52 protein-coding genes (1 of these 52 cut by a window edge) are annotated in these 57,671 nt (G+C 72.2%); 27 read left to right on the forward strand and 25 right to left on the reverse strand.

The window, feature by feature from the left end:
• Nucleotides 1–125: 125 nt before the first annotated feature.
• The 3 genes from AB0B98_RS14350 to AB0B98_RS14360 form a co-directional block, all read right to left on the reverse strand.
• Nucleotides 126–1,154: a 6-phosphofructokinase gene (locus tag AB0B98_RS14350; protein WP_091408060.1), complete on the reverse strand. Its 1,029-nt coding sequence runs from the start codon at nt 1,152–1,154 to the stop codon at nt 126–128.
• Nucleotides 1,155–1,316: 162 nt separating this feature from the next.
• Complete coding sequence (locus tag AB0B98_RS14355) at nt 1,317–1,820, reverse strand: pyridoxamine 5'-phosphate oxidase family protein (RefSeq protein WP_238667416.1); 504 nt, start codon at nt 1,818–1,820, stop codon at nt 1,317–1,319.
• Nucleotides 1,821–1,898: 78 nt separating this feature from the next.
• Entirely contained in the window at nt 1,899–2,396 is a 498-nt protein-coding gene (locus tag AB0B98_RS14360; RefSeq protein ID WP_357363024.1) for a polyadenylate-specific 3'-exoribonuclease AS, read from the reverse strand.
• Nucleotides 2,397–2,666: 270 nt separating this feature from the next.
• On the opposite strand from AB0B98_RS14360, the gene AB0B98_RS14365 reads away from it, so the two are divergent.
• Entirely contained in the window at nt 2,667–3,359 is a 693-nt protein-coding gene (locus tag AB0B98_RS14365) for a Crp/Fnr family transcriptional regulator (RefSeq protein ID WP_091407574.1), read from the forward strand.
• A gap of 186 nt (nt 3,360–3,545) precedes the next feature.
• Here AB0B98_RS14365 and AB0B98_RS14370 read toward each other — a convergent pair whose 3' ends face one another.
• Nucleotides 3,546–3,803, reverse strand: a complete 258-nt coding sequence (locus tag AB0B98_RS14370; protein ID WP_084597913.1) for a hypothetical protein — start codon at nt 3,801–3,803, stop codon at nt 3,546–3,548.
• A gap of 137 nt (nt 3,804–3,940) precedes the next feature.
• Here AB0B98_RS14370 and AB0B98_RS14375 point away from each other — a divergent pair, with 137 nt between their 5' ends.
• Nucleotides 3,941–7,432 carry an adenylate/guanylate cyclase domain-containing protein gene (locus AB0B98_RS14375; RefSeq protein WP_357363026.1) on the forward strand — a complete coding sequence of 1,164 codons (3,492 nt, stop codon included), beginning with the start codon at nt 3,941–3,943 and terminating at the stop codon, nt 7,430–7,432.
• Nucleotides 7,433–7,460: 28 nt separating this feature from the next.
• On the opposite strand, the gene AB0B98_RS14380 is transcribed toward AB0B98_RS14375, so the two are convergent.
• Nucleotides 7,461–8,153 (reverse strand): lysophospholipid acyltransferase family protein, encoded by a 693-nt coding sequence (locus AB0B98_RS14380; protein ID WP_238667417.1) that lies wholly within the window; start codon nt 8,151–8,153, stop codon nt 7,461–7,463.
• Between the two features lie 326 nt (nt 8,154–8,479).
• Between AB0B98_RS14380 and AB0B98_RS14385 the strand changes: the two genes are divergently transcribed.
• Entirely contained in the window at nt 8,480–9,331 is an 852-nt protein-coding gene (locus AB0B98_RS14385) for a DUF308 domain-containing protein (RefSeq protein ID WP_238667418.1), read from the forward strand.
• A gap of 159 nt (nt 9,332–9,490) precedes the next feature.
• The gene (locus tag AB0B98_RS14390; protein WP_357363028.1) at nt 9,491–10,987 is read left to right on the forward strand and encodes a trehalose-6-phosphate synthase; all 1,497 of its coding nucleotides are present in this window, start codon (nt 9,491–9,493) and stop codon (nt 10,985–10,987) included.
• Between the two features lie 19 nt (nt 10,988–11,006).
• Here the strand turns inward: AB0B98_RS14390 and AB0B98_RS14395 are convergent, their stop codons facing one another.
• From AB0B98_RS14395 to AB0B98_RS14420, 6 genes are all read right to left on the reverse strand, one after another.
• The gene (locus AB0B98_RS14395; RefSeq protein ID WP_357363030.1) at nt 11,007–11,801 is read right to left on the reverse strand and encodes an alpha/beta fold hydrolase; all 795 of its coding nucleotides are present in this window, start codon (nt 11,799–11,801) and stop codon (nt 11,007–11,009) included.
• Nucleotides 11,802–11,877: 76 nt separating this feature from the next.
• Nucleotides 11,878–13,284 carry an NAD(P)-binding domain-containing protein gene (locus AB0B98_RS14400; protein WP_357362935.1) on the reverse strand — a complete coding sequence of 469 codons (1,407 nt, stop codon included), beginning with the start codon at nt 13,282–13,284 and terminating at the stop codon, nt 11,878–11,880.
• A gap of 117 nt (nt 13,285–13,401) precedes the next feature.
• Nucleotides 13,402–14,109, reverse strand: coding sequence for an endonuclease/exonuclease/phosphatase family protein (locus AB0B98_RS14405; protein ID WP_357363032.1), 708 nt, complete (start codon nt 14,107–14,109; stop codon nt 13,402–13,404).
• Complete coding sequence (locus AB0B98_RS14410) at nt 14,106–15,053, reverse strand: ROK family glucokinase (protein ID WP_091407561.1); 948 nt, start codon at nt 15,051–15,053, stop codon at nt 14,106–14,108. The genes AB0B98_RS14405 and AB0B98_RS14410 overlap by 4 nt, the downstream gene beginning before the upstream one ends.
• 76 nt (nt 15,054–15,129) lie before the next feature.
• Complete coding sequence (locus tag AB0B98_RS14415; RefSeq protein WP_357362937.1) at nt 15,130–15,834, reverse strand: hypothetical protein; 705 nt, start codon at nt 15,832–15,834, stop codon at nt 15,130–15,132.
• 31 nt (nt 15,835–15,865) lie between these two features.
• Nucleotides 15,866–16,321: an SRPBCC family protein gene (locus AB0B98_RS14420; protein WP_357362939.1), complete on the reverse strand. Its 456-nt coding sequence runs from the start codon at nt 16,319–16,321 to the stop codon at nt 15,866–15,868.
• A 119-nt stretch (nt 16,322–16,440) separates the two neighbouring features.
• On the opposite strand from AB0B98_RS14420, the gene AB0B98_RS14425 reads away from it, so the two are divergent.
• The 7 genes from AB0B98_RS14425 (at nt 16,441) to AB0B98_RS14455 (ending at nt 24,827) form a co-directional block, all read left to right on the forward strand.
• Nucleotides 16,441–18,255: a long-chain fatty acid--CoA ligase gene (locus AB0B98_RS14425; RefSeq protein ID WP_357362940.1), complete on the forward strand. Its 1,815-nt coding sequence runs from the start codon at nt 16,441–16,443 to the stop codon at nt 18,253–18,255.
• Nucleotides 18,256–18,269: 14 nt separating this feature from the next.
• A complete protein-coding gene (locus AB0B98_RS14430; protein ID WP_357362941.1) occupies nt 18,270–19,961 on the forward strand; it encodes a GAF domain-containing sensor histidine kinase in 1,692 nt (563 codons plus the stop codon).
• A 7-nt stretch (nt 19,962–19,968) separates the two neighbouring features.
• Complete coding sequence (locus AB0B98_RS14435; RefSeq protein WP_030337723.1) at nt 19,969–20,637, forward strand: response regulator transcription factor; 669 nt, start codon at nt 19,969–19,971, stop codon at nt 20,635–20,637.
• A 190-nt stretch (nt 20,638–20,827) separates the two neighbouring features.
• Nucleotides 20,828–21,637 carry an SAM-dependent methyltransferase gene (locus AB0B98_RS14440; RefSeq protein WP_238667425.1) on the forward strand — a complete coding sequence of 270 codons (810 nt, stop codon included), beginning with the start codon at nt 20,828–20,830 and terminating at the stop codon, nt 21,635–21,637.
• A 79-nt stretch (nt 21,638–21,716) separates the two neighbouring features.
• The gene (locus tag AB0B98_RS14445; protein ID WP_238667489.1) at nt 21,717–23,375 is read left to right on the forward strand and encodes a bifunctional diguanylate cyclase/phosphodiesterase; all 1,659 of its coding nucleotides are present in this window, start codon (nt 21,717–21,719) and stop codon (nt 23,373–23,375) included.
• A gap of 185 nt (nt 23,376–23,560) precedes the next feature.
• Entirely contained in the window at nt 23,561–24,145 is a 585-nt protein-coding gene (locus AB0B98_RS14450; protein WP_357362943.1) for a TetR/AcrR family transcriptional regulator, read from the forward strand.
• 19 nt (nt 24,146–24,164) lie between these two features.
• Nucleotides 24,165–24,827 carry a lysophospholipid acyltransferase family protein gene (locus AB0B98_RS14455; protein ID WP_357362945.1) on the forward strand — a complete coding sequence of 221 codons (663 nt, stop codon included), beginning with the start codon at nt 24,165–24,167 and terminating at the stop codon, nt 24,825–24,827.
• 13 nt (nt 24,828–24,840) lie between these two features.
• Here AB0B98_RS14455 and AB0B98_RS14460 read toward each other — a convergent pair whose 3' ends face one another.
• The 4 genes from AB0B98_RS14460 to AB0B98_RS14475 form a co-directional block, all read right to left on the reverse strand.
• Nucleotides 24,841–25,965 (reverse strand): glycosyltransferase family 4 protein, encoded by a 1,125-nt coding sequence (locus tag AB0B98_RS14460; protein WP_357362947.1) that lies wholly within the window; start codon nt 25,963–25,965, stop codon nt 24,841–24,843.
• Nucleotides 25,962–27,221: a M48 family metallopeptidase gene (locus AB0B98_RS14465; protein WP_357362949.1), complete on the reverse strand. Its 1,260-nt coding sequence runs from the start codon at nt 27,219–27,221 to the stop codon at nt 25,962–25,964. Before AB0B98_RS14465 ends, AB0B98_RS14460 begins: the two co-directional genes overlap by 4 nt.
• Nucleotides 27,222–27,323: 102 nt before the next feature.
• Nucleotides 27,324–27,542, reverse strand: coding sequence for a hypothetical protein (locus tag AB0B98_RS14470; protein WP_357362951.1), 219 nt, complete (start codon nt 27,540–27,542; stop codon nt 27,324–27,326).
• A gap of 355 nt (nt 27,543–27,897) precedes the next feature.
• Nucleotides 27,898–29,349 (reverse strand): NYN domain-containing protein, encoded by a 1,452-nt coding sequence (locus AB0B98_RS14475; protein ID WP_357362953.1) that lies wholly within the window; start codon nt 29,347–29,349, stop codon nt 27,898–27,900.
• 127 nt (nt 29,350–29,476) lie between these two features.
• Between AB0B98_RS14475 and AB0B98_RS14480 the strand changes: the two genes are divergently transcribed.
• The 5 genes from AB0B98_RS14480 (at nt 29,477) to AB0B98_RS14500 (ending at nt 34,980) form a co-directional block, all read left to right on the forward strand.
• A complete protein-coding gene (locus AB0B98_RS14480; RefSeq protein ID WP_357362955.1) occupies nt 29,477–31,231 on the forward strand; it encodes a DEDD exonuclease domain-containing protein in 1,755 nt (584 codons plus the stop codon).
• A gap of 126 nt (nt 31,232–31,357) precedes the next feature.
• A complete protein-coding gene (locus tag AB0B98_RS14485) occupies nt 31,358–33,151 on the forward strand; it encodes an HD domain-containing protein (protein ID WP_357363035.1) in 1,794 nt (597 codons plus the stop codon).
• A 53-nt stretch (nt 33,152–33,204) separates the two neighbouring features.
• The gene (locus tag AB0B98_RS14490) at nt 33,205–33,747 is read left to right on the forward strand and encodes an NUDIX domain-containing protein (protein WP_357362957.1); all 543 of its coding nucleotides are present in this window, start codon (nt 33,205–33,207) and stop codon (nt 33,745–33,747) included.
• On the forward strand, nt 33,744–34,613 hold the full coding sequence (locus tag AB0B98_RS14495; RefSeq protein ID WP_357362959.1) for a sugar phosphate nucleotidyltransferase: 870 nt from the start codon (nt 33,744–33,746) through the stop codon (nt 34,611–34,613). Before AB0B98_RS14490 ends, AB0B98_RS14495 begins: the two co-directional genes overlap by 4 nt.
• Before the next feature lie 79 nt (nt 34,614–34,692).
• Nucleotides 34,693–34,980 carry an Lrp/AsnC ligand binding domain-containing protein gene (locus tag AB0B98_RS14500; RefSeq protein ID WP_238667436.1) on the forward strand — a complete coding sequence of 96 codons (288 nt, stop codon included), beginning with the start codon at nt 34,693–34,695 and terminating at the stop codon, nt 34,978–34,980.
• A 103-nt stretch (nt 34,981–35,083) separates the two neighbouring features.
• Here the strand turns inward: AB0B98_RS14500 and AB0B98_RS14505 are convergent, their stop codons facing one another.
• The 5 genes from AB0B98_RS14505 to AB0B98_RS14525 form a co-directional block, all read right to left on the reverse strand.
• On the reverse strand, nt 35,084–35,776 hold the full coding sequence (locus AB0B98_RS14505) for a DUF4142 domain-containing protein (protein ID WP_238680080.1): 693 nt from the start codon (nt 35,774–35,776) through the stop codon (nt 35,084–35,086).
• Nucleotides 35,777–35,968: 192 nt separating this feature from the next.
• Nucleotides 35,969–37,600, reverse strand: a complete 1,632-nt coding sequence (locus AB0B98_RS14510) for a cytochrome b N-terminal domain-containing protein (RefSeq protein ID WP_357362961.1) — start codon at nt 37,598–37,600, stop codon at nt 35,969–35,971.
• Nucleotides 37,597–38,685, reverse strand: coding sequence for a Rieske 2Fe-2S domain-containing protein (locus tag AB0B98_RS14515; RefSeq protein ID WP_357362963.1), 1,089 nt, complete (start codon nt 38,683–38,685; stop codon nt 37,597–37,599). Before AB0B98_RS14515 ends, AB0B98_RS14510 begins: the two co-directional genes overlap by 4 nt.
• A 64-nt stretch (nt 38,686–38,749) precedes the next feature.
• Complete coding sequence (locus AB0B98_RS14520; RefSeq protein ID WP_357362965.1) at nt 38,750–39,586, reverse strand: cytochrome c; 837 nt, start codon at nt 39,584–39,586, stop codon at nt 38,750–38,752.
• Between the two features lie 70 nt (nt 39,587–39,656).
• Nucleotides 39,657–40,256, reverse strand: a complete 600-nt coding sequence (locus tag AB0B98_RS14525) for a heme-copper oxidase subunit III (RefSeq protein WP_091408043.1) — start codon at nt 40,254–40,256, stop codon at nt 39,657–39,659.
• A gap of 99 nt (nt 40,257–40,355) precedes the next feature.
• Here AB0B98_RS14525 and AB0B98_RS14530 point away from each other — a divergent pair, with 99 nt between their 5' ends.
• From AB0B98_RS14530 to AB0B98_RS14545, 4 genes are all read left to right on the forward strand, one after another.
• Entirely contained in the window at nt 40,356–41,285 is a 930-nt protein-coding gene (locus AB0B98_RS14530) for a cytochrome c oxidase assembly protein (protein WP_357363036.1), read from the forward strand.
• 103 nt (nt 41,286–41,388) lie between these two features.
• Nucleotides 41,389–41,784, forward strand: coding sequence for a hypothetical protein (locus AB0B98_RS14535; protein WP_091407513.1), 396 nt, complete (start codon nt 41,389–41,391; stop codon nt 41,782–41,784).
• A 91-nt stretch (nt 41,785–41,875) separates the two neighbouring features.
• Nucleotides 41,876–42,919 carry an anthranilate phosphoribosyltransferase gene (gene trpD, locus AB0B98_RS14540; RefSeq protein WP_091407511.1) on the forward strand — a complete coding sequence of 348 codons (1,044 nt, stop codon included), beginning with the start codon at nt 41,876–41,878 and terminating at the stop codon, nt 42,917–42,919.
• A gap of 284 nt (nt 42,920–43,203) precedes the next feature.
• Nucleotides 43,204–43,404, forward strand: coding sequence for a hypothetical protein (locus AB0B98_RS14545; protein WP_357362967.1), 201 nt, complete (start codon nt 43,204–43,206; stop codon nt 43,402–43,404).
• A 138-nt stretch (nt 43,405–43,542) separates the two neighbouring features.
• Here AB0B98_RS14545 and AB0B98_RS14550 read toward each other — a convergent pair whose 3' ends face one another.
• Together AB0B98_RS14550 and coxB are read right to left on the reverse strand one after the other, a co-directional pair.
• Nucleotides 43,543–43,968 carry a cytochrome c oxidase subunit 4 gene (locus AB0B98_RS14550; RefSeq protein ID WP_238667443.1) on the reverse strand — a complete coding sequence of 142 codons (426 nt, stop codon included), beginning with the start codon at nt 43,966–43,968 and terminating at the stop codon, nt 43,543–43,545.
• A gap of 9 nt (nt 43,969–43,977) precedes the next feature.
• A complete protein-coding gene (coxB, locus tag AB0B98_RS14555; protein ID WP_357278352.1) occupies nt 43,978–44,949 on the reverse strand; it encodes a cytochrome c oxidase subunit II in 972 nt (323 codons plus the stop codon).
• Nucleotides 44,950–45,120: 171 nt separating this feature from the next.
• Here coxB and AB0B98_RS14560 point away from each other — a divergent pair, with 171 nt between their 5' ends.
• Entirely contained in the window at nt 45,121–46,272 is a 1,152-nt protein-coding gene (locus tag AB0B98_RS14560; RefSeq protein ID WP_357362969.1) for an aminotransferase class V-fold PLP-dependent enzyme, read from the forward strand.
• Entirely contained in the window at nt 46,269–46,502 is a 234-nt protein-coding gene (locus tag AB0B98_RS14565; protein ID WP_357362971.1) for a sulfurtransferase TusA family protein, read from the forward strand. Before AB0B98_RS14560 ends, AB0B98_RS14565 begins: the two co-directional genes overlap by 4 nt.
• 112 nt (nt 46,503–46,614) lie before the next feature.
• Here AB0B98_RS14565 and AB0B98_RS14570 read toward each other — a convergent pair whose 3' ends face one another.
• The 3 genes from AB0B98_RS14570 to AB0B98_RS14580 all read right to left on the reverse strand — a co-directional run bounded on the left by AB0B98_RS14570 (nt 46,615) and on the right by AB0B98_RS14580 (nt 49,471).
• On the reverse strand, nt 46,615–47,595 hold the full coding sequence (locus AB0B98_RS14570; protein WP_238667447.1) for a carbohydrate kinase family protein: 981 nt from the start codon (nt 47,593–47,595) through the stop codon (nt 46,615–46,617).
• 186 nt (nt 47,596–47,781) lie between these two features.
• A complete protein-coding gene (gene erpA, locus AB0B98_RS14575) occupies nt 47,782–48,150 on the reverse strand; it encodes an iron-sulfur cluster insertion protein ErpA (RefSeq protein ID WP_030337969.1) in 369 nt (122 codons plus the stop codon).
• A 181-nt stretch (nt 48,151–48,331) separates the two neighbouring features.
• Nucleotides 48,332–49,471 (reverse strand): glycerate kinase, encoded by a 1,140-nt coding sequence (locus AB0B98_RS14580; protein WP_357363038.1) that lies wholly within the window; start codon nt 49,469–49,471, stop codon nt 48,332–48,334.
• A gap of 68 nt (nt 49,472–49,539) precedes the next feature.
• Here AB0B98_RS14580 and nadA point away from each other — a divergent pair, with 68 nt between their 5' ends.
• The 5 genes from nadA to AB0B98_RS14605 form a co-directional block, all read left to right on the forward strand.
• Nucleotides 49,540–50,739, forward strand: a complete 1,200-nt coding sequence (gene nadA, locus AB0B98_RS14585; protein ID WP_357362973.1) for a quinolinate synthase NadA — start codon at nt 49,540–49,542, stop codon at nt 50,737–50,739.
• 213 nt (nt 50,740–50,952) lie between these two features.
• Nucleotides 50,953–52,308, forward strand: coding sequence for a UDP-N-acetylglucosamine 1-carboxyvinyltransferase (gene murA, locus AB0B98_RS14590; RefSeq protein WP_110564159.1), 1,356 nt, complete (start codon nt 50,953–50,955; stop codon nt 52,306–52,308).
• A 113-nt stretch (nt 52,309–52,421) separates the two neighbouring features.
• Nucleotides 52,422–53,015, forward strand: coding sequence for a DUF3043 domain-containing protein (locus tag AB0B98_RS14595; RefSeq protein WP_091407492.1), 594 nt, complete (start codon nt 52,422–52,424; stop codon nt 53,013–53,015).
• 168 nt (nt 53,016–53,183) lie between these two features.
• Nucleotides 53,184–53,744, forward strand: coding sequence for an XRE family transcriptional regulator (locus tag AB0B98_RS14600; RefSeq protein WP_238667450.1), 561 nt, complete (start codon nt 53,184–53,186; stop codon nt 53,742–53,744).
• 383 nt (nt 53,745–54,127) lie between these two features.
• On the forward strand, nt 54,128–57,671 hold the 5' portion of the coding sequence (locus tag AB0B98_RS14605) for a WG repeat-containing protein (RefSeq protein WP_357362975.1). 1,499 nt of this gene lie beyond the right edge of the window; the window shows 3,544 of its 5,043 coding nt (coding positions 1–3,544); the start codon lies at nt 54,128–54,130; the stop codon falls past the right edge of the window.

A 57,671-nucleotide genomic window follows, 5' to 3' on the forward strand; every position in this document is an offset into this window, starting at 1 on the left:
CCCGTCTTCGGCCCGCGGCCCCCCCCCGCGCCGGGGCCCCCGCGGGCTCACTGGCCGGCCGCCCCCCCCGGGCTGGGGGGGGCGGCGGGGGGCCCCCGCAGGCCCGCCGCGCCGCCGACGATCGATCAGCTGCCGAAGAAGACCTCGGCCTCGGCGTACCGCTCCAGCGGCACGGTCTTCAGCTCGCGGGTGGCCTCGGCGAGGGGCACCCGGACGATGTCGGTGCTCTGCATCGCGACCATCTTGCCCCAGTCGCCGTCGTTGACAGCGTCGATGGCCTGCAGGCCCAGGCGGGTGGCGAGCACCCGGTCGAAGGCGGTCGGGGTGCCACCGCGCTGGATGTGGCCCAGCACCACGGTGCGGGCCTCCTTGCCGGTCTTGGCCTCCAGCTGCTCGGCGAGCCACTGGCCGATGCCGCCGAGGCGGACGTGGCCGAACGAGTCGAGCTCCTGGTTGGCGAGCACCATCTGGCCGTCGAGCGGCTGGGCGCCCTCGGCGACCACGACGATCGGGGCGTACTGGTGCTGGAAGCGCTTCTCGACGTAGCCGGCCACCTGGTCGACGTCGAACTGACGCTCGGGCAGCAGGATCACGTTCGCGCCGCCGGCCAGACCGGCGTGCAGGGCGATCCAGCCGGCGTGCCGGCCCATCACCTCGACGACCAGGGTGCGGTGGTGGCTCTCCGCGGTGGTGTGCAGGCGGTCGATGGCCTCCATCGCGATGTTGACAGCGGTGTCGAAGCCGAAGGTGTAGTCGGTGGCACCGAGGTCGTTGTCGATCGTCTTCGGCACGCCGACGACGTGCACGCCCAGCTCGTAGAGCTTGGTGGCCACGCCGAGGGTGTCCTCGCCGCCGATCGCGATCAGCGCGTCCACGCCCTGGGCGGCGAGGTTGTCCTTGATCCGCTCGACGCCGTTCTCGATCTTGAACGGGTTGGTCCGGGACGAGCCGAGGATGGTGCCGCCGCGGGGCAGGATGCCGCGAACGTCGGCGATGTCCAGCGGGCGGGACAGACCCTCGAGCGGGCCCTTCCAGCCGTCCCGGAAGCCCACGAACTCGTGACCGTAAGTGGCGACGCCCTTGCGGACCACCGCCCGGATGACCGCGTTGAGACCGGGGCAGTCGCCGCCGCCGGTGAGCACGCCGATACGCATGATCCGCTCATCCTCCTGGAGCATCAGGTAAAGCCCGATATGCCCCAGGGTATGTGTCAGGTCAGACCATCGGCGCCGTTGCCGGCCCGGGGCGGGCCGTCACTGCGAACTGTAGTCGGCCCGCCAGTACGACGACAGCGCGCCCCGGGCACCCACCCCCGGTCAGTAGGTCACCTCGTGGTTCTCGCCGGCCTTCGGTGGCCGGCCGGTGACCGCGGCCCTCGCGTAGTCGAGCAGGTTCACCACAGTGCTGTTCGGCGAGTCCCAGTACTCGGCGGAGCTGGCGTGCACCTTGATCAGCGTGAGACCGGAGGTGTCCAGCCCGTCGGGGAACCACGCCTTGAGCAGTGGGTTCCACAGCCGCTCGGCCCGGGCCCGGTCGAACCCCTCGGTGGCGGTGCCGGAGATCGACACCCAGGCGTTGTGCCTCTGGTCGGAGAAGGCGACGTTGACCTCCGGGTTCACCCGGATCTGGCGGACCTTGGCCGAGTCGGCGTAGGCGAAGAACCACAGCTCGCCGTCGAACTCGGCCTCCTGGAGCCCCATCGGTCGACTCACCTGCCGCCCGTCCAGGGCGGTGGTGGTGAGCATGCAGATCCGCGCGGCCCGGGCCAGGCCGGTGACCCGGGCGCGTGCCTCCGCAGCACTGCTCGGCTGGTCGCTCATGGCAATCTCCCTCGGCTCGGCTGGTCGAACCGTTGCCCGGGACAGAACCGGTCAAACCTACGGCGGCGCGGCCACCACTCAACGGGCTGTCATCGCCCGCCAGCGGGCCAGATTGTGCCGGGCGTCGACCAGAGCGTCGTGCCGGGCGGCGTCCGCGTCCGGCAGGGGCGGCCGACCCCGGTCGTCCCAGAGCTGCCGCAGTTCCTTGGTGTAGCGGGGAATCTCCCGGGGCAGCGCCGGCATCGCGCCCCAGAGCTGGGCGAGCACCACGTGGTCGTACGCGGCGAACCACGCCCACAGCTCCAACTGCTCCCCCGGCCGGTCCCGGATCGGCTCCATCAGGAAGTCGTACAGGTCGTCGCGGATGCGCTCACGCGAGCGCCAGGCCCGGTCCGCCGGGGAGGGCAGCTTGTCCAGCACGTTGCGTCGAACCCAGGGCACGGCACGGGAGTGGTCGAACTCGGTGGAGACCGCGTAGAACTCGCGGCCGTACTCGTCGACGACACCGATCGAGACGAGGTCGACTGTCGTGCCGTCCTCGATGAACTCGCAGTCGTAGAAGTAGCGGTAGACCATTCCGGGCATCCTCGCCCACCGCCGGGCAGCCGCGTCCGGCGGGGCCCGCCCGGAGGCCGACCGGGTCACGGCGACACCTCGTGAACGGCGCGTCGCAGCTCGTGACGGTCACGGAAGTGCTTCGAGGGGTGTACAGCAAGCGACCGGACCGTCATGATCTGATGTGTACCGCTACCGGACGCCGAATCGGTGTCAGTTCACCTTGTCGGGGCCCATCAGGTTCGCCCGGTGAGCGAGTTTGTGGTCCATGACCGGGGGAGGGGTTGGGCCGTGGAGGTTCGCCTGCCGGAGCCGGGTGACGCGCTCACGGGTGTCGAGATGTTCGCCGGGCTGGAGCCCGAGGTGCGGCAGCGCGTCATCGCTGCCGCCGTTCCGCGCACCTACCGCAAGGGCCAACTGCTCTTCGTGGAGAACGACCCCGGCGAGTCCCTGATCGTGCTGCGCCGCGGCGCGGTGGCGGTCTTCCGCACCGCACCCACCGGCGAGCGGGCAGTGCTGTCGGTTATCCGTCCACCGGACGTGCTCGGTGAGGTCTCCCTGCTCGACGCGTCCACCCGGTCCGCCTCGGCGGAGGCCATCGAGGACTGCGCGGCGCTCGCGCTGTCGCGGGGCGCGTTCATGGAGCTGGTGCACTCCAACCCCCGCATCCTGGACGCGGTGATGCGCTCACTGGGCGGGCTGATCCGCCGGCTCACCGAGCAGAACGCCGACCACGTCTTCCTCGACCTGCCTGGTCGGGTGGCGAAGACGCTGGTGCGGCTGGCCGGCGAGAGCCAGGCACCGATGATCACGATCGAGCTCAACCAGAGCCAACTGGCCGAGATGGCCGGTGGTTCCCGACAGAGCGTCAACCAGGCGATCGGCTCGTTCGCCAGCCGTGGCTGGCTGCGTACCGAGGGCCGCCGGATCGTGGTGACCGACGTGGCAGCGCTGCGCCGCCGCGCCGGCATGGCCGACCGCTGACCGACCGGCCCGCGCCGGCCGTCCCGACGACCCGGTCTCCGGTGTGGACGCCCGTCATCCGTTGCCGGCCAGCCCACCCGCGCGCACTGTTGATGCCGGCCGCCGCTGGCAACCGGCATCAACGAACGGGCTGGACAGACAGGTGCGGCCGGTGGACCGATGGCCCGCCGACCGCACCCGGGAAAATCAGTTCTCCGTGCTGTCGGCCGGCGGCGCACCCGGCCCCGGCCCGATCTTCTTCGGATCGGTCGGCTTACCGGCCGTGGACGTGCTCGACGAGGTGGTCGTGGTCTCCCCCGACCCGCCCGACTGACCCTCAGGCTCTTCCACCATGCCCTGCTCCTCCAGTTCGGCGAGAGTGACCGCATCGACGTCGATCGTGTCCCCCGGCGCCCACAGCGTGCCACCCGGATCGGTCCACGAGGCGGACAGTCGTACCTGCACGGCACTCTCCCTGACATGAAACTTCCTGGTACGGAACACTAACCCCGACCGATCGATGCCGTTGCCCGTCCGCACGTCGGGTACCCGACTGGGCCGATCGGCCGTGATACTGACCTCTTTCGCCCACGGAGCTGAACATCGACCTCAAGTGTGGACACTGCGCACGCGCGGCCGGGCCGGACGACCGCTTCTGCGGCGGGTGTGGCCAGCCGCTCGGGGTCAACTGTGCGCACTGCGGGCATGCCAACAGCACCGAGGTCAATTTCTGCACCAGCTGCGGTCAACCGCTGCGGGACCACGCCGTCGCGGTGCAGGAGGACCGGCGTCAGGTCAGCGTGCTCTTCGTCGACATAGTGGACTTCACCAGCTACGCGGAGCGGGCCGACCCGGAGCAGGCCCGCGGTCTGCAACAGACCTACTTCGCCACCGTCCGCCGGATCGTGCACCAGTACGGCGGGGTGGTCGAGAAGTACATCGGCGACGCGGCGATGGCGCTGTTCGGCGCGCCGGTGGCCACCGACAACGACGCTCTGCGGTGCGTCCGCGCCGGCCTGGAGCTGCAACGGAGCCTGGCCCGCCAGCCCGCCGGTCCGCAGCCGCCGCTGAGCTTCCGGGTCGGCATCGCGACCGGCGAGGCCCTGGTCGACCTCTCCGCCACCCGCGACGGTGGGCAGGCCTTCGTGACCGGAGACGTCGTCAACACCGCTTCCCGCCTACAGGGGTTCGCCCCGCCGGGCGGTGTCGTCGTCGACGAGAGCACCTGGTCGGCAACCCGACACGAGATGGAGTACGCCGACCAACCACCGGTCACCCTGCGGGGCCGGTCCGCGGTGAGCCGGATCTGGCTGGCCGTCCAGGTGCGACCGCACCGGGACCCGCGCGGCGCCGAACTGACCCCGATGGTGGACCGGGAGCACGAGCGCGGCCTGCTGGTCAACGCGCTGCACCGGATGGTGACCGAGCGGACCTCCCAGTTGGTGACGGTGTTCGGCCCGGCCGGTGTGGGCAAGAGCCGGCTGTTGCGCGAACTGGCCCGGCACGCCGGCAGCCTGCCCGGCCCTCCGATCACCTGGCTCGTCGGGCAGTGCCCGCCGTTCGGCGAGAACGTCACCTGGGCCGCCCTGTCCGACATCGTGAAGACCTGGGTGGGCGTGCCGGAGGTCGACGACCCGGTTGCGCTGCGCGAGCGGCTGCGGTCCCGGCTGGGGCAGCTCGCCGACCCGCACGCGACCCGGCTGGCCGAGGCGCTCGGACCGCTGATCGGCGTACCCGGTGAACGGCTCACCCCCGGCGAGACCGAGGCCTCCTGGCGGCGGTTCCTGCTCGCCCTGGCGACCACCGGCCCGACCGTGCTGGTCTTCGAGGACATGCACTGGGCCGACCAGGCGATGCTCGCCTTCGTCGAGCAGTTGGGCGCGTCGGCGCGCGGCGTACCGCTGCTGGTCGTCGCCACCGCCCGGCCGGAGCTGCGGGAACGACACCCGGCCTGGACCGGCACGATCAGTGGCGCGATGTCCATCTCGGTGCCGCCGATGCACGACACCGACATCGACACGCTCTACTCGCTGCTCCTCGGGCAGGCGACGCTGCCCTCCACCTCGCGTACCCCGTTGATCGAGTTCGCCGACGGCAACCCGCTCTACGCTCAGGAGTACGCCCGGATGCTGCTGGACGGCGGCCTGCTCGACGCTGTCGGTTCGGCCACCCGACCCGACCTCGACGGTGGCGCGGAGATGCCCCGCACCGTGCAGGCGGTCATCGCCAACCGGCTCGACCTGCTGGACCCGGCCGACCGGGCGGTGCTCCAGGCCGCCGCCGTGGTCGGCGTGGTGTTCTGGGCCGCGCCGGTGGCGATGGCGTTGGGACGGCCGGTGGAGTGGGTGGAGCGTGCGCTGGACCGCCTGCAACGTCGCGACCTGGTGTACGAGCAGAGCACGTCGACGATGCCCGGCCAGCCCGAGTACCGGTTCCGGCACATCCTGGTGCGTGACGTCTGCTACCAGCGGCTGCCCAGGGCCGAACGGGTGCTGCGCCACCAACGCACCGCCGACTGGATGGCACAGCTCACCGACGGCCGGCAGTACGACCTGGCCGAGGTGCTGGCCAACCATCGTTGGGCGGCACACGAGATCGCCCGGACCGTCGGGTTGGACACCGCCCCCTACGCCCCGTCGGCGCGGGCCGCGTTGCACCGGGCGGCCCGCCGCGCGTACGAGCTGCACGCGCTGGACACCGCCGCCGCGCTGGTGGGCCGGGCGCTGGCCCTGGACGTCGGGCCGGACCCGGCGCTGGAGCTGTTCGACGCCGAGCTGGCGTTCTACCGGGACGGGGACGCCTTCCTGGTGGCGGGGGGCACCGACACCCTGACCCGGCTGGCCGGGCGGCTCACCACGAGCGGCGACCGGACGGGGGCGGCGCGTGCCTGGACGCTGCTCGCCACCGCCGCCTGGAGTCGGGCCGACCGCTCGACGACGCTGCACTGCCTGGACCAGGCGATCGGCATCTACGGCGACCTACCGGACAGTCAGGAGAAGGCGGGCGCCCTGCTGGAGCTGGCCCGGGTGCACATGCTCAACGCGGAGACCGAGCCGGCGTGCACCGCGGCGCGGGCGGCGGCGTCCCTGGCCGAGCGGCTCCAGCTGCGCGAGGTCCAGGCCAACGCGCGGATCACCCTGGCCGTGGCGCGCTACCTGGCCGGCTCCGCCGAGGCGTTCCCGGAGCTGGCGGAGGTGACCGAGCACTGCCGGGTGGAGCGGCTGACCAGTCGACGCCGGGCGGTGCAGAACCTGGCCTGGGCGTTGCAGGAGGAGGGTGACCTGGCCGGCTCGGCCCGGTTGGTCGACGAGCAGCTCACCCTCGACCTGGGCGGTGAGCACAGCCTCGCCACCAGCTTCGCCGACCAGTGGGCGCGGTCGTACTACGCGGGTGACTGGACAGCGGCGCTGGCGATGGCGGCGGAGTCGACCCGACGGCCGACCGCGGAGTGGGATCTGCACATCGTGGCGGTCTCGGGTTGGATGCGCGGGCTGGCCGGAGCCGAGCTGGTCGGCCCCGACGGGCCCGACGAAACTGCGGGGTCGGACGCAACGGGTGGGGATCTGGTCGAGCAGGCGCTGGTCGCGGCTCGGCGCACCGGATTCCACCGGGTGCTGCGCTCCACCCTGGCGCACGCCGCCCTCTGTCGGGCGGTGCAGGGCCGCCGCGCCGAGGCGATGGCGTTGCTCACCGAGTTGGACGAGGACTGGCAACGGACCCGGATGATTCCGTTCGCGGAGTGGGTGCCGGCCGTCGGGCACGTCGCCGGGGTGCTCGGCGCGGACGCGGCCCGGCTGGTCCGGAAGCTGCTCGACCGGGCGCCCCGGATGACCCCGTGGGCTCACGCGGCCGGTCAGGTCGCCGACGCCACGTTGGCCCGGCAGGCCGGGGACGCCTCGACAGCGGCGAACCTGTTGCGTTCGGCGGCGGCGAGCTACGCCCTGATGACCGACGTGACCGACGAGGTCATCACGCTGGCGCTGGCCGTCGGCCCGCTGGCCGAGACCGACCCACAGGCCGCCGCGGCGACCCGCGCCCGCCTGCACGACTTCGCCACCCACCACCACGCCCCCGCGCTGCTCCACCTGCCCTGAGCGCCGAGCGGGCCGGCACGGCGACGACTCAGGCGGCCAGCGGCGTCGGGACGGGCTGCTTGAGCTTCTGGGCGTAGACGTCGACGTACTCCCGACCGGAGAGCTCCATCAACTCGTACATGATCTCGTCGGTGACAGCGCGCTCGACGAACCGGTCGCCGGCCAGCCCGGCGTAACGGGAGAAGTCCAGCGGCGCCCCGAAGCGGATCCTCACCCGGTCGATCCTGGGGATGAGCTTGCCCGGCGGCTGGATCTCGTCGGCGTTGAGCATCGCCACCGGCACCACCACCGCGCCGCTCTCCAGGGCGAGCCGGGCCACCCCGGTCTTGCCCCGGTAGAGCCGCCCGTCCGGGGAGCGGGTGCCCTCGGGGTAGATGCCGGCCACTCCCCCGGCCCGCAGCACCTGCAACTGGGTGTCCAGGGCGGCGCGGGCGGCCCGACCACCGGAGCGGTCCACCGGAATCGTGCCGGTGCCGACGAAGAACATCCTGGTCAGCCAGCCCTTGATTCCCTTGCCGGTGAAGTACTCGGCCTTGGCGACGAAGGTGACCTTCCGGGCGGTGATCAACGGCGTGAAGATCGAGTCGGAGAAGGAGAGGTGGTTGCTCGCGAGGATCACCGGCCCGGTCGCCGGCACGTTGCGCAGGCCCTCCACCTGCGGGCGGAAGATCAGCTTGAGCAGCGGACCGAGGATGACGTACTTCAGCAGCCAGTAGAGCACCGGCGTCCTTTCCCGTGGTGTGCCCGCGACAGCGCCAGCCGTCGTCGCCGCCGAGCCTACGAAGCGAGCGCTCTCACCACAACGGACGACGTCCGGAGGGCTGAGGCATCGACCCTTCCCGCGATCACCGAGATCGCACTTGTCGCGCAAGAACGGACAAAGGAGCCCCGCCGCGACCTGCGGGAGCAGCCGTGACTTTGGAAGACGCGACACAACGCACTCCCGGAACCATGCCCTGACGTGTCACGATTCAGAGCACGGCGTGCGGACTGGCGCCGAAGGGCAGCGGTGGCCGCGCCGGAAGGCGCGTTAAGGGGGATGTCCGGGTGTCAGCGGGTGGGGCCCGCCGGGGACGGCGGGACAACGGGCTCGACGCGAACGAGTACGCCGTCGTCGGCGATGTCGATCCGCGCGTCGGTGAGCACCTGCTCGACGTGCTGGCCGCCGGTGGGATCGCCGCCTACCTCCAGCCCTCCGCCGACCTCAACCCGGTCACCCGCACCACCACGGTGCCGGCCCGGCCGGTCGACAGGCTCTACGTCGACCGCTCGCACCTGACCACCGCACGGGACTACCTCACCCAGCTCGCCGACGAGACCGCTCCGGAGCAGCCACCGGCTCGCGACGAACCGGACATCGACGCCGAGTGGGCGCGGATCGTGGCGGGTTTCCACACCACCTCCACGCCCGGTGACCACCCGTGGCCGGCCTCGGAGGACGTGGACGAACGGGACAGCCGGGACGAGCCGACCTCCGGGCCGCTGGCCCGCTCCGGCACCGACGAACCCGGTCCGACCGCCACCGACGTTCGCCGGCTGCCGTCCGCGACGGACATCTCCGGGATTTCCGTTGGGCGCGGCACCCGACCGGACGAGCCGTCGCTGCTGGACGGGCTGGACACCTTCGGCGCCGACCTGCCCGACGACGAGGACGACGAGGGCTACCACCCGCCGCCACCGCCGCCGCTGCCGCGGGTCAGCAAGTACGCGGTGATCGGCGTGCTCGGGGTGGTCGTCGGGTTCGTGCTGTTCCTCTTCCCGTGGCTGCTCCCGATCGACCGCTCTGCGGTCACGCTGTTCGGCTTCACCGGCATCCTGGCCGGTTTCGTCACGCTGATCTGGCGGCTGCGTCCCGGCGACGAGGAAGACGACGACCCGGACAACGGCGCCGTCGTCTGACGGTCGGCCCGCATCCCGGGACAGCAGCGCCCCGCCGGGTGCGTAACAGTGGTGTAACTTACTGTCAGTAGGAATACCGCTGTACGTCACTTCCCCCGCTGACTGACCGGTTTTTCCTTGCTCGCGGCGGTCAGTCCTCTGCTGATCGGAATGCCCGAGATGCGACAGAGTTCTCTCGTGGTGGTGGCCAACCGCCTCCCCATCGACGACAACCAGGCCCCGGACGGGGCCTGCGAGTGGCGGCGCAGCCCGGGCGGGTTGGTCAGCGCGCTGCACCCGCTCCTGCGGCACACCCCGGCGACCTGGGTCGGCTGGGCCGGTGGCACCGGGCCGGCCCCCGCCCTGCCGGACGTCGACGGCGTGCGGATGCACACCGTCGCGCTCAGCCCGGAAGACCTGCGCGACCACTACGAGGGGTTCGCCAACGCCACCCTCTGGCCGCTCTACCACGACTCCGTGGAACAGCCGCAGCACCACCGTCGGTGGTGGGAGGCGTACCAGCGGGTCAACCAGCGCTTCGCCGAGGCGACAGCGGAGGTGGCCGAGCCGGGCGCCGTGGTCTGGGTGCAGGACTACCACCTGCAACTGGTCCCCGGTCTGCTGCGCGCGCTCCGCCCGGACCTGCGCATCGGGTTCTTCCTGCACGTGCCGTTCCCGCCACCGGAGCTGTTCATGCAACTGCCCCGCCGGGCCGAACTGCTGCGCGGCATGCTCGGCGCCGACCTGGTCGGCTTCCAGCGGGTGCAGGCGGCGCACAACTTCGCCCAGTTGGTGACCCGGGTGCTGGAGCTGCCGGCCACCGACCGGCGGATCGGCATCGACGACCGGGTCGTCCGCATCGGCGCGTTCCCGGTCTCCATCGACACCGCCGAGATGGCAGCTCTCGCCGACCGCCCGGACGTGGCCGCCCGGGCCCACCGGCTCCGTCAGGACCTCGGCGATCCCCGGCAGGTGGTCCTCAGCGTGGACCGGATGGACTACACAAAGGGCATCGAGCAGCGCCTCAAGGCGTACAGCGAGTTGCTCGCCAGCGGTGACGTCAAGGTCCGCGACACGGTGCTGGTGCAGGTCGCCATGCCGAGCCGGGAACGTGTCGGCCAGTACCAGATCCTGCGCGAGCGCATCGAACGCGAGGTCGGCCGGATCAACGGCGAGTTCGGCCGGGTCGGTGAGCCCGCGATCCACTACCTCACCCAGCCCTTCGACCGGGCCGAGCTGGCCGCGCTCTACCGGGTCGCCGACGTGATGGCGGTGACCCCGTTGCGCGACGGAATGAACCTGGTCGCCAAGGAGTACGTGGCCGCGCGGGTCGACGACACCGGCGCACTGCTGCTCAGCGAGTTCGCCGGCACCGCCGCCGAACTGTCCCAGGCGTACCTGGTCAACCCGCACGACCTGGAAGGGCTCAAGCAGGGCCTGCGCGCGGCGCTGCGGGCCGACCCGGCCGACACCACCCAGCGGATGCGGGCCATGCGCGCCCACCTGCACCAACACGACATCCGGGCCTGGGCCCGCTCCTACCTGCGTGCCCTGGACGAGGGCGGCGGTCTGATCAGTCGCCTGGCCGGCACCGACACCGGCTCCGACGGCACGGCTCGGGTGCCCCGGCCGGCCACCCCGGCCGGCAGCCCGGCCGTCCACCCGGCCGGCGGCTGAGCTCCCACGGCCTGGCCTCTCAGCGCGTCACCGGCTCCTTCTCCAGCCAGTCCAGGATCGCGTCGATCGGCTCCGCCCACCGCGCGTCCAGCATCAGGTCGTGGCCCATTCCGGGAAAGAGCAGCGGGGCCGACCCGTACCGACGGGCCACCCGGGTCAATGTCGACGCCGGCACCACCCGGTCGTCCGGGCTGCCCAGCACCAACACCGGGGGCGAGCCCACGGCCGGCTCGGCCTCCGGCTCGCCCAGCAGCGCCCACTGGGCCCGCCGACCCGCCCGACCGAGGCGTCCGACATACCGCCGGGCCTCCTCGTCGGGCAACTCGCGGCTGAACAGCTGCCCCCGGTTGAGCCGCAACGGCCCGCCGAACACCGCCGGCAACGTGCCCGCCGGGTTGCGGCGCAACGCCGCGCCCAGCACCCCCCAGCCGCCGAAGACCGGAGCCACCAGCACCGCGCCCCGCGCCGGGTAGCGGGCCAACGCGTGTGCCACCACCAGGGCCCCGGCGCCGTGCCCCACCAGCACCGCCTGCCGCGGCAGGCTCGCGGCCACCTGGACCACGTCGTGGGCGTACGCCCGCAGCGTCGCCTCCGGCGCCGGCTCACTGCCACCGTGCCCGCGCAGGCTCACCGCGTACGCCGGGAACCCGCGCGACGCCACGTGACCCAACCAGTGCTCGGCGAACGCCCACGCGCCGTGCCCGAACCCGGGGACGAACAGCAGCGGCGGCCGCCCCTCCTCCAGCTCGGGGACCGCGCTGAGCACCTCCCGCCGGGCCGGCCGTACCGGCCGGGACCACTCCCGGCCCCGCATGATCCGCAGCTCGCTCGCGCTCACGGTGCCAACCTTTCGTTCGCGACTGCGGTGCTCGCGAGCTCACTCCTCGCGCTCACTTGCCCTCCAGCTCGACCAGTGCGCGTTGGATGGCGCGCAGGTAGTCGGCGTGCCCGACCTCGAACCAGTGCCGGCTGCTGTCCTTGACCGGCCCGGAGTACCGCTCCCCCGCCCGCTCCCGCACCCGAGACGCGAACGCGGTGGCCCGTTCCGGCCGGTCCCGGCGGGCCTGGAGCAGCCTGGCGAAGAGCACCGTCTGCCAGTGCGACAGGGTGAACAACCCGGAGTCCGGTTGCAGCAGGCCGGCGACTGCCAGGGTCGGATGCCCCGGGGTGAACGCGTTGAGCCACAGCGTGGGCCGGCCCGTGCCCGCGCTGTCGGAGAACACCGACGCGTCGAGGAACTCGAAGCGCGGCAGGTAACCGGTGGCGAAGACGACCACCTCGGGGTCGATCTCGCGGCCGTCGGCCAACTCCACCGCGTACGGGTGGAACCGGGCGACGTCCGGCACCGGGCCGATCCCGCCGTGGCCCACGTAGTAGACGAGCTGACTGTTCGCGATCGGGTGCGTCTCGTACACCCGGTGGTCGGGCTTGGGCAGGCCGAAGCGGGTCAGGTCGCCGACGGTCAGCCGCAGCGTCCAGTGGTAGAGCCACTGCCGCACCCGCAGCGGCACCCGCAGCGCCAACAGGCTGTCGTTCACCTGGTCGGCGGGGCGACCGAGCACGTACTTCGGCGCGTACCAGTAGCCCCGCCGGGTGGAGTGCCAGCAGCGCGACGCCTGCTGGGCGGCCTCCACGGCGATGTCGCAGCCGGTGTTGCCGGCACCGACCACCAGCACCCGCTTGCCGCGCAGCTGCGCCGGGTCCTTGTAGGACGAGGCGTGCATGATCTCGCCGCGGAACTCCTCCAGGCCCTCGTAGCGGGGCAGCTTCGGCGACCAGTTGTGGCCGTTGGCGATCACCACGGCGGCGTACCGGGCGGTGCGCTCGGGGCCGTACCCGCCGGTGGAGCGGGTGGTCACGTCCCACCGGTCTCCGTCGACGGGCTGGACCCGGATCACCTCGGTGCCGAACCAGATGTGCGAACGCAGGTCGAAGTGGTCGGCGTACCGCTCGAAGTAGGACAGCAGCTGACCGTGGTGCGGGTAGTCCGGCCAGGAGTCCGGCATCGGAAAGTCGGGGAACTGGGTGAACGGCTTCGACGAGATCAGGTGGGTGCTGGCGTACACCGGGCTGCGGTCGTGCCGCCAGTTCCAGGCGCCGCCGACGCCCGTCTCCCGCTCGTAGCAGTCCACGCCGAACCCGTGCTCACGCAGGTTCTTGATGGCCGTCAGGCCGCTGGCCCCGGCCCCGATGACGCAGACCGTGTCGCCCCGGTCGGAGACCGGGCGGCCGTCGCTGTTCGCCGCGGGCGAGGTCGCCTCCGGGTCGGGCCGGCCGTGGTCGGTGGAGGTGGACACCGGGGACATCTCCTTTTGGTACGGCAGGCGTGCCGGTCGCCGCGAAATCCTCTCCACAACCGGGCCGGATGTCCAGTCCTGCGCCGGACGCGCCGACGGTCGAGCCGGGGCCTGGGGTCAGCCGGTGGTGGGTAGCAGCAGGTCGACCAGGACCGGGAAGTGGTCGCTGGCCCGGCGGGTCTGCGGGGTGTCCACCACGTCGTAGTCCACCACTGTGATCCGCGGGTCGACGAAGAGCGCGTCGATGCGTCGGCGCGGGTCGGCGCAGGAGTAGGTGAGCCGTTCGGCCCGGTCGGCCGCCACCGCCGCGTCGGTCAACCCGCGCGACACGGTGGCCCAGGCGGGCCCGTCCGGCCCCTCGTTGAGGTCCGCCCCGGCCAGCACCGGGCTGGTCGCCGTGTCCAGGCCACGCTTGAACTCGGTGGCCTGGGAGGGCCGCTCGGCCGGGTCGGTGGACAGGTGCGACCCGGCGAGTGTGAACCGGGCGTCACCGACCCGGCAGTCGGCGTACGCGGCGCCGCGCAGGTGCCGGCCGGGGGTCAGCGGAAAGCGCTGGCAGCGGGTGCCCAGCACCTGGACCCGCAGGCTGGTCAGGAGCAGGTTGCCCAGGGCGGGCAGCCCACCTGCGGCCACCACCAGACCGAACGACTCGGCCAACGTGGCGGACTTCTGTCGCCACCGGAACCGGCGCGGCCCCTCCTGCACGATCACCACGTCCGGCGTCGCGGCCCGGACCACCGCCGCCAGCGCGGCGGTGTCGTCGCGCTGGCTGTGGATGTTGTACGACACCACGCGCAGCGGCACGCCCATCCCGGACCGCCTCAGATCCGGCGGGCCAGGTCAGCGGCACCGATCACCCCGGCGCTGTTGCCCAGCTCCGCCGGGAGCACCTCGGCCACCGGCAGGCGACCGCGCTGGGCGAGCGCGTCGAGGTACGAGCGCCGGGTGGGGCCGAGCAGCAGGTCACCGGCGTCGATCACGCCTCCGCCGACCACCAGGGTCTGCGGGTCGAGGATCTGCGCCATGTCGGCGAGGCTGGTGCCCAGCCACCGGCCGATCTGGGCGAACGCCTCGGCGGAGACCGGGTCGCCGCCCTGCGCGGCGGCGGTCACCATCGGGCCGGTGATCGCCTCGGCCTCCCCGCCGGCCAGCTTCAGCAGTGCGGTGGCCCGGTTGGGCTCCTGCCGGGCGCCGGCGCGGGCGAACCGCACCAGGGCGCTGCCGCTGGCGTACTGCTCGATGCAGCCCAGCCGGCCGCAGCCGCACTGGTGCCCGTCCGGCACGGCCAGCATGTGGCCCAACTCGGCGGCGATGCCGTGCGCGCCGCGCATCAGGTCGCCACCGAGGACGATGCCGCCGCCCACACCGGTGCCGATGGTGAACATGATCATCGAGTCGTCGGCGTCGCGGGCCGCGCCGTAGCGGAACTCGGCCCACGCGGCGACGTTCCCGTCGTTCTCCACGATCACCGGCAGCCCGACGGCCTCGCTGACGTACTCGCGCAGCGGTTCGTCACGCCAGGCCAGGTTGGGGGCGAAGAGCACTGTCGAACGGCTGGCGTCGATCCAACCGGCCGCGCCGATGCCGACGGCCTCGATGGTCCGCCCGGCAGCCAGCTCGCCGACCAACTCGATGATGACGTCGCGGGTCTTCGCCACGTCATCGGCGGGAGTGTCCCGTCGGGTCTGCACGAGGACCGTGCCGGTGTCGTCCACGACACCGCCGGCCACCTTCGTGCCACCGACGTCGACTCCGATGGTCAGCGTCACCGCTACCGCCCCCCTCTGCTGTGCTGTCCGGCCCAGGTTCCGGCCCAGTGCCGGTCCGGGTCGGAAGGTCCCGCGCTCAGGCGCCGTCGCCCGATGCTTCCGCGTCGGCGTCATCGGGCACCCGCGAGGCGGGCACCACGGGACGGGTGGTCGGTGCCGGTACGGTCGCCGTCCCGGCCTCGTCGACGGGTGGTGCGGCGGCCGGGGCGAGTGGGTCCGCCGTCCGGGTGGCGACCGACCAGACATCCCGCTCCGGCGCCGGCTGAGAATCATGCCCGGTACGGGTGGCATCGCGCCACACGTGGTCGTCGACTGTCGCGGTGGGCGGGGCGCTCGGGGGTGGCTCGGGGAGCACGTCGTCGGTGCTCGCGGCGGGTGCCGGCGAGGGCGGGCCGGTCTGTTCGGCGGCCGGCTCGGCGGGGCTCGGCGCGGCCGGTTCCGGCGGGGAGAACGCGCGGAGCAGGCTGGCGACGCCCGCGGCGAGGTCTCCGGCGCCGGTAGCGAGCCGCTCGGCGAATTCCGGACTCGGGTCACGCAACGCGGCGATGCCCCGACAGACCGGGCAGACGCAGCATTCGGCCGAACCGGTGGCGAAAGCACCACCGGCGCCGGGGCGGGCGTCCGGCCCGGCGCTGTGACCGAGGACACCGGACAGCATCCCGCCCAACGAGCCGAGCGCGCCGCCCGCCGAGCCGGCGGAGGCCAGTCGCGCCCCCGCCAGCAGGGTGGCGACCAGCCGCTCCGCCTCTTCCCGGGCCGAACCCGGATCCGTTCCGCCCACCGTCGGCTCCTCTACCGTGCCACCGGACACGTCACTGCGCCGCACCGGTTGCTTCTACCCGGCGCTTGAGCTGCTTCAACGCGGTGTCCATGATCATCTTCTCGGCTTTGCGCCGAAACATCCCGAGCATGCCGACCGACAGGTCGACCTCCAGCGTGTAGGTCACCGTCGTGCTGCCGTCCTGGTTACCCACCAGGTCGTACGAACCACGCTGGGCCTTCTGCATCTTCGACGGGGCGACCAGGTGCCACTCGATCCGGGACAGGTCCTCGGCGTACTCGTAGGCGAGCACGTACTCGTCGGCCAACACACCGGCGTCGATGGTGAATCGCACCTGACTGGCGTAGCCGTCCTCGTACTCCTCGACGACCTCGGCGCGGCGCACCGCCTCGGTCCACTCCGGGTAGCGCGCGAAGTCGCAGATGACCGCCGTCACCCGATCCGGTGCGGCGCCGATGATGATCGACTGGGTGGAGGAGTCCGCCATGGGGGGAGGCTACCCGCCTCCTGGTTGTCTCACCCCGACCGCCCGCCGGGTAGGTTTCGACACATGCCGACGCCCACGGCGGCGGCCAGCCCGACCAGTGCGAGCACGAAGGAGTGCAGGTGCGCGAGTTCTCCGTCCCGCCGATCGTCACCGTTGGCGACGCGGCCAACCTCACCGATCCGGTCTGGGACAACGCCGAAGTCGCGCCCGACACCGTCCAGTTCGCCCGCCCCACTCCACGCACCGACGGCACCGTCACCGAATGGACCGAGGTGACCTGCCTCCAGTTCCGCGACGAGGTGGCCGCCGTGGCCCGCGGGCTGATCGCCGCCGGCATCGAGCCCGGCGTCCGGGTCGGGCTGATGAGCCGCACCCGCTACGAGTGGACGCTGCTGGACTACGCCATCTGGACCGTCGGCGCGGTGACCGTACCGATCTACGAGACGTCCAGCGCCGAGCAGGCCGCGTGGATCCTCGAGGACTCCAACGCGGTCGCCGTCGTGGTGGAGAGCGAGGCGCACGCCGCACTGGTCGCCGGTGTCCGGCACCGGCTGCCCGACCTGAGCCAGGTCTGGCAGATCGACAGCGGCGGCGTCGACGAGCTGGTCAGCACCGGCGCCGCGATCGAGCTGGCCGAGGTCGAGCAGCGGCGCAAGGCCGTCCGCGCCGACGACCTGGCCACGATCATCTACACCAGCGGCACCACCGGCCGACCCAAGGGCTGCGTACTCACCCACCGCAACATGTACGCCGACATCGCCAACGCGGTGCCGGTGCTGCCGAACCTGTTCAACGCCGGCGCGAGCACCCTGCTCTTCCTCCCGCTGGCGCACGCCTTCGCCCGACTCATCCAGATCGGCGTCGTGCAGGCGCGGGCCACCATGGCGCACTGCGCCGACACCAAGAACCTGGTCGCCGAGCTGCAGGCGTTCCGACCCACCTTCGTGCTCTCTGTACCCCGGGTCTTCGAGAAGGTCTACAACGCCGCCAAGCAGAAGGCCGAGGCGGACGGCAAGGGCGGCGTCTTCGCCCGCGCCGAGCAGGTCGCCATCGCGTACAGCGAGGCGCTGGAGACCCCGGGCGGACCTGGCCTGGCGCTGCGCGCCCAGCACGTGGTCTTCGACCGGCTGGTCTACCGCAAGCTGCGCGCCGCGCTCGGCGGCCGGTGCCGGGACGCGATCTCGGGCGGCGCGCCACTCGGCGCCCGGCTCGGCCACTTCTTCCGGGGCATCGGCGTGACGGTCCTGGAGGGCTACGGCCTCACCGAGACCTCGCCCGCCGCCGCAGCGAACCTGCCCAGCGGCACCCGGATGGGCAGCGTCGGCCGTCCGCTGCCCGGTGTGACGGTGCGGATCGAGGACGACGGCGAGATCCTGATCTCCGGTGCGCTGATCTTCCAGGGTTACTGGCGCAACGAGACAGCGACCGCCGAGACGATCAGCGCCGACGGCTGGTTCCGCACCGGTGACCTGGGCCAGCTCGACTCCGACGGCTACCTGAGCATCACCGGCCGCAAGAAGGAGCTGATCGTCACCGCCGGCGGCAAGAACGTCGCCCCGGCGGTACTGGAGGACCTGGTCCGGGCGCACCCGTTGATCAGCCAGTGTGTCGTGGTCGGCGACCGGAAGCCGTTCATCGCGGCGCTGGTCACCGTCGACGAGGAAGCGCTGCCGACCTGGCTGGAGAGCGCCGGGATGCCCCTCGACACCCCTGTCGAGCAGCTACGCGAGCACGAGAGCCTCCGCAAGGAGATCCAGGCCGCGATCGACGCCGCGAACCAGGCCGTGTCGAAGGCCGAGGCGATCAAGGTGTTCCGGGTCCTGCCCCGCGACTTCACCGAGTCGACCGGCGAGCTGACCCCGTCGCTCAAGGTCAAGCGCCAGGTTGTCCACAAGACGTACGCGGCGGAGATCGCCGATATCTACCGAGGCTGACTACCATCCGTCACGTGCCCGCATCCACAGCCACCGCCCCGCACCCGCATCCCCTCGCCGCGGCCGCCCGCGTGGTGATGCTGGCGCTGGTCGCCATCCTGACCCTGTTCGCCACCCGCGACGTCACCCAGCTGTGGTGGATCGCGCTGCTGGCGGTGGCCGGGCTGCCCTCACTGCTGGCACCGCAGCACCGGCTGGTCGGCCCGCTGAGCCGGGTGGCCGAGGTGCTGGTGCTGGGGCTGGCCGCGAGCCACGTCGCCGCTGTGGCGTCGATCGGTGGCACTGTTGACGGCCTGGGCGCCTCGGCGGTGCTGCCCTACCTGGCGGTTCCGGTGACAGTCACCGCGCTGCGCCGCCGCTTCCCGGAGGGCGCCGCGCTGCTCGTGGTCACCGCCGCCACCCTGCTGCTCAGCGGCGCGCTGACCCGGGTCGACGGTGGTCTCCAGCTCGGCCAGCTCGGTTACCTCGCGGTCTGCGCGCAGTGGCTGATCCTGGCGGCGCTGGGGCTCTATGCCGCCGGCACGCTGCACCGGGTGATGGCGGTCCGCGGTGAGGGCAAACCCCAGCCGTACGCCGAGGCGACCCGGCTGCTGACCCAACTGCGAACGGTGGCCCGGCAGCTGCCCGGGGCGACCCTGGACCCGGGCGGCATCTCCGAGCACCTGCTGGAGGAGCTGCGGACGGTGGCCCGCGCGGACCGGGGCGCGGTGCTGTCGGCCAGCGGCGGCGGTCGGCTCGTGGTGCTCGCCCAGGCCGGTGTCGACCGGGTGGACTGGGAGACGACGCTGGACGCCGACTCGGCGATCGCCGACGCCTGGGCCACCCAGCAGGCCACCACCGCCGCCCGGTCGCAGTCCCGCTCGCACCGCGGCGGCGACGTGTCCGCGCTGATCATTCCGCTGGTCGCCGGGGTGCGCACCGTGGGTCTGGTGGTGCTGGAGGCCGACGCCGCGCACGCGTACCCACCGCCGGTGGTGTCCCGGGTGACCGCGCTGACCCGCCCGGCCGCGCTGCGGCTGGAGGCGGCGCTGCTCTTCGACGAGGTGCGCTCACTGGCCACCAACGAGGAACGGCAGCGGCTGGCCCGGGAGATCCACGACGGGGTGGCCCAGGAGCTGGTGATGGTCGGCTACGGCATCGACAACGCCCTGGCCACCGTCTACGACGACGCCGACGAGACCGCCGAGGCCCTGCGTACGCTGCGCGGCGAGGTGACCCGGGTGATCCAGGAGCTGCGGCTGAGCCTCTTCGAGTTGCGCAGCGAGGTGGACCGGCAGGGTGGGTTGGCCGCGGCGATCGCCGAGTACGCGCGCACCGTGGGCGCGTCCGGCGGGCTGCGGGTGCACCTCTCGCTGGACGAGTCCACCGCCCGGTTGCCGGCCGCCACCGAAGCCGAGTTGCTGCGCATCGCGCAGGAGGCGGTGACCAACGCGCGCAAGCACGCCGGGGCGTCGAATTTGTGGGTCACGTGTGAGGTCGACCCCCCGTACGCGCAAATAGAAGTGTCGGATGACGGTCAGGGGATGGCTGACCAGCGCCCGGACGGGCGGTACGGTCTTGCGATCATGGCCGAGAGGGCGGAACGTATCCGGGGCCGGTTGGAGATCAGGCCGCGGCAACCCAGCGGCACGACCGTGGCGGTGGTTCTCGGCACCTCGGCCCGGCGCGATAACGTGCGCGGCAGCGCAGCACCAGAAGGGGAGTAACCCGAGGATGACCACAAGTCCGATACCGGCCACCCGTACCAAGGTCCTCCTTGTCGACGATCATGACCTGATTCGCAAGGGTTTGCGGCACGCCTTCGAGCGCGACCGCCAGTTCGAGGTCGTCGGTGAGGCGGCCACGGCGGCGGAGGGAGTACGCCAGGCCGGCGCCTTGCAGCCGGACGTGGTGATCATGGATCTGCGGCTGCCCGACGGCAGCGGCCTGGAGGCCACCCGCGCACTGCGCAAGTCCAGCGCGTCGATGGGCATCGTGGTGCTGACCATGTACGCCGGCGACGATCAGCTCTTCGGGGCTCTGGAGGCCGGCGCGAGCGCCTTCGTGCCGAAGACCGCCCCGGCCGACGAGGTGGTGGCCGCCGCACGGCACGCCGCCTCCTCCCCCAGCGCGTTCACCGCGGCCGACCTGGCCGAGGCGATGAAGCGCCGGCTCGCCCCGTCCGGCCCGCAGTTGTCTCCGCGGGAGGGGCAGGTGCTGCGGCTGCTCGCCGACGGGATGAGCGTGGCGGGCATCGCCAAGCAGCTGTTCGTCAGCGAGTCCACGGCGAAGACGCACATCTCGAAGCTCTACGAGAAGCTCGGCGCGGCCAACCGGGCTCAGGCCCTGATGACCGCGCTCCGGCTGGGCCTGCTCGAGGCACCGGACGCGCCGAAGTTCTGATCTGCCTCCCGCTCGTCGAGCGGGACGAAACGACCGACGGTCCGCGCCAGCTTCTCCCCGGCGCGGACCGTCGCGCATCGACCGACGTCGGCGAGCAACCTTCGGCGCGCTATGGTCTGGCGTGCGTGGCGGGTGCACAATACCCGCGCGGGCGACGATGCTCGCGTCGCGGATTCGAGGGGTGAAACGCATGCAGCGGCCGGACTGGGCACCCGACACCATCGACATCGAGCGCCCGAGCGTCGCGCGGATGTACGACTACTACCTCGGCGGCTCGCACAACTTCGCCGCCGACCGGGCCGCCGCGCAGGCCATGGTCGCCGCGGTGCCCGAGGCACCTCTGATGGCCCAGGCCAACCGGGCGTTCCTGCGTCGCGCCGTGCACCACCTTGCCGACGCCGGGATCAAGCAGTTCCTGGACATCGGTTCGGGCATCCCGACGGTCGGCAACGTGCACGAGATCGCCCAGCAGCTCGACCCGCAGGCGCGTGTGGTCTATGTGGACGTCGACCCGGTGGCGGTGGCGCACAGCCGCGAGATCCTCGCCGGCAACGAGCAGGCCGCAGTCGTACAGGAGGACCTGCGCAACCCGGAGGCGATCCTGGCCCATCCGGACGTCCGCAAGCTGCTCGACCTGAGCCAACCGGTGGCCGTGATGGTCGTGGCCGTCCTGCACTTCGTCTCCGACGACGACCGGCCGGCGGAGCTGCTGCGGACGCTGCGGGACGCGTTGGCGCCCGGCAGCTACCTGGTGCTGTCGCAGGCCAGCGACGACGGGCGCAGCGAGGACGAGCGCGCCGAGGCGGAGCGGGTCTACCGGCGTACCGACAACCCGCTGTCGGTGCGCAGCCGCGCCGAGCTGACCACGCTCTTCGACGGCTTCGAGCTGCTCGACCCCGGCGTGGTCTGGGTGCCCCAGTGGCGACCGGACACCCCGGAGAGCGCGGAGGACGCCGAGCGCGCGGTCTTCATGGGCGGCGTCGGGCGCCTCGGTGGCTGAGTCGCCCGGGGCGAACCCCTGCCCGGGGACGTTCGCCCGGGCCTGGGCGAAGGCGGTCTCCGGCACCAGCTACCTACCGATGACCCAGGCCCAGTTGGAGTCCCTGCTGGACCGGCTCACCGGGCAACTGGCCGGGGCGTTGCTCACCGAGCCTTTCGACCTGCGTGCCGGGCACCGGGTCGGTGCCGAGTTGGTCGCCGCGCACATCGCTTCCGCCGAGGGGCTGGGTCGTACCGTCGAGGTCATCCAGCTCCGCCTGGTGCGTGACCTGGGCTTGGTGGCCGAGGACGTCGAGGACCGGATGGCCCGGCTGCTGGCGGCCGTGACGACCGGCTACGCCCGCGCGCTGCGCGACCGGACCCTCGACGAGCAGGAGTCGATCCGCCGCGCCGCCATGCGCGCCCGCACCCAGGCCGAGCGGGCACTGCGGGCCAGCGAGGCCCGGTTCCGACATCAGGCCACCCACGACCCGCTCACCGGCCTGCCCAACCGGACGCTGTTCACCGAACGGCTCGCCGCTGCGCTCAACGAGCCGGGCCGGGGCGCGCAGCGGGTCGGGGTGTGCTTCCTGGACCTGGACCGCTTCAAGGTGGTCAACGACACGCTGGGGCACCAGATCGGTGACCTGCTGCTGGCCACTGTGGCCGAGCGGCTGCGCAAGTCAATGGGTGAGCACCTGGTGGCCCGGCTCGGCGGCGACGAGTTCGTCATTCTGGTGGAACGCACCGCCGGCACCGACGACATGGTGGCGGTGGCCGAGACGGCGCTCGCCGCGGTACGCACACCGGCCCTGGTCGACGGGCACGAGCTTCAGATATCGGCGAGCATCGGCATCGTTGAGCGCCAGGTGGCCGGGGCGAACCCCACGGACCTGATGCGGGCCGCCGACAGCACCCTGCACTGGGCGAAGTCCGCCGGTGGGGCGCGCTGGGCGCTGTACGACGCCGAGCGCAACCAACGTGAGCTGGCCCGGTACGCGCTCTCCGCGGCCATCCCGGCGGCGTTGGAGCGGGGCGAGTTCTACCTCGACTACCAGCCGCTGACCTCGCTGCGCGACGGCAGCCTGGTCGGCGTGGAGGCGCTGGTCCGGTGGCGCCACCCCGAGTTGGGGGTGCTGCGCCCGGACAGCTTCATCGGGTTGGCCGAGGAGACCGGCCTGATCGTCCAGTTGGGCGGTTGGGTGTTGGCCGAGGCGTGCCGCGAGGCCGAGGCGTGGTCGGCCGGGGGTGTCGCCGCGCCCTTCGTCAGTGTCAACCTGGCGGTGCGGCAGGTGCACCGGCCCGGGTTGGTGCAGGAGGTCCGCGCGCTGCTGCGGCGGACCGGCCTGCCACCGGAGCGACTCCAACTGGAGATCACCGAGAGCACGATGATGAGCACCGCCGAGGAGCCGGTCCGCGCCCTGCGGGTCCTCGCCGACCTCGGGGTCCGCATCGCCATCGACGACTTCGGCACCGGTTACAGCAACCTGGCGTACCTGCGGGATCTGCCGGTGACCGAACTGAAGGTGGCCGGGGAGTTCGTGGCGGGCCTGCGGTCGCCCTCCGTCGGCCGCACCGACGAGCGGATTCTCGCCTCCCTGGTCTCGCTGGCGCACGCGCTGGACCTGACCGTCACCGCCGAAGGGGTGGAGACCGCCGGGCAGGCCGAGCGGCTACGCGCGATCGGCTGCGACGCGGCTCAGGGTTGGCACTTCGGCCGCCCGGCCCCCGCCGATCGCATCCTGGCCCGCATCCGCTGAACCTGCCCGGCCCAACCACCCCCCGACCGACGCACGTGATCCACTCGTCTTTCGTGATGTCGGGGTATCCCTCGCGCACGACACCCCGACTTCACGAAACCCCTCACCGGTCTGCGGACGGCAGACCGCCCGGGAGATCCGGCACCGAGGTAGACAGCGTCTACCTCGACTGGTAGACAGTGTCTATGGACGCGGACGAGACAGGGCTGCGGGCGCGGTTGGTGGCCGCCGGGGTGGACCTGGTGCTGCGCGAGGGCCAGTCGGCGGTGTCGCTGCGGGAGATCGCCCGTAGTGCCGGGGTCTCGCACGGCGCACCGCGCCGCTACTTTCCCACCCACGTCGACCTGCTCTCCGCCATCGCCCGGGAGGGCTTCGCCGACCTCACCGCCCGGGTCGAGCGAACGTTGCGCGACGCCGACCCGGATCCCCGTACCCAATTGACAGCGTTGGCCCGGACGTACCTGGACTTCGCGGCGGCCCACCGCGGCATGTTCGAGCTGATGTTCCGCCACGACCTGCTGGACAGCGGCCGACTGCGGCTGCGCGAGACGAGCCTGCCGCTGTTCGCCGTGCTGGCCGATCTGGTGGCGCAGGCGCGCCGGCCCACCGACGCGCCAGCGGCGGTGCTGGCCGGCGCGCTGTGGGCGAACCTGCACGGCATCGCCCAACTCTGGGCCTGGGGCAGCCTGCCGCTGGCCACCGGCGCCACCGACGACGATGCCCTGCTGCGCGCCGCGTTGGACGCCCACCTCGGCCCGGCGCGGGCCTGAAACCCGACCCGGAGGACACGTGCCCCTGCTGTACGACGTCACCAAGCTGACCGTCGGCGCCGCCCTGCGGTTTGGCTGGCAGCCCCGGGTGGAAGGGCTTGAGCATCTGCCCCGACACGGCGGCGCGATCCTCGCCGGCAATCACCTCTCCGTCGCCGACGAGCTGTTTCTCGTCACCTCGACACCCCGACACGTCACCTTCTGGGCGAAGGTCGAGTACTTCAACGGCCGGGGCCCGGCCGGTTGGCTCAACCGGCGGATCGTCGCCGGCATGGGCGCCATCCCGGTCGACCGCACCGACGGCCGGGCCGCCCTGCGCGCCCTCGACGCCGCCGTCCCGGTGCTGCGCGCCGGCGGCCTGGTCGCCGTCTACCCGGAGGGCACCCGTTCCCCGGACGGGCGGCTCTACCGGGGGCGGGTCGGGATGACCCGACTGGCCCGCGACGCCGGCGTGCCGATCATCCCGGTGGGCGTGCTCGGCACCGCCGACGTGCTGCCGGTCGACGCACGGCTGCCCCGTCGACACCCGATCACCCTGCGGTTCGGCCCGCCGATCCCGGTCGCCGAACGGATCAACGGGCCGCGGGACATCCGAACTGTCACCGACGAGGTGATGGCGGCGATCCAGCAGCTCACCGGCCAGGAGTACGTGCCGCGCTACGCGCCCGCCCGGGAGAGCTGAACGCGGGCGGCGATCAGCCGGCGAGCAGTGCCGCCATGCGTTCCGCCTGCGCCTCCCAGCGCCACTCCCGTTCCACCCACGCCCGGCCGGCCGCGCCCAGCTGACGGGCCAGGTCCCGGTCGGCGAGCAGCCGGGCTACCCGGTCGGCGAGCTGGGCGACATCCCGACCGCGCACGACGTAGCCGGTCTCCCCCTCGCGGACCGCGTCCGGCGCGCCCCCGGAGTCACCGGCCACCACCGGCAGACCGGCCGCGGATGCCTCCAGATAGACGATGCCCAGCCCTTCGACGTCGAGGCCACGGTTGCGGGTGCGGCACGGCATCGCGTAGACGTCACCGGCCGCGTAGTGCGCCGGCAACTCGACCGACGGCACCGTGCCGGTGAACACCACATCCCGTTCCACACCGGTCTGGCGGGCCAGCTTCTCCAGGGTCGCCCGGTACGGCCCGCCACCGACGATCAGCAGCGCCGCGTCGGGCACCCGGCGGCGGATCTCCGGCAGCGCCCGGATCAGGGTGTCCTGACCCTTGCGCGGCACCAGCCGGGACACACAGACGACCACCGGCCGGTCGGTCAACCCGAGCCGGGCCCGGACCTGTTCACCGTCCACGCTCGGGTGGTAGGTGTCCACGTCGACCCCGGGCGCGAGGCGGCGCAGCTCGGTCACCCCGTCCAGCACCCGGGCCAACCGGCTACGGGTGTACTCGCCGAGATAGGTGGTCACGTCCACACCCCGACCGATGCGCCGCAGCGCCGGCCGGGCGGCCGGCACCGCCGCCCAACCGATCTCGTGGCCATGGGTCTGCGCCACCACCCGGCGGATTTCGGCACGCCGCCGCAGGCCGGCCGCGAGAAGGCCCAACGGGGCCGCCGCGCCGAACCACACGGTGTCGCAGTCGTACGAGCGAGCCAACCGGGCCGCCCTGCGGGCGATCAACGGGGTGGGCAGCAACACCCGGGTACGTTCCCGGATCACCTCGAACGGCTGGTCGGCGTCGAACTTCGCTGCCCCGCGCCAGCTCGACGCGTAGACGACCACCGAGCCGGCCGGTTGACGGACCGCGAGGTTGTGCACGAACGACTGGATCCCACCCGGACGGGGCGGAAAGTCATTGGTGATCAGCAGGGTGCGGTTCATCGGCCGGCCTCCCGGGCGTACGCGCGGGCGGCGGCCATCCGCTCCACTGTCGACGGATGTGAGGCCGAATAGAGGTATTCCCAGCGGGGCGGGTCGGGGTCGCCGAGGTTGACCGAGCCGAGCCGGCGCTGCATCGACTCGAAGGACTCCGGGTCGTTGGTGAGCGCGAGCGCGTGCGCGTCGGCCCGCGCCTCCACCCGGCGGGACATCAGCGCCTGCACCGGAGCGGCAACCAGCCCGGCCACTGTGACCAGGGCGACCAGCAGCGGGAACGCGCGCGGCTGGGCCACCGAGTCGACACCCGCCAGCCGCAGCAGCGGCCCCCACGAGCCCAGCAGGTAGAGCGCCACCACGGCGGCCGCGGCGCCCAGCGCCCCGGTCAGCGTGCCGGCCGCCACGTCGGAGTCCTTCGCGTGCCCCAACTCGTGCGCCACGACGGCGGTCACCTCGGCCGGGGTCGCCTCACGCAGCAGCGTGTCGTAGACGACCACCCGTCGGGTCGGACCGAGACCGGAGACGTACGCGTTGACCGCCCTGGTGCGCCGGGAGGCGTCGGCGACCAGCACGTCACGCACCGGCACCCCGTCCCGGGCGGCCATGCTCATCAGCTCGGTGCGCAGCGGGCCCTGCTCCATCGGGGTGAACCGGTTGAACACCGGCTCCACCAGCACCGGCAACACGAACGACAGCAGCCCCACAAGCACCGCCGCGCCGGCCGCACCGAACGCCCACCACCAGCGTGGCGCGAGCCGGATGACCGCGTAGAAGGCGAACAGCGCCACCGCGCCGATCACCGCGCTGACGGCGTACGACTTGAGCAGGTCGACAGCCCAGCCGCTCCAGCCGTTGGTGCTCAACCCGTAGCGGGTGAGCACGCTCTGCCGCCAGGCGGCGAACGGGAGCGTCACCAGGTCGGCGACGAGCACCACCGCCAGCCCGCCGAGCACAGCCTGCGCCGCCCAGTGCCCACCGAACGGCCGGCCCACCAGCTCGACCAGGCGACCGCCCAACGGGGTCAACCCGAGCGCGAGGGCGATCAGCAGCCCAACGGCGAGCGCGGCGTAGCCACCGGGACGCAGCGCGGCCCGGAACTCCCGCCCCTTGGCCACCTGCTCGGCCGGCAGGTCGCCCAGCGCGGCGAGCTGGTCGGCCCGGGGTGCCGGCGGGCGGTGCCACGGGATGAGCAGCGCGGCCAGCACGACCAGCGCGAGGGCCAGCCCGGCCAGGGTCAACAGCGCCCAGCCGCGCGGGGTCACCGCGTCACCACCAGTTGTTCCCCGTTCATCGCGCCGCTCCTCCCGCCGTGACCGCTCATCCTATGGCCCGCGAAAAGCCCGCTTCCGGGCGCGGTGTCGCGCTCAGGCGACGCGGCGGCTGGCGCGACGGCGGGCTGCCTGCGGGCGCGCGGGCGCGGCCAGCACCTCCACCTCGAAGCCGGCCCGGGCGAGCACCTCGATGGCCTCGACCTCGGCGGCGACCAGCCCGGCCGCCGGGGACGTCTCGTCGAACAGGGCGGTCAGCGGGCAGCCGGAACAGCCGTCGGCCCGCTTCGCGCACCCGTCGCAGTCGATGAGCATCACGCCCTCCTGATCGGCTCGCGGCGCTCGGGCGACTCCTGCCGTCGCCGAGCGAGCACCGTCGGTGACATCGACACTAACCACCGGGTACGACAGGAACCCCGTCCGACCGCCCGTTTCGGGGCTAGATCCACTCCAGATCAGCGATATCGGGGTATCCCACCCGCCCAGAACCCCCGACATCAAGGAACCGGCGCCAGACCCGACGACTACCGACCCCCTCGGCCAGCCACGGCGCGTCGATGAGCATCCACATCGACGCCGCCCATCACCGCACCGGCAAGCGTCGACCAGTCCCGGTCGACGAAGACCTTGACGTCGTCCTGCGACCCGTCGACCTGTCGGCCCGCTGCGCTCAGGAGCGGGCGAGCCGCCGCAGCAGCGAGTCAGCGCCCAGCGGGTACGCGCCGTGCCGGCGTACCCCGTCGGCGACCTCGCGGTCCGACGAGACCACGACCACCGGCCGGCCCGCCGGCTCGGCGCGGACCAGTCGCCGGATCAGCTCGTCGGCGGTCTCACCCTTGCGGGAGAAGAGCACCCGTACGCCGCGCGGCGCGGGCGGCAGCCCGTGCATCCGCTCGGCGCCGTCGAAGACCACTGTGACCTCGTCGCCGGTCTGCGCGGCGATCCCGCCCAGCCCGGTGATCAGTCGTTTGCGCTGCTGCTCCAGGGACATCTCGCCGAAGCCACGCTTGGTGACGTTGTAACCGTCCACCACCAGGTGCGCCCGGGGCAGGGCGAGCAACTGGTCGAGCCGGGCCGGATCGTCGGTGTCGCGGGCGCGGGCGGCGGGGCCGGCCGGGGCGGTGCCCGGCTGCTCGGCGAACGCGTCGGCGACGAAGTCGGCGGGGAGCTTGTCCACCGGGTCGAGCGCCAGCTCCCGGCGCAGCCCGACGGCGGCCTGACCGATGGTCTCCAGGAGCAGCCAGAGCCGGGCGTCGTCGACCGAGCGTGCCTCCTTGGCGCTGGCCCGGGCCACCCCGGCGGCGGCCTCGGCCTCGGCCAGCCGGGCCCGGGCACGGCGGAGTTCGGCGTCCACGTCGGCGCTGGCCCGGGCGGCCCGGCCGCGCTCGGTGGCCAGCAGCTCGGTGGCCTTCCGCTCACGGGCCTGGGTCTCCCGCAGGGTGCGGGCCACCTGCCGGGACTCCTCACGCAGCTGACCCAGCTCCTCGCGGACGCGGGCCAACTCGTCGCGGAGCTTCTCGGCCTCGACCCGGGCCACAGCGCGGTCGTGCTCGGCCCGGGTGGCCCGCTGCTCGGCCTCGCGGACCAACTCGGCGACGACGGCGCTGTCCGCCTCGGCGCGCACGGCCGCGCCGCTGGCGTCGATCAGCTCCCGCCAGCCGCGGGGCCGGGCCAGGTAGGCCAGCGCGGCCACCTCGACCGGGTCGGCGGCGGCCGGCGCGGTGCCCTCGACCACTGCCGCGCCGAGGTCACCGGCGTCGGACAGGACCCGCGCGGTGACCCGCTGCCGGAACAGCGGGTCGGCGGTGAGCTGGGCGGCGATGACCGGCGCGCCGAGCCGGGCGCGGCGGTTGGGGGCGAACTTTGCCACCCGGCGCAACGGCACCGGGACCTCGTCGGTGGGGAGGGTGGGCAGCACCGCAGCGGTGAGCGTCACGATCCGCTGCCGGACCGGCTCGGGCAGGGTCGGCTCCGGCTCGGCGGTGGGGCCGTCGTCCGTTGTCGGGTCCGATGCGCGCGATGTGTCGGTGACTACGTTGTCGTCCGGGTTGCCCACAGCACCGTCGAGCGCGACCGGATCCTCCTGCGGGAGGTGGTCGTCGTAAGGCTCGGTGAGGGGCATGTGGCAAGTCTCCCACCGCGACCGGGCCCACCGCCCGGTGAGTGAGCCGATCTCTCATCCTAGCCCCATGGTGACGGATGGGACGGCTGCGACGGGAGTGTCGGACCGAGGCGCTAGCGTGCCGCCGATGGCACAGGCGGAGTACGTCCAGGAGTCACTGGCCGGTCTCGACCCGGCGGTGGGCGGGGTGGACCCGGCGCTGCCGCTCTACGCGACGACCTTCGTGGTGGTCGACCTGGAGACCACCGGCGGCGCGCCGGACGGCGGCGGCATCACCGAGATCGGCGCGGTCAAGGTGCGCGGCGGCGAGCAGTTGGGGGTGCTGGCGACCCTGGTCAACCCGGGCCAGCCGATTCCGCCGTTCATCACGGTGCTGACCGGCATCACCCAGGCCATGCTGGTGCCGGCGCCACCGATCGAGCAGGTGCTGCCGAGCTTCCTGGAGTTCATCGACGACGCGGTGCTGGTGGCCCACAACGCCCCGTACGACGTGGGCTTCCTCAAGGCCGCCTGCGCCAAGCACGGCTACCGCTGGCCCAACCCCCGGGTCCTGGACACGGCGGCGCTCGCCCGCCGGGTGCTGACCCGCGACGAGGTGCCCAACCGCAAGCTGGGCACCCTGGCCGCCTACTTCCGCACCGCCACCCAGCCCACCCACCGGGCGTTGGACGACGCGAAGGCCACCGTCGACGTCCTGCACGGGCTGATCGGCCGGCTCGGCGGGCACCGGGTGGACACGGTCGGCGACGCCATCGAGTTCGCCCGCGCGGTCACCCCTACCCAGCGCCGCAAACGGCACCTGGCCGAGGGGTTGCCCAAGGTCCCCGGGGTCTACATCTTCCGGGCCGCCGACGATCGGCCGCTCTACGTGGGCACCTCGGTCGACATCGCCACCCGGGTGCGCAGCTACTTCACCGCCGGCGAGAAGCGTGCCCGGATCTCCGAGATGCTGGGCGCGGCCGAGCGGGTCGAGGCGGTGGAGTGCGCCCACTCGTTGGAGGCGGAGGTCCGCGAGCTGCGGTTGATCGCGGCGCACGCCCCGCCGTACAACCGCCGGTCCAAATACCCGGAACGGATGCTCTGGCTCAAGCTGACCGACGATCCGTACCCTCGGCTGTCGATCGTCCGCGACCTCTCCCCCACCGACACCGCGTACCTCGGGCCGTTCACCTCCCGGCGGGCCGCCGAGCTGGCCGCCGCCGGTTTCCACGACGCGGTGCCGCTGCGCCAGTGCACGCACCGGCTCTCGCTGCGCACCGTCACGCCGGCCTGCGCGCTGGCCGAGCTGGGTCGCTGCCCGGCACCCTGCGAACACAAGATCACCCCCGAGGAGTACGACGACAGCGCCGCCGCGCCCTTCCGTACCGCGACGTCCAGCGACCCCCAGCCGGTGGTGGACGCGCTGCTCGCGCGGATCGACGTGCTCTCCCGCGACCAGCGCTACGAGGAGGCCGCTGTGGTGCGGTCCCGGCTGGCCGCCGTGCTGCGGGCCACAGTGCGGATGCAGCGGCTGGCCGCGCTGACCGGGATCGTCGAGTTGGCCGCGGCCCGGCCGGCCGCCCGGGGCGGCTGGGAGTTGGCGCTGGTCCGGCACGGCAGACTGGCCGGCGCGGGGGTGTCCCCGCCGGGCGTTCACCCGCGTCCCACGTTGACCGCGATCCGGGCCACCGCCGAGACGGTGTCGGGCGGGCACGGTCCGGTGCCGGCCGCGACCGCCGAGGAGTCGGAGCGGATCCTGTCCTGGTTGGAGCGACCGGAGACCCGACTCGTCGAGTTGTCCTCCGGTTGGTCGTCTCCGGCGAGTGGCGCGGGCCGGTTCCGTGACCTGCTGGCGAAGGCCGAAGGCGGCGCGTCCCACCAACTCTCGACCGAACGCTCATGACCAACTGACCGATCGGACTACGTCGACTCGCTTAGGCTGTTAGAGAAGTGCAGTCCTGCCCGATTCGTGGGCCTGCTCCCCCGCCGGGTTCCGGCGATGTGGAGCCGGGGTGAGGAGGTGTCCCTCGTGGACGTCGACGCCGGACACGGCGCCGCCCTGGGGGGCGCCCTGCCGACACAGCCGGGTGAGCTGCCGCTCGCCCGCCGGCTGCGGTCGTTGCTCAGCTGGCCGACCACCGACTCGGACCCGGTCACCCAGCTGGTGCGCACCCACCGGGGCATCCATGCCGGCACCGACCCCGCGGTGCTGCGCCGTGCCTACACGATCGCCGAGAACATGCACCGCGGGCAGTTCCGCAAGAGCGGGGAACCGTACATCACCCACCCCCTCGCGGTGGCGCAGATCTGCGCCGAGCTGGGGATGGACACCACCACCCTGGTCGCGGCGCTGCTGCACGACACCGTGGAGGACACCCGCTACACGCTCCAGGCGCTCTCCGAGGACTTCGGCGGCGAGGTGGCCCACCTGGTCGACGGGGTGACCAAGTTCGACAAGGCGTTCTACGGCAAGGCCGCCGAGGCGGAGACGGTCCGCAAGATGATCGTCGCGGCCGCCAAGGACGTCCGGGTGCTGATCATCAAGCTGGCTGACCGGCTGCACAACATGCGTACGCTCGGGGTGCGCTCCGCGTCGTCGCGGGAACGGATCGCCCGCAAGACCCAGGAGGTGCTGGTCCCGCTCTGTGACCGGCTGGGCATCCAGACCCTCAAACGCGAGCTGGACGACGTGGTGCTGCTGCACCTTGAGCCCGACGAGCACGCCCGGCTGGCCCGGCACGTGCACGATCGGCCCGGCTGGGATTCGTACCTCGACTCGGTGGTCACCCGGGCCCGGGTGGCGCTTCGCCGCAGCCGGGTCGACGCCGAGGTGAGCCCTCGTCCCCGGCACCTTTACTCGATCTGGAAGGACACCATCGCCGGCGGCCACACGGCTCCGTACGACCTGCCCCGCATCGTGGTGGTGGTCGACGGCCCGGCCACCGACTGTTACGCCGCGCTGGGCGCGATCCACGGCACCTGGCGACCGGTTCCCGGCCGTTTCAAGGACTTCATCGCCTCGCCGAAGAACAACCTCTACCGTTCGCTGCACACCAGCGTCTGCGGCCCTCAGGACCGCACAGTGGAGGTGTTGATCCGCACCGAGGAGATGCACCGCTCGGCCGAGTACGGCATCGCCGCCGACTTCCGTTTCCCCAGTTCCGGCAGCAGCAGCGCCGCGGCCCGTGCCGAACAGTTGGACTGGCTGCGCCGGGTGCTCGACTGGGAGCCGGACGCCGCCGACCCGGCACAGTTCTACGAGTCGCTGCGCTGCGACCTGGCCGAGGGGCAGATCCAGGTCTTCGCCGACGGCCGGCAGGTAGTGCTGCCGGCCGGTGCGACGCCCGTCGACCTCGCCTACGAGCTGGGCAACGACCGGGGCGACCACTGCCTCGCCGCCCGCATCAACGGTCGGCTGGCCCCGCTCAGTTCGGAGCTGGACGAGGGCGACGTGGTGGAGATCTTCACCGAGAACGACGGCGACAACGGCTTCGAGGCCGGTGTGGCGCCGCGCGGTCCCCGACGGGAGTGGCTGACCTTCGTCAAGTCGCCGCACGCGCAGATGCAGATCAACAGGTGGTTCGCCGAGCACACCGAGCCGGGCATCACGATCAGCGACAAGGTGCGCCTCGGTCGGGCCACCATCGGGCTCGCCCTGCGCCAGCACAACCGGGGCCTCGCCAGTGACCTGCCACTGCTGCGCCTTTCCGAGGAGTTGGGCTACCCCGACCTGGAGACCTTGTTGGTAGCGGTCTTCGACCGGGCCATCGAACCGGACACCGTGGTCCGCCAGCTCATCGACCTGGTCGACCATCGACAGTGAGCCGGCGGGCCCCAGCGCGACCGAAAGACATTCGCGACCACTAGCCTGGAGTCATGATCCCCCGCTCCCGCGCCACCGGTCGGGCCCTCTTCTACCAGGCCTTCTACCGACTGCCGCTGCCGGTGCGTCGACGCCTGGTCCGGCTGGCCGTGCCCAAGTACATCGTCGGCGCGGTGACCCTGGTCCGGGACACCGAGGCGACGGGCGCGGGCCGGTTGCTCATGCTTCGCCAGCCGCCCGGCAAGGGCTGGTCACTCCCCGCCGGCCTGCTCAACCGGGGTGAGTCCCCGGTGGTGGGCGCGGCCCGTGAGCTGTTCGAGGAGTCCGGGGTCCGGCTCCCCCCGTCCCGGCTGCGCCCGGCGGTGCCGAACGCGATCGTGCACGCCAAGGGCTGGGTGGACATGGTCTTCGAGGCCGAGGTGCCGGCGTCCAGCACCGAGCTGACAGTCGACGGCGCGGAGGTCTTCGAGGCCGCCTGGCACCCCCTTGACGACCTGCCCAAGCTGACCTGGCCGACGGCCCGGCTGCTCGCCTACTACGACATCGGGCCGCTGGCCGGGCAGTTCCCGCCGCCGGTGCCCGACGACACCCCGTGACCGGCGCGGCCGGTGTGCCGGCGCAGCTGTGCGCTGTGGTGCTGGCCGCCGGCGAGGGCACACGGCTGCGCCCGCTCACCGAACGGCTGCCCAAGGCGCTCTGCCCGGTGGGCAACGTGCCCCTGCTGGATAGGGCGTTGACGCGGCTGGCCGGCCTGGGCCTGTCCGGTCCCGACCGGGTCGCTGTGAACGCCTGCTACCTCGGCGACCAGGTGGTGGCGCACGTCGGCGACCGCGCACACCTGTCGGTGGAGCCGGGCGACCCGCTGGGCACCGCGGGCGGGGTGGCCAACCTGCGGGACTGGATCGACGGGCGACCGGTACTGGTCGGCAACGCCGACGCGTACCTCGCCGACCCGGCTGCTCCCCCGGGCCCCGACGTGGCCGCCCTGCTCGACGGCTGGGACGGGCACACCGTACGCCTGCTCGGCCAGCCCGCCGCGGACCCGACGGCGCCGGGCACCTTCGCCGGGCACTGCTTCACCGGCTTCTCGTTGCTGCCGTGGCGGCTGGTCCGGGACCTGCCTGTCGTCTTCTCGGACCTGGTTCGCGCCGTGTGGCGTCCGGCGGAGGCGGCTGGCGCCCTGACTGTGGTGCCCTACCCGGGCACCTTCTTCGACACCGGCACCCCGGCCGACTACCTGGCGGCCAACCTGCACTCCGCAGCCGGCGGCGTTCTCGTCGAGGAGTCCGCGACGGTGACCGGCCACTGCGTGGAGTCCGTCGTCGGCGCTGGCGCGCGGGTGGACGGTGACGTGTCCCGCACCGTGGTGTGGCCGGGCGCGACAGTACGGGCCGGTGAGCGGCTGCGGAACGTGATCCGGGCCGGGCGCGACCTGACAGTGCCCTGCCCCGCCGAGGGCTGAGCCCCGACGGCTCCCGCCTCCGGTCTCGGGCCGGAACATCTAGCATGGGCGACGACGCCGACGAACGGAGAAATGCCCCGTGATCACCGCGATCGTGCTGATCGACTGCGCCACCGATGCGATCCCCGAGGTGGCGGAGAACCTGGCCAACCTTCCCGGTGTCAGCGAGGTCTACTCGGTGGCCGGGCACGTCGACCTCATCGCCATCGTCCGGGTCCGCGAGTTCGACCAGATCGCCCAGGTCATCGCGGGCAGCATCTCCAAGGTCCCGGGAGTGCTCAACACCGAGTCGCACATCGCCTTCCGGGCGTACTCCCAGCACGACCTGGAGGAGGCGTTCGCGATCGGTCTGGCCAGCTCCGACTGACCCGCTCGCCGTTTCGGGTCCGCGCCAGCCGCATGGCGGCGCGTGGCGCGCACAGGGCGGCCGGCCCACCCCGAGGGTGGACCGGCCGTCTGCTGTGGCTACGTCAGCTCTCGCTGGGAGCCGGAACCTCGGTGCTGCCGCCACCCGGAGCCGGCGACTCGGTGCCGGTGCCGCCCGGAGCCGGCGACTCGGTGACAGTGCCACCCGGAGCCGGGGACTCAGTGCCGGTGCCGCCCGGGCTGGGCGTACCGCTGGCGCTGGTCTGCGGAACCGGGATGCCAAGCTTGTTGGCGAGCGCCACCAACTCGTCGTAGTGCGTCTGCAGCGTCGGAAGCGCCGTCTGCGCCAACTGGACCACCGACTGCTCGGAGCCCTGCGAGATCTCCGTCTGGGTGGCCTGGATGGCCTGGACGTGGCCAGCCAGCTCACTGGTCACCCAGAGCCTGTCGAACTCCGCGCCGCTGGCGTTGTTCAGCTTGTCGATGACCGCCTGCTGATCGGCGCTGGGCTCGTTCGGCAGTTCCACCCCGAGCTGCGACGCGGTCTGCTGCACCGTCTGGTCCAGTTGGGTGTGGTCGGTCTTCAGCATCGCGCCCAGGTCCTTGACCCCCTGGTCCTGGCCCTTCTGCTGAGCCAGGTCACCAGCGGTGATCTCGAACAGGTTGACCTGGTGTACCGCCTGCAGGTACTGGGTGTCCTGCGTTGACGGCTGTGCCGCGGCCTGCGCGGCCGCAGCCGGCGCGACACCGACAAGTACCAGCGCGGCCAACAGGCCGAGGCGTTTGATACCCAACATGCTTCCCCCCCTTGAGACGTTGGACCGCACGGATACCCGGCTCACCGGGGTTATTCCTGCGATCGCCCGTCGCCCGGGGTCGACCGGTCCCGTCAGGGCCGTCCGACTCCTGGTCGGATGGGTCGGGGGTGTGGATACGAAGGGGCGCCCGCCGGAATCCGGCGGGCGCCCCTTAACTGTGTGACTGGGCGGTCAGCGGCGGCTTTCGCCGCTGCCGATCTCCTCACGCTCGGGTCGGGCCTCGACCGGCGGGTGCCCCGGCGAGACCGGTGCCTCGACCGGCTTCTCGATCGGGTAGAAGAAGCCCCGGATGGCCGGGCCGAGGGCCCCCAGCCGGTTCATCTTCTTGGGCACGACCCAGCCGACGTAGTCCAGCTGGCCGTGACCGTCCGCGTGCCCGTTGGACGCGCTGAGCGGCTGGTGCACCTCGACGAACCGGCCGTCCGGCAGGCGCCGGATGATGCCGGTCTCCACGCCGTGCGCGAGCACCTCCCGGTCGTGCTGCTGCAGACCCAGGCAGAGCCGGTAGGTGACGTAGTACGCCAGCGGCGGGACCACCAGCAGGCCGATGCGACCCGCCCAGGTCATCGCGTTCAGGCTGATCTGGAACTTGTCCGCGATCACGTCGTTGGCGCCGGAGAGCGTCAGCACGATGTAGAACGAGACGGCCATGGCGCCGACGGCGGTCCGGGCCGGAGCGTCCCGGGGACGCTCGAGCAGGTTGTGGCTCTTGCGGTCCTTGAGGTGCCGGGCTTCCAGGAACGGGTACATCGTCGACAGGCCCACCAGGATGCCGGGCAGCACCACCGTCGGCCAGAACAGCGGCGGGATGACGTACCCGTCGCCGATCGGGATGGGGATCTCCCAGGCCGGCATGAGTCGGGTCGAGCCGTCGAGGAACATGACGTACCAGTCGGGCTGGCTGGCGGCCGAGACCACCCACGCCTCGTACGGGCCGAACAGCCAGATCGGGTTGATCTGGAACAGACCGCCCATCAGCGCGATGACGCCGAAGACGACCATGAAGAAGCCGCCCTGCTTCAGCGCGTACCGCGGGAACATCCGCTCGCCGACCACGTTGTTGTTGGTCCGGCCGGGGCCGGGCCACTGGGTGTGCTTCTGCTTGAAGACCAGACCCAGGTGGACGCTGATCAGCGCGACCAGCAGACCCGGGATGAGCAGCACGTGGGCGATGAAGAACCGGCTGATGATGATCGTGCCCGGGAACTCGCCGCCGAAGACCGACGAGGTGACCCAGGAGCCGATCACCGGGATGGACAGCATGATCGCCGAGGCGATCCGCAGGCCGGTGCCGGACAGGCCGTCGTCCGGCAGCGAGTAGCCGGTGAAGCCGGCCAGGAAGCCGACCCAGAACAGCAGCGAACCGATGATCCAGTTGGTCTCGCGCGGCTTGCGGAAGGCGCCGGTGAAGAAGACCCGCAGCATGTGCACGACGATCGCGGCCATGAACAGCAGCGCCGCCCAGTGGTGCATCTGCCGCATCACCAGACCGCCGCGGACGTCGAACGAGATGTCCAGGCTGGAGGCGTACGCGGCGGACATCGGGGTGCCCTGCAACGGCGCGTAGCTGCCGTCGTAGACCACCTCGGTCATCGCCGGCTCGAAGAAGAAGGTGAGGAACACACCGGTCAGCAGCAGCACGATGAACGAGAACAGCGCGATCTCGCCGAGCAGGAAGGACCAGTGGTCCGGGAAGACCTTGTTCAGCAGCTTGCGCAGCGGGGTGGCCACCGCGAAGCGGTCGTCCACTCCCACCGCGGCCTTGCCCGGCGTCGCCGCAAGGTCAAACTTTCGACGCTTCATGGCCGCTCCCAGAAATCAGGCCCGACGGTCTCGGTGTAGTCGGACTTCGCCACGAAGAAGCCCTCGGAGTCCACCTCGATCGGCAGCTGCGGCAGCCGCCGGCTGGCGGGGCCGAAGACTGGCCGGGCGTTGTCGGTGATCAGGAACTGGGACTGGTGGCACGGGCAGAGCAGCCGGTTGGTCTGCTGCTCGTACAGGCTGGCCGGGCATCCCGCGTGCGTGCAGATCTTGGAGAACGCCGCGTAGTTGCCCCACATGTAGTCGCCGTGGCCGACCTTCTCGTTGGCCCGGCGCGACTCCTGCGCGTCCGAGTCGCGGAGGTGGATCAGCAGCGTCGGCGAGTCGGCGTGCTTGTTGCTCACACCGTGGTCGATGCCGGGGAAGACGGTCAGCTGCCCACCGGTGCTGATGTCCGCCGGGCGGATCGGCCGGCCGTCCTCGCGGACCAGGCGGATCCGCTGGCCACCCTCGGCCGCGGCGAACCCGGTGGTGAACATCTGGTTGTTCTTGTGCGGCTGCGAGATCAGACCGCCGACCAGCGGCGCCGCGGCGACCGCGGCGACCGGCGCGAGACCGGCCAGCAGCGAGATGCCGAGCAGGGGGCGACGCTTCACGCCCAACTCGTCAGCCATGTAGAGCATGGTCTGCCCGGTGATGGTGCGGCCTTCGGAGTCCACCTGGCCCTCGTGCCGGTCCTGGATCGAGACCTCCTTGGGCAGCAACTTCTTGCCCCAGGTCAGGATGCCGAAGCCGACGGCGAGCAGCGCCACGCCGAGGGTGAAGCCGAGCAGCGGGGTGTAGAACTTGTCGCCGCCCCGGCCCGCCTCGTACTGCCACGGCCACCAGATGTAGATGGCCAGGAACGCGGTCGCCGCCAGGCCGGTGATCAGGAAGAAGCCAGCGACCACACGGGTCAGCCGACGCTCCGCCTTGGTGCCCGGCAGCACCTGCGGCTCGTAGTGGACGATCTCGATGTCGTCCCGACGTGCGCCCTCGCGAACGATGTCGAACCGGGTCAGCTTGGGGTCGTTCACGTCGAGCGGCTCCGGGCCCTGTTGGGCCTGGTGCTCGGTGTGGGTGCTCATGCCGTCACCTCGCTACGGGTGGCGCCGAGCGGCACCACAGCACTGAATCGGATGGCCTGCTCGATCACGACTTACCCGCAATCCACAGGCTAGCGAAGACGAGCGCCACGATGCCAACCAGGAAGATCGCCAGGCCCTCGGTGGACGGGCCGTACCGTCCGAGGTTGAACCCACCCGGGTCCTGGTCGTGCTTCAGCGTCTCCTGGATGTAGGCGATGATGTCGGCCTTCTGCTCCGGCCGGAGCTGGTTGTCGCCGAACACCGGCATGTTCTGCGGGCCGCTCAACATCGCCGCGTAGATCTGGCGGTCGGTCGCGGGGTGCAGGCTCGGGGCGAACTTGCCCGAGGAGAGCGCACCGCCGCCGCCACCGAAGGCGTGGCACTGCGAGCAGTTGATCCGGAACAGCTCACCGCCGGCGGCGATGTTGCCGTCCTCACGGAGGTCGTCGCCCTCGGGCACGACCGGGCCGCCGCCAAGCTCCTGGATGTACTGGGCCAGCTGACGGGTCTGCTCGTCGGTGAAGACCGGGGGCTTGCGGTGCGCCTGGGCCTCCTGGCGGGCCAGCGGCATCCGCCCGGAGCTGACCTGGAACTCGACCGATGCCGCGCCGACGCCGATCAGGCTCGGCCCGCGACCCTCGACGCCCTGGGCGTTGCGGCCGTGGCAGGTCACGCAGCTCACGTCGAACAGCGCCTTGCCCTCGGCGGCGGCGCCGGTCAGCTGCGGGTTGTCCTGTGCCTGGGCGCCCGGGGCGAAGACGGTGTACGCGCCACCGGCGAGCATCAGCGCGGCGATCAGCCGGACCGCGGCGCCCAGCCGGCGGCGGCCCCTGCTGCGCACGGCGGGCCGCTCACGCAACCGCGCGAGCAGACCGCGTCGGCGGTCGTTGTCAGAAGTCATGAGCGGTGTCCTTAACCGGTTGGACCTGTCTCAGGGGACGGAGCAGCAGCGCGGAATGTGACGCGCAAGATCACTGGAGCCAGTAGATCATGGCGTACAGCCCGATCCACACGACGTCGACGAAGTGCCAGTAGTACGACACGACGATCGCCGACGTCGCCTGCGCCGGAGTGAACCGGCCCATGGTCGTACGGACCATGAAGATGATGAAGGCGATAAGTCCACCGGTCACGTGCAGGCCGTGGAAGCCGGTGGTCAGGTAGAACACCGACCCGTACCCGTCTCCGTTGATCTTGATGCCGTCGGCGACCAGGTGCCGGTACTCGTTCAACTGGCCGAGGACGAAGATCAGACCCATCACGAAGGTGACGGTGAACCAGCGCCGCAGCGCGTGCACGTCACCCTTCTCCGCCGCGAAGACGCCGAGCTGGCACGTCACAGAGGACAGCACCAGGATCACCGTGAAGGTGGTCGCGTACGGGATGTTCAGCGCCTCGGTGTGCTTCTCCCACTGCTCCGGCGCAGCCGCGCGGATGGAGAAGTACATCGCGAACAGCGCCGCGAAGAACATGAGTTCGCTGGAGAGCCACACGATCGTCCCGACGCTGACCATGTTTGGTCGGGTCAGAGAGTGGATCCGGCTCTTGTCAATGGCTGGGGCCGCAGTCACGCCGTCATTATTGCCCCTGACCGGGGCCGCCGATCAGCGGGGTGGCAAACCTGCGCCTTCCGTGGCCCGAGCGTCAGGGTCCGGTTCGCCTGGCCTAGCCTGAAAAGCGTGCTGCACGTCGATCCGATCTTCGCCGCCACCTCGGCCCCGCCGCCGTTCACCGTCGGCGCGGTGCTGACCGAGACCCGGCTGGACAGCTGGCTGGCCCTCGGCCTGGTGCTCGCCGCCGGCCTGTACCTCTACGGGGTGTACCGGCTGCGCCTGCGCGGCGACCGCTGGCCGATCACCCGTACCGTGTTCTTCCTCGGCCCCGGCCTGGGTGGCATCGCGCTGGTCACTGTCAGCGGGCTGCACGCGTACGACACCGCGCTGCTGTCCGTGCACATGATCCAGCACATGGTGCTCTCCATGGTGGCGCCGATCTTCCTGGCGCTGGGCGCGCCGATGACCCTGGCCCTGCGGACCCTGCCGGTCGGGCCGCGCAAGCGCCTGCTCGCGATCGTGCACAGCCGCGTCGCCCGGGTCTACAGCTTCCCGCTGGTGGCGTTCGCCATCTTCGTGGTCAACCCGTTCGTGCTGTACTTCAGTGATCTGTACCGCTACACCCTCGAACACGCCTGGGCGCACGAGCTGGTGCACGCGCACTTCATCATGACCGGCTGCGTGTTCTTCTGGCCGCTGCTCGGCCTCGACCCGCTGCCCGGCCGCTGGCCGTACCCGGCGCGTGCGCTGCTGATGCTGCTCTCCGTGCCGTTCCACACAGTGCTCGGCCTCACCATCATGCAGAGCAGCACGCTCTTCGGCGGTGACTGGTACCCGTCGCTCAACCTCGGCTGGGTCGACCCATGGCAGGACCAGGTGGTGGCCGGCGGCATCCTCTGGGCCGGTGGCGAGTTCGTCAGTGTGACCATGCTCGCGGTGCTCGTGCTGCAGTGGGTCAAGCAGTCCGAGAGGGAGGCCCGCCGGGTGGACCGCGAGCTGGACCGCCAGGAGGCCCGCGAACGCGCCGCCGACGCCGCGCCCGCCTGAGCTGCCCGGACGGTACGCCCCGACGTGTGACGCCGGGCGGGATGTCGGCTACGTCACGCCGACCGGTACGATCTGCGGGCAGCTACGAGGTGGGAGTTCCGGCATGACCGATCGTCTTTGCACCGTGTTGCTCTACAGCGACGACCCGCAGGTCCGTGATCGGATGCGGATGGCTGTCGGCACCCGGCCAGCTCCTGGTCTGCAGATCGAGTTCGTCGAGGCGTCGACCTACGCGGAGACCATCCGGCTGGTCGACGACTACGAGATCGACCTGCTGCTGCTCGACGGTGAGGCGAGCCCGGGCGGCGGCATCGGCATCGCCCGCCAGGTCAAGGACGACCGGGACGACGCTCCCCCGACCTGCCTGGTGATCGCCCGTGCCGCCGACCGATGGCTCGCCGCGTACGCCGAGGTCGACGCGACGCTGGTGCACCCGCTCGACCCGGTGACCACCGGCGGCACGGTGGCCGAGCTGCTGCGGACGCACGCACCCGCCTGACGTCCCACGCTCCTCCGGCACCCCCACGGCGCCGGATCTCCTCGGCGCCGGTTCCAGCCCACCCGCACTTCGCATGCTCGGGAGGCCCGCCATGGGCGATCGGACCTGGCCGCACCTGCTCAACGCGCTGCTGCGCGGTGACGAACTCTCCACCGCCGACACCGCCTGGGCGATGGACGAGATCATGACCGGCTCGGCGAGCGCGGCGCAGATCGCCGCCTTCGCCGTGGCGCTGCGGGCCAAGGGTGAGACGCCAGCGGAGCTGGCCGGCCTGGTGGAGGCGATGCTCGGTCGCGCGGTCCCGGTGGCGCTCCCGGAGGAGCTGCGCCGTACCGCGCTCGACGTGGTCGGCACCGGCGGTGACCTCGCCCACACTGTGAACATCTCCACGATGACGGCGCTGGTGGTCGCCGGCACGGGTGTCCGTGTCGTGAAGCACGGCAACCGGGCCGCCTCCTCCCTGTGCGGCACCGCGGACCTGCTGGAGTTCCTCGGCATCCCGCTGGATCTCGGCCCGGAGCAGGTTGCCCGCTGTGTCGAGGAGGCCGGCATCGGGTTCTGCTTCGCGGCCCGATTCCACCCCGGGATGCGGCACGCCGGCCCGGTCCGCCGCGAGGTGGGCGTGCCCACCTTCTTCAACTTCCTCGGCCCGCTGACCAACCCGGCCCGTCCCCGGGCCGGCGCGGTCGGCTGCTTCGACCTTCGGATGGCCCCGGTGATGGCCAGCGTGTTCGCGGCCCGTGGCGACTCGGCGATCGTGATGCGCGGGGAGGACGGGCTGGACGAGTTCACCACCGCCGCGCCGACCAGGATCTGGGCGGCCCAGGGCGGCACCGTACGCGAGGCTGTGCTGGACGCGACGGACCTGGGGGTACCCCGGTCCACCCTCGCTGACCTGCGGGGCGGTGACGCCGCGTACAACGCGGGCGTGGCTCGTCGCCTGCTGGCCGGCGAGACGGGCCCGGTCCGGGACGCAGTGCTGGTCAACGCGGCGGCGGCGCTGGCCACCCAGGGCCCGCTGGACGGCGACCTGACCGAGGCGCTCCGCGCCGGCCTGGCCCGCGCGGCTGAGTCGATCGACTCCGGCGCGGCCGCCGCGACCCTGGATCGCTGGATCGAGACCGCCACCGCCTGACCTCACCACCACCCGACCCGCCGGCCACCACCCGACTCGCCGGGCGGCGGCGTCTCGGCCGGTGATCGACTCGGGTTCCTTGAACCCGTGGTGTCCGGGCAGCTCGAATGCCCCGACTTCACTGAAATCGAGTGGATCACGCGGGAATGCCGACCGCCGGGCGACGGTGCGCGGAGATTTGTCGGACCCGTCTGGGAAACTACAGGTGAGTAGTTCTCTGCTGCCGTCGGTGCGTCGTTGTCGCATCCGGGGGCGGTCCGCCTGGTATCCGAGAGGAGACGCCCGTGTCGCACCGCGAGCTCTACTGCGACGTCTGCGAGGGCGTGGCGCTGTTCGAGGCGCCGCCCTGCGTCGACAGCCACGGCACCGACTGTCCCGAGCTGATCTGCACCGACTGCGGCGCCGCCGTGGTGGTCGGCACGTTCGCCTTCCCGGTCACCCGGTTAGCCGCCCGCCGACGCCAGCCCGCCCGCCGCGCCGCCTGACCTCAGCCGCACCGCCCGCGCCGCCTAGCCGCCGCGCCGCGCCAGCCGAGCCGAGATGGCGCATGACCGAAGGCCCGCTCCCCACTCGGGGAACGGGCCTTCGTCGTGCCTGGTCGGTCGCGACGGCGACCGGGCAGGTCAGTGCTCGGCGGTACGCCGGGTGCCGCTGTAGTACTCGAACAGGAGCCCACAGGCGGAGAAGACGACGGCCACCAGGCCGGCACCGATCAGCCAGTACTGCCAGAACACCAGGCCGAGCGCGGCGATCGCGGCGGCCAGCGCCAGACCGAACGGCCAGTAGCTGCCCGGGCTGAAGAAGCCGACCTCACCAGCGCCGTCGGCGATCTCGGCGTCCGGGCGGTCCTCCGGGCGCAGGTCGATGCGGCGGGAGACGAACCAGAAGAAGCCACCGCACATCGAGCAGAGCAGGAACGACAGCAGCAGGGCGACGGTGCCGACCCACTCGACGCCGCCCGACTCACCGTTCGTCCAGGCGCCGTAGAGGATGGTGGCGCCGAAGAGGAACCCGGCGATGATCAGGAAGATACGCCACTCGGTCTTCATGCGGCTGCCTCAGCTTCCCGTGCGGGCCGGAACGTCGTCCGGGTTGAAGTTGTCCTGCGTCCGCCGCGTGTCGAACGGCTGCGTGGTCGTCGCGTACGGCTGCTCACCGATCGCGGACAGCGCATCCTGGGTGGACTTGCCGCTCTGCTTGGCCGCGAGGAACTGGTCGTACTTCTCCGGCGAAACCACCCGCAGCTCGAAGTTCATGAACGCGTGGTAGCTGCCGCACAGTTCGGCGCAGCGGCCGACGTAGGCACCCTCGGCGTCCAGGCTTGAGACCTCGAACACGTTGCGGATCTTGCCCGGCATGACGTCCCGCTTGAAGAGCAGCTCCGGCACCCAGAACGAGTGGATGACGTCGCGGCTGGTCTCCTCGAACCGGATGGACCGGTTGGTCGGCAGCACCAGCACCGGGATGACCTCACTGGTGCCGAGCGTCGACGCGGTGGTGCGGGCTTCCGTGCCCTGGCCGTCCCGGTAGTTGAACTGCCAGTTCCACTTGAACGCGACGACCTCGACAGTGACGTCCGGGTTCTTCGACAACTTGTCGACGTCGGTCTGCACGATCGCCGTGTAGTAGAAGAGCACGGAGACGATCAGGATCGGCGCGATGGTGTAGAGGAACTCCATCGGCATGTTGTAGCGGGTCTGCACCGGCAGCGCGTTGCCACGCTTGCGGTAACGCACGACGCACCAGAAGATCAGGCCCCACACGAAGACGCCGACGGCGAGCGCGGCGATGCAGGAGGCGATCCACAGGTCGTACATCCGCTTGGACTCCGCCGAGATGCCGCCCTGCGGCCAGCCGAAGCCGTCGAACGTCTGACCGACGTCACAGCCCGTGAGCAGAACCAGCAACGCCACGCCACCGAGACCGAGCCCGGCCAGGCGACCAGCACCACGCCCCCGGCGTCCACCAACCCCTGGGGAAGCGCTGTGCCGTACGGCCGACGGCCGTACCTCCGAACTCCTTGCGACCACCTGGTCCTGCCTCCCTAGCGCGCCGCGGTGCGTCTTTCCTCGGCACCCGCGGCAAAGGCGTCACCGACGGTCGCAGATTACTCGACCATGACGGACTCGGCCGTGGTGGGGTCACTGTCCGACCCCCATCGGGGGGATCCTGGGCATACCGCCGCGATAGCGTTGCAACCTGTGAGCGCATCCCCGGTCTACCTGGACGCGGCGACCGCCGCGCCGATGCATCCGGTCGCGCGGCAGGCTCTGCTGGCCGCGCTCGACGACGGCTGGGCCGACCCGGGCAAGCTGTACACGCAGGCCCGCCGGGCCCGGCAACTGCTCGACGCCGCCCGCGAGGCCACCGCCCTGACGCTCGGCGTCCGCGCCGACGAGGTCTCCTTCACCCCCAGTGGTACGACCGCGGCCCACGGGGCGGTGCTCGGCGGCCTGACGGGGCGACGCCGGGTCGGGTCGACGCTGGTGCACTCGGCGATCGAGCACTCGGCGGTGCTGCACGCGGCGGAGCGGCACGTCGGCGCGGGCGGGACCGCCACGGTGGTGCCGGTCGACCGGTTGGGCCGGCTGGACCTGACGGCGTGGTCGACAGCCGTTCGGGCCCCGGGGGTCGCGCTGGCCGCGTTGATCACCGCCAGTCACGAGGTGGGGACGGTGCAGCCGGTCGCCGAGGCGGCGGCGGCCTGCGCCGACGTGGGTGTCCCGCTGTACGTGGACGCGGCGCAGTCGGTGGGCCGGGTGCCACTGCCGGCCGGCTGGTCGGTGCTCACGGCGAGCGCCCACAAGTGGGGTGGGCCACCCGGCGTGGGGGTGCTGGCGGTCCGGAAGGGCGTTCGCTGGGAGTCACCCTGGCCGGCCGACGAGCGGGAGGGCGGGCGTACCCCCGGGGTGGTGAACCTGCCCGCGGTCGTGGCGGCGGCGGCGAGCCTGCGGGCGGCGGCGGCCGACGCGGCGGCCGAGGCGACCCGGTTGACCGCCCTGGTGGACCGGGTCCGGGAGCGGGTCGCGGCGGAGGTGCCCGACGTCGAGGTGGTCGGCGACCCGGTACTCCGGCTCCCCCACCTGGTGACCTTCTCCTGCCTGTACGTCGACGGGGAGGCGTTGCTGCACGCCCTGGACCGGCGGGGTTTCGCCGTGTCGTCCGGCTCGTCCTGCACGTCGTCCACGTTGCGGCCGTCGCACGTGCTGGAGGCGATGGGGGTGCTCTCGCACGGCAACGTGCGGGTCAGCCTGCACCGGGAGACGACCGAGGCGGACGTGGAGCGGTTCCTGACCGAGTTGCCGGGAATCGTCGCCGGGCTGCGCGCCGAGGCCGGGGTGGTGGGGCTGTGACGGTGCCGGACGAGGTGATCGACTGCCGGGGGCAACGCTGCCCGCTACCGGTGATCGCGGCGGCGCGACGGATGCCCGAGGTGCCGGTCGGCACTGTGGTCCGGGTGCTGGCCGACGACCCGGCGGCAGCGGTCGACATCCCCGCCTGGTGCCGGATGCGCGGCCAGGAGTTCCTCGGCCCCGTCAACGGCCCGGACGGCCCCGCCTACGACGTACGCCGCACCCACTAACCCGTGCCCGCCCCCTCACCCCCGCGATCTTGCAGTTTCTGCGTGGACAAAGGGGTGCAGAAGCCGCGATACGGCGACAGAAAGTGCAAGATCGCCGGGGTGGGGGCGGGGGTTACGCCGGGAGGAGGTGGGGGCGGACCTCTTCTGCCGCGGAGTCGCCGTAGGACTCGGCGAGCCGCTTGACGAACAGGTCGCGGCGGACGTCGTACTCCTGGGTGCCGACGGTCTCCAGGACCAGCGTGGCCAGCAGCGAGCCGACCTGGGCGGCGCGTTCCAGGCCGAGACCCCAGGAGAGCGCGGTGAAGAAGCCGGCCCGGAAGCCGTCGCCGACGCCGGTCGGGTCGACCGCGCGGATCTCCCGCGCGATCGGCACGTGGATCGGGTCGATGCCACGTCCGGCGATCTCCACACCGTGCTTGCCCAGCGTGGTGACCCGCACCTTGACCAGGTCCAGCAGTTGGTCGTCGCTGAGCTGCGCCTTGCTCTGCAGCAGCGACTTCTCGTAGTCGTTCGTCATCAGGTACTCGGCGCCCTCGATCAGCGCCACCACGTCCTCGCCGGGCATCCGGGCGAGCTGCTGGGACGGGTCCGCGGCGAAGGCGTACCCGCGGGTGCGGCACTCGGCCGAGTGCCGCAGCATCGCCTCGGGGTCGTTCGCGCCGACCAGCACCAGGTCCAGACCGCCGAGCCGGTCGGCGACCGGGGCCAGCTCGATGTTGCGGGCCTCGCTCATCGCACCGGCGTAGAACGACGCGATCTGGCACATGTCGGTGTCGGTGGTGCAGACGAAGCGGGCGGTGTGCGCCACCTCGCTGATGTGCACCGAGTCGCAGTCCACACCGTGGCGCTCCAGCCAGGAGCGGTAGTCGGCGAAGTCGGCGCCGACCGCGCCGAGCAGCACCGGGCGCAGCCCGAGCTGGCCCATCCCGAAGGAGATGTTCGCCGCCACGCCACCGCGGCGGAGCACCAGGTCGTCCACCAGGAAGGAGAGGGACACCTTGTGCAGCTGATCGGCGATGAGCTGGTCGGCGAAGCGGCCGGGGAAGCTCATCAGGTGATCGGTGGCGATCGAGCCGGTGACGGCGATCTTCATGTCAACCCTCGGGGTCGGGAGCAGGGCGCGGTCAGCCTACCGGGACGGCAACGCGATGGTCACCGCTCGGTCGGACAACGGCAACCAACCCGCCACGGCCCCTCCCGGACCGGTGCGACAGCCGACCGGTACGGCGATGGGGCCGTCCCGAAGAACGGCCCCATCGTCGCTGGTGTGTGGTGTGACTCAGTTGAACGAGTCACCGCAGGCGCAGGAGCTGCCCGCGTTGGGGTTGTCGATGGTGAAGCCCTGGGCGTCGATCCGGTCGGCGAAGTCGATCGTCGCGCCGGAAAGGTACGGGGCGCTCATCCGGTCGACGACGACCTCGACACCACCGAAGTCGGTCACGACGTCACCGTCGAGCGAACGCTCGTCGAAGAAGAGCTGGTACCGCAGGCCGGAGCAGCCGCCCGGCTGCACGGCGACGCGGAGCCGCAGGTCGTCGCGGCCCTCCTGCTCGATCAGGGCCTTGACCTTCTGCGCCGCGACGTCGGTGAGGACGACGGAAGTAGGGGCCTGGGCCTCGGTCGACTCGGTCTGCGCTGGCGTGGTCACGTGGAAGTCTCCCTGCGCGGTTTGGGTCCGGACGTACTGGCCAACGTCGCGCGCCGTCCAGTGATTCCCGGTTGTGGTCCTCAACCGATGGTACGCCGCCTTGGCCGAGCTCACCCGCGTGGCGTGACCCCCGCCGCAGGTCGACCCTCAGTCGACACGGGAGCACAGGGGCTCGGGGCGCTCAGCGGCTCCACTGCCGGGCCAGCCGGGCGCCCAGCTCGCGCAACCCCTCCGCGGGCCGGCTCAGCGCCGCGTCGAGCCCGCCACCCTCCTCGCCGCCGAAGTGCTCCACCAGGCTGTACGCGTCGGTCACCCCGGCCGAGGCGGCCTCCCGCCGGCCGGTGCTCACCTGCCCGGCCACCACCACGCAGGGCACTCCCCGATCGCGGGCGGCGCCGGCCACCCCGGCGACGACCTTGCCGCGCAGTGACTGATGGTCGAACGACCCCTCGCCGGTGATCACCAGGTCGGCGGTGTCCAGCGCGGTGTCGAGTCGGGTGGCCCGGGTGACCAGGCCGATCCCCGACTCGCAGTCGCCGCCCAGGGCGAGAAGCGCGGCGCCGATGCCGCCGGCGGCCCCGCCCCCGGGCAGCGCGCCGAGCCCCGCCGGGCAGCCGGCCAGGTCCCGTTCCAGCACCGCCGCGAAACGCTCCAGGGCCGCGTCGAGCAGCAACACGTCGGCGCGGTCGGCGCCCTTCTGCGGGCCGAACACGTTGCTGGCGCCGTGCAGGCCGAGCAGGGGGTTGTCCACGTCGGTGGCCGCGACCAGCCGGACGCCGCGCAGCCGTGGCGCGCCGTCCAGCGCGTCGACCGCGGCGAGCGCCGCCCCGCCGTACGGCAGCGCGGCGCCGCCCTGGTCGAGCGGGGTCACGCCCAGCGCGGCGAGCATTCCGGCGCCGGCGTCGTTTGTGCCGGAGCCGCCCAGCCCGATCACGACCGTGCGGGCACCGCCCTCCACGGCGGCGGCCACCAACAGACCCAGCCCGTACGAGGTGGTGGTCTTCGGGTCGCGCTCGGCGGCGGAGAGCAGGTGCAGGCCGCACGCCTGCGCGCTCTCCAGGTAGGCGGTCGAGCCGTCGGCGGTGAGCAGGATCTCACCAGCCGCCGGGCGGCCCAGCGGATCGACTGTCGACACCGGCACCCGCCGGCCGCCGAGGGCCTCGGCGAGCACCTCCACGAAGCCCGGTCCGCCGTCGGCGAGGGGCCGGATCAGCAGATCGTCTCCGTCGGTGACGGTCCGCCAACCGACGGCGACGGCGGCGGCCACCTCCGGTGCGGACAGGGTGCCGGCGAACTTGTCCGGGCAGAGCAGCACGCGCATGCCGAGCAGTGTGGCAGCCCACACCGAGCGAGGCTGCGCCGCGCTCGCGCTGTGGGACCATGGGCTACGTGACTTCGACCTGGGTGGAACCCTCCAACACGGCGACGGCTCTGCTGCTGCTCGGCCGGGGCAGCGACCCCGACACCGAGCGCGGCGTCGAGTGTCCGGGCGACCTGCCGGCGCCCAGCGATCCGGATCTGGTGGCCCGCGCCACCGCCGCGAAGGCGAAGCTGGGCAGCAAGGTCTTCGTGCTGGGGCACCACTACCAGCGCGACGAGGTGATCCAGTTCGCCGACGTGACCGGCGACTCGTTCAAGCTGGCCCGGGAGGCCGCGGCCCGCCCGGACGCGGAGTACATCGTCTTCTGCGGCGTGCACTTCATGGCCGAGAGCGCCGACATCCTCACCACCGCCACCCAGCGGGTGATCCTGCCGGACCTCGCGGCGGGTTGCTCGATGGCGGACATGGCGGTGCTGGGCCAGGTCGAGGCCGCGTGGGACACGCTGACCGAGCTGGGCATCGCCGGCGACACCGTGCCGGTGACGTACATGAACTCCTCGGCCGACATCAAGGGTTTCGTGGGCCGCAACGGCGGCGTGGTCTGCACCTCGTCAAACGCCAAGCGCGCCCTGGACTGGGCCTTCGAGCAGGGGTCGAAGGTGCTCTTCCTGCCGGATCAGCACCTGGGCCGCAACACAGCGGTGCTGGAGATGGGCCTGTCGCTGGACGACTGCGTGCTCTACGACCCGCACAAGCCCGGTGGCGGGCTCACCCCGGAGCAGCTGCGCGACGCCAAGATGATCCTGTGGCGGGGGCACTGCTCGGTGCACGGCCGGTTCACCCTGGAGAGCGTCAACGACGTGCGGGAGCGGGTGCCCGGGGTCAACGTCCTGGTCCACCCGGAGTGCCGGCACGAGGTGGTCACGGCCTCCGACCACGTCGGGTCCACCGAATACATCATCAAGACCATCGAGGCGGCTCCGGCCGGCTCGGCGTGGGCGCTCGGCACCGAGCTGAACCTGGTCCGCCGGCTCGCGCTGGCGCACCCGGACAAGCAGATCATGTTCCTGGACAAGGCCGTCTGCTACTGCTCGACGATGAACCGGATCGATCTGCCGCACCTGGTCTGGGCCCTGGAGGAGCTGGTCGCGGGCCGGGTGGTCAACCAGATCACGGTGGACGCCGACACCGCGCACCACGCCCGGGTGGCGCTCGATCAGATGCTCGCGTTGCCCGGCGCGGACACTCCGCCGCCGACGCTGTCCTGATCACGATCCGTAGCGCTCTTGGTACGCAAAAGTGCCGGATCACCGATTAATGCCACACACGCCGATGTGACCGAGTCCTTTTTCGTCACCGAGGGCTATGCTGCCCAAGCGACGACACACGCGGGCCGTTTCGACATGGCCGCATCCGGGGTAGCGACAACGTTCAGGCGCCCCACCATCAACACGGCAGCACCCGACGCGCTGGAGGTTGCGTTGACCGACGACGTCCTGGTTGTGCACGGAGGTACTCCGCTCGAAGGGCGGATCCGCGTGCGCGGCGCGAAGAACCTGGTTTCGAAGGCGATGGTCGCCGCGTTGCTCGGCGACAGCCCGAGCCGACTGTTCGACGTGCCCAAGATCCGTGATGTCGAGGTGGTGCGAGGTCTGCTCGGCCTGCACGGCGTCAAGGTCACCGACGGCACCGAGGACGGCGAGCTCGTCTTCGACCCGGCGAACGTGGAGAGCGCCAGCACCGACCAGATCAACGTGCACGCCGGTTCCAGCCGGATCCCGATCCTGTTCTGCGGCCCGCTGCTGCACCGCCTCGGGCACGCGTTCATCCCGGATCTGGGCGGCTGTCACATCGGCCCGCGCCCGATCGACTTCCACCTCCAGGCGCTGCGCGAGTTCGGCGCCACGGTCGAGAAGCGGCCCGAGGGGTTGCACCTGTCCGCGCCGAACGGGCTGCACGGCACGAAGTTCGCCCTGCCGTACCCGAGCGTCGGCGCCACCGAGCAGGTGCTACTGACCGCCGTGATGGCCGAGGGCGTCACCGAGCTGCGCAACGCAGCGGTGGAGCCGGAGATCATCGACCTGATCTGCATCCTGCAGAAGATGGGCGCGATCATCAAGGTCCACACCGACCGGGTGATCGAGATTCAGGGCGTGCCCAAGCTGCACGGCTACACCCACCGGCCGATCCCGGACCGGATCGAGGCGGCGAGCTGGGCGGCCGCCGCCCTGGCCACCCGTGGTCACGTCGAGGTGCTGGGCGCGCAGCAGGCCGACATGATGACCTTCCTGAACATCTTCCGCTCGGTCGGCGGCGAGTACGAGGTCACCGACGCCCGCGCGCCGAAGCTGGGCGACCCCGGTCAGGAGGGCGGCATCCGCTTCTGGCACCCGGGTGGCGAGCTGAACGCTGTGGCGTTGGAGACCGACGTGCACCCCGGCTTCATGACCGACTGGCAGCAGCCACTGGTCGTGGCGCTGACCCAGGCCCGCGGCCTGTCGATCGTCCACGAGACGGTCTACGAGCAGCGGCTGGGCTACACCGAGGCCCTCAACTCGATGGGCGCCAACATCCAGGTCTACCGGGACTGCCTCGGCGGCACCCCGTGCCGCTTCGGCCGGCGCAACTTCAAGCACTCCGCGGTGATCGCCGGGCCGAGCAAGCTGCACGCCGCCGACCTGGTCATCCCGGACCTGCGGGCCGGGTTCAGCCACCTGATCGCGGCGCTCGCGGCCGAGGGCACCTCCCGGGTGTACGGCGTGGACCTGATCAACCGGGGCTACGAGGACTTCGAGGCGAAACTCGCCGACCTGGGCGCGCACGCCGAGCGTCCGTAACCTCGCTCACCCATCGTTCGGCTACGACGGCTCCAGGTCGCGCTGCGACCTGGAGCCGTCGGTCGCTGTACCGCGATGTGCAGCGGGCGCGGACCGTTGGCTACCCTTGCCGCGTGCCGTCGCTCTTTCGCCGCAAGTCCACCGACCTCGTCGACGAGGCCGTCACCTCGGTGACCCCCGAGGAGACCGCTGAGCGTTCCCGGGGTTACACCCCGGCCAAGGGTCGGGAGACGCCCAAGCGGCCGACCGTCGGCCGTCGCCCGGCCGGCCCCACCCGTCCCCTCACCAAGGAGGAGGAGCGGGAGCGTCGCCGTCAGCTGCGCGCCGAGGCGGCGTCGGAGTTCCGCCGTGAGGGTGGCCCCCGCGACCGTGGCCCGGAGCGGCTGCTGGCCCGCAACGTGGTCGACTCCCGGCGTACCGTCGGCACCTGGTTCTTCGGCGGCGCGCTGATCGTGCTGGTCGGGTCGAACGCGGCAATGCCGCCGTTGGTCCGACTGATCTCCAACGTGCTCTGGGGCGCGCTGGCGCTGGGTGTGGTCGTCGACTCGGTGCTGATCTGCCGCAAGATCAGCAAGCTGGTCCGGGAGCGCTTCCCGAAGACCGACCAGCGGATGGGCTCGCTCTTCCTCTACGCGGTCATGCGGTCGATCACCTTCCGGCGGATGCGCGCTCCGGCGCCCCAGGTCAAGCTGGGCGACAAGGTCTGACCCCGGGCCCCCACGCCCTCCAGGATCCGCGCAACAACGGCGAAACTGCTGCCTCAGACATCTGCGGGGCAGCAGTTTTGCCGTAACTGCGCGGATCTTGTCGTGCGTTCATCATGCTGAACGGGTCGTTGTTCGAGAGACCGAACGTGTGACCAATGGAGCGAAGGCATGCCTTCGGAACCGACTGCCCCTCTGGCCACCATCGCCGCCGCCCTGCGCCGGGAGCGGGAACGGGTCGGTATCTCGCTGACCGAGCTGGCCCGCCGAGCGGGGGTGGCCAAGTCCACCCTCTCCCAACTGGAGTCGGGCACCGGAAACCCGAGTGTGGAGACGCTCTGGGCGCTGGGCGTCGCACTCGGTGTGCCGTTCAGCCGGCTGGTGGAGCCCGTCGACGACGGCGTACGGGTCATCCGGGCCGGGGACGGGCCGCACGTCCGCTCGGAGCAGGCCGACTTCAGCGGAACGCTGCTCAGCGCGGGTGCGGCGCACCTGCGCCGGGACGTCTACCTGATCACGCTTGAGCCCGGCGCGGTCCGAGCCGGGCACGGACACACCCCGCGCAGTATCGAGCACGTGGTGGTCGCTGCCGGCCGGCTGCGGGTGGGGCCCGAGGGGGCACCTGTCGAACTCGAACCGGGCGACTACGCCACGTTCCCCGGCGACGCCCCGCACCGTTACGAGGCGCTCGCTCCCGGTACGTTCGCCGTCCTCATCATGGAGCACCCCTGAACGAGGACGGCGATCCCGCCGCAGCCGGGCGGTCTTCGAGTGCGATAGGGTCGGAGGCCAGATTCGCTTATAGGACCAAATGTCCGAAACCAATGGGATAACGTTTGCGCCGGTGGGCGGCACCACAGTGGCGGTGAGCGAGCCGACGCCGTTACCCTCCATCCGCAGCTACGGCCTGCCGGAGCGGCGATCTGACCGGCACGTGCGGCCCCAGCGCGACAATTTGCAACGAGGTGACAACGCGTGAGCGAGCGGACGCGAGCCGGCCACCGGGGCGTGGCAGGCGGCGACCGGACGCCCAGCGGTCACCCGACGGCGGCTGCGGACACCTCACCCCCGGCGAGAATCGGCCCAGCGGCCGGGTGTGGCGACGGGTTCGGCGGATGAACGGCCGCTACACCGACCGGTGGTCAGACCCGAACGAACCGTCCTGGGTGGGCGAGCCGACCGCCGAGTGGCACCCCCAGTTCCCCGGCCAGCGTTACGCCGGCGACATCGGCATGCCGCACCAGCCGCCACCGCGCGGCCGCGCGACGGTGTCCGGTCGCGCCGAGGTGCCGCCGCTGGCGCCCACCCGCCCGGACGGCACCTACCTCGGCCGGTCCTGGTCCGACGAACCACCGGCGGAACAGACACCGCACGGCCGTTCCTGGGTGGACGACGAGCCGGGCGGGGCATCGGCCTACGGCCGACTCGGCAGCGACGAGCGCTCGGCGGACCCGTCCGCCTACGGCCGGCCCGACAGCGCTGACTCCCGCCACTACGACCATGAGCCGTACCGTCGTCCGCTGCCCGAGCCACCCCGCCGCGACGACCGCCGCTCGCCCGAGTCGGACCGACGTACCGCCTGGTCCGACCGACGCCCCGCCGACGAGCGGGGGCCCGCGCGGGAAGCCGCCTGGCACCGGGACCAGCCCACCACCGAGCGGTACGACAGCCGCCGCCCCCGGCAGGAGCCCACCGAGCGGGATCGGGGTTACCGGGGCTCTCCGCCAGTCTCCCCCGCGCCCCGGCCCGAACCCGGCTGGGTGCCCGAGCCGGACGACACACCACGTCGGCGCGGAACACCCGAGCGAACAGCCGCCGGTTACGAGCGGCACCCGGGCGACGGGTACGGCGTCCGACCAACCCGCGACCACGACGGGCGGACCGCCGAGGCGGCCGACCCGTGGGCACCGGTGGACGACCGCACGCGATACCGCGCCGACGGGTACCCGGACCGGGCCGCCGACGACCTGCGCCGCCCAGAGCCGCGCTACCGCCCGGACGATGGAATCGGCGCGGCGCCCTCACCCAACGGTGGACGACGGCGTCGCCCCGAGCCGGACCTGCCCGACCAGCCGCGCCTCGACGACGACCGGCGGCGGCCCGACACCGACCCGCACCGGCAGCAGCCCCGTGAGGCGGCGGCCCGCGCCGAGGCGTACCCGGACCGGCGACCCCGGGAGCAGGCCCGCCCGGACGGGTACCGCGACAACGCCTACCGCGAGGACGCGTCTCGTGAGGACGCGTACCGCGAGCCCCGGCCACAGCCGGGCCAACGGTCGGACGGCAGTCTGCCCTGGCCAGCGCCGGGTCCGGTGCGCCAGGACCGCACCTCGGACCGCACCCGGGAGCCCGGCCACCGCACCGACCCGCACCGCACCGCGGACCCGCACCGCAGCCCTGACCCACACCGCAGCCCTGACCCACACCGCAGCACCGACCCACACCGCAGCCCCGAGCCGCACCGCACCGCGGAGCCGTACCGCAGCGCCGACCCACACCGCAGCCCCGACCCGGGCATGCCGTCGCGGCCGGCCGCCCGACCCGACCGGCCGCCGGCCACGCCGTCCCAGCCCGAGGAGCGCCCGGCGGCCACTCCGGCACGGCAGGACGAGCGACAGGTACGCCCGGCCGCGACGGCGCCGCCCGCCTCCGGCCGCGCCATGCCGGTCTCCCCGGAGCGACCGGTGTCGCCAGCACCCGTCTCCCCCGCCTGGGACCGACCGGTGTCAGGCGCCCCGGCCACCCCGGAACGACCGGTGTCCCCAGCACCCGTCTCCCCCGCCTGGGACCGACCGGTGTCAGCCGCCCCGGCCACCCCGGAACGACCGGTGTCCCCAGCACCCGACTCCCCAGCCGCGCGCGGCTGGGACCGACCGGTGTCGGCAGCCCCGGTCTCTCCCGCCTCCGATCGGCCCGTCTCGGGGCCACCCGCCGCGCGTCTGCGGTTGGAATACCTGCCCGCGCCGGTGGACCCACCCGGCGCCGACGAGCGCCCGGACGCCCCGCCAGCATCGGGACGCCAGCCGCTGGCCGAACCGCCACCAGCATCCGGGGCGCATACCGCCCCGCCGCCGCGCTATCCAGGCCCGGACACCAGAGACCGTCCAGCGGACCAGCGGCGCGGCGAGGAGCCGGGCCCGGACCGCCGTCGGATCGGCGACCCGTTGGCCGGCACTCCACCGACCGACCGCCGCCCGTCCTCCCCGGACCGCCCGCCCGCGGCCGAGCGGCCGCACCCCGCCGATCGCCGAGTCGTGCCGGATCGACCGGCCGCGCAGCAGCGTCAGTACTCGCCGGAGCGACTGGCACCCACGGCGGACGTCCGCCCATCGGCGGCCCCGCCACCCACCTGGCAGGCACCGCAGCCACCGACGACCCGATCCGACCCAACCCCGGCAGCCCCGGCTCCGGCCGACCCGCAGCCACCGGCGGCGGAGGTCGCGCCGGTGCTTCCGCCGGCCCCCGGTACGCCGCGCCGCTACGTGCCCCCGCCGCCCTCCGAAGAGCCGGTGGCCCCCGTTCGCGAGCCGGACGGCGTCCCGGGTACCCGCGGACCGGAAGCGTGGTTCAGCCCCGCTCAGCCCGCCGAATCCGACCAGGCCGAGCCGGCCACGGACCGGCGGTCGTTCGACCCGGTCGACGACGAGTCGACGGCCAGCGACCCCGACCTCTCCGCGACACCGGTCGCGCAGACGTCGACGCCGGCAGCCGACACCCACCTCGACGTGGCCGACGAGCACGCCGGCGGGTCGACATCAGACGACGCATTCGACCCGGTCTCCGCGCCGCCCGCCCACCCGGTCTCCGACGACCGTCGACTCGGGGCGGCCGACAGTGACGACGAGCCGCGGCCCGGTTTCGACAGGGGAACGGTGGACGGCGACCAGCCCGTTCCCGGCGCACCTGTCGTCGCGATGCCCCACCAGCGGACCGAAGCCGACGTCGAAGCCGAGGTCGACCGGCAGTCCTTCACCGCTTCGCCCAGCAAGGACACCGATCCGGTCGAGCACGACCCGACGGACGAACTCGCAGCACCCGACGAGCCGACGGAAGCGATCGACGATCCGAACGCGAGCCCGGCGGACGGCTCGCGAATCGACGAGTGGCGGGACGACGCGACGCTGCCCGTCACGGCCGTGGACGACACGAGCCCGCCCATCTCGGCACCACCGGTCTCCGCACCGCCCGCCTCGGTCACGCCCGTCTCCGCTCCTCCGGCATCGCCGGTATCGGCCCCGCCCGCGGCACCCGTGTCCGCGCCACCGGCGTCCGCGGCAGCGCCCATTCCCGCGCCACCATCACCCGCCGCAGCCCCCGTCTCCGCGCCACCCCTCCCCAGCGCGCCCGTCTCCGCGCCACCAGCGCCGGCCGCAGCACCGGTGTCCGCGCCACCCGCCGCAGCGCAGCCGCACTCCGCAGCGCCCACCTCCGCACCACCCGCGCCGACCGCAGCACCGGTGTCCGCGCCACCCGCCGCAGCCCAGCCGCACTCCGCAGCGCCCGTCTCCGCGCCGCCAGCGCCGACCGCAGCACCGGTGTCCGCGCCACCCGCCGCAGCCCAGCCGCACTCCGCAGCACCGGTCTCCGCACCGCCAGCGGCCGCAGCAGCGCCCGTCTCCGCGCCGCCAGCCGCCACGCCCATGACGGTGCCACCGGCCT

The organism is Micromonospora sp. NPDC048947 (genome assembly GCF_040649495.1).
GTDB classification, from domain to species: Bacteria; Actinomycetota; Actinomycetes; order Mycobacteriales; family Micromonosporaceae; genus Micromonospora; species Micromonospora alfalfae.

Coding starts and splice junctions, on each gene's coding strand:
- AB0B98_RS14350 (WP_091408060.1), bottom strand. CDS start 1,154: ATGCGTATCGGCGTGCTCACCGGCGGCGGCGACTGCCCCGGTCTCAAC.
- AB0B98_RS14355 (WP_238667416.1), bottom strand. CDS start 1,820: ATGAGCGACCAGCCGAGCAGTGCTGCGGAGGCACGCGCCCGGGTCACC.
- AB0B98_RS14360 (WP_357363024.1), bottom strand. CDS start 2,396: ATGGTCTACCGCTACTTCTACGACTGCGAGTTCATCGAGGACGGCACG.
- AB0B98_RS14390 (WP_357363028.1), top strand. CDS start 9,491: ATGCGACAGAGTTCTCTCGTGGTGGTGGCCAACCGCCTCCCCATCGAC.
- AB0B98_RS14395 (WP_357363030.1), bottom strand. CDS start 11,801: ATGCGGGGCCGGGAGTGGTCCCGGCCGGTACGGCCGGCCCGGCGGGAG.
- AB0B98_RS14420 (WP_357362939.1), bottom strand. CDS start 16,321: ATGGCGGACTCCTCCACCCAGTCGATCATCATCGGCGCCGCACCGGAT.
- AB0B98_RS14435 (WP_030337723.1), top strand. CDS start 19,969: ATGACCACAAGTCCGATACCGGCCACCCGTACCAAGGTCCTCCTTGTC.
- AB0B98_RS14440 (WP_238667425.1), top strand. CDS start 20,828: ATGCAGCGGCCGGACTGGGCACCCGACACCATCGACATCGAGCGCCCG.
- AB0B98_RS14445 (WP_238667489.1), top strand. CDS start 21,717: ATGACCCAGGCCCAGTTGGAGTCCCTGCTGGACCGGCTCACCGGGCAA.
- AB0B98_RS14450 (WP_357362943.1), top strand. CDS start 23,561: ATGGACGCGGACGAGACAGGGCTGCGGGCGCGGTTGGTGGCCGCCGGG.
- AB0B98_RS14460 (WP_357362947.1), bottom strand. CDS start 25,965: ATGAACCGCACCCTGCTGATCACCAATGACTTTCCGCCCCGTCCGGGT.
- AB0B98_RS14470 (WP_357362951.1), bottom strand. CDS start 27,542: ATGCTCATCGACTGCGACGGGTGCGCGAAGCGGGCCGACGGCTGTTCC.
- AB0B98_RS14475 (WP_357362953.1), bottom strand. CDS start 29,349: ATGCCCCTCACCGAGCCTTACGACGACCACCTCCCGCAGGAGGATCCG.
- AB0B98_RS14480 (WP_357362955.1), top strand. CDS start 29,477: ATGGCACAGGCGGAGTACGTCCAGGAGTCACTGGCCGGTCTCGACCCG.
- AB0B98_RS14490 (WP_357362957.1), top strand. CDS start 33,205: ATGATCCCCCGCTCCCGCGCCACCGGTCGGGCCCTCTTCTACCAGGCC.
- AB0B98_RS14505 (WP_238680080.1), bottom strand. CDS start 35,776: ATGTTGGGTATCAAACGCCTCGGCCTGTTGGCCGCGCTGGTACTTGTC.
- AB0B98_RS14510 (WP_357362961.1), bottom strand. CDS start 37,600: ATGAAGCGTCGAAAGTTTGACCTTGCGGCGACGCCGGGCAAGGCCGCG.
- AB0B98_RS14515 (WP_357362963.1), bottom strand. CDS start 38,685: ATGAGCACCCACACCGAGCACCAGGCCCAACAGGGCCCGGAGCCGCTC.
- AB0B98_RS14520 (WP_357362965.1), bottom strand. CDS start 39,586: ATGACTTCTGACAACGACCGCCGACGCGGTCTGCTCGCGCGGTTGCGT.
- AB0B98_RS14535 (WP_091407513.1), top strand. CDS start 41,389: ATGACCGATCGTCTTTGCACCGTGTTGCTCTACAGCGACGACCCGCAG.
- trpD (WP_091407511.1), top strand. CDS start 41,876: ATGGGCGATCGGACCTGGCCGCACCTGCTCAACGCGCTGCTGCGCGGT.
- AB0B98_RS14550 (WP_238667443.1), bottom strand. CDS start 43,968: ATGAAGACCGAGTGGCGTATCTTCCTGATCATCGCCGGGTTCCTCTTC.
- AB0B98_RS14570 (WP_238667447.1), bottom strand. CDS start 47,595: ATGAAGATCGCCGTCACCGGCTCGATCGCCACCGATCACCTGATGAGC.
- AB0B98_RS14580 (WP_357363038.1), bottom strand. CDS start 49,471: ATGCGCGTGCTGCTCTGCCCGGACAAGTTCGCCGGCACCCTGTCCGCA.
- AB0B98_RS14600 (WP_238667450.1), top strand. CDS start 53,184: ATGCCTTCGGAACCGACTGCCCCTCTGGCCACCATCGCCGCCGCCCTG.